The sequence below is a fragment of the Halorubrum sp. CGM5_25_10-8B genome (genome assembly GCF_005435095.1).
GTDB classification, from domain to species: Archaea; Halobacteriota; Halobacteria; order Halobacteriales; family Haloferacaceae; genus Halorubrum; species Halorubrum ezzemoulense.
Map to the genome: position 1 here is coordinate 278,198 of NZ_SGTY01000001.1, position 48,139 is coordinate 326,336.

Genomic DNA, 48,139 nt, shown 5'->3' on the forward strand with positions numbered 1-48,139 from the left:
CGAAGGGCGCTGAGGCCGCGGTCGCGGCGCGGTCCCCGTCGCGATACGGCCGTCGCGGGGCGCCTGACGCGCTGGTGGCACACTCGCGGTGCGTAAACGAACAACTACTTCCAAATTTATTGCCGTTCGCCAAAGATTATCACGCTCGATCCTGATGTTCGAGCCATGGAGTTCCAGCTAACCGACGAACAGAAGCAGCTGCGCGAGGAGGTACGGAAGTTCGCCGACGAGGAGATCCGACCGGTCGCGACCGAGTACGACGTCGACGAGGCGTACCCCCACGAGGTGATGGACAAGGCCGCCGACATGGGGCTGCTCGCGCCGCATGTCCCGGTCGAGTACGGCGGGATCGGCTACTCCTCGCTGGAGAACGCCATCCTCACCGAGGAGCTGTTCGCGGCCGACCCCGGGATCGGGCTCTGTATCTCGAGCGCCGGGTTCGGCGCCGAGGCGCTGATGGAGTTCGGCACCGAGGAACAGAAGGAGCGTGTCCTCCCCGAAGTGACCGCGGGCGACGCGGTGATGGGGTCGGCCATCTCCGAGCCGCAGGCCGGCTCGGACGTGACGAGCGTGGCGACGCGGGCGGAGAAGGACGGTGACGAGTGGGTCATAAACGGGTCGAAGATGTGGATCACGAACGGCACCGTCGCGGACTACTTCGTCGTCGTCTGCGAGACGGACCCCGATATCGACGACCGCTACTCGGGCTACTCGCAGATCCTCGTCGAGGGCGACCGCGACGGGCTCACCCGCGACAAGATAACCGGGAAGCTCGGCATCCGCGCGAGCGACACCGCGGAGCTCCGCTTCGACGACGTGCGGGTGCCCGAGGAGAACCTGATCGGCCAGCGCGGGATGGGATTCCTCCAGCTCATGCAGTTCTTCGACGAGACGCGGACCGCGGTCGCCGCGCAGGGCGTCGGCATCGCCCGCGGCGCGGCCGAGCGCGCGCTGGAGTACGCCGAGGAGCGCGAGCAGTTCGGCCGCTCCATCTCCGACTTCCAGGCGATCAAACACAAGCTCGCGGAGATGCACACGAACACCGAGGCCGCCCGCTGGCTCACCTACCGCTCCGCGTGGGCGGTCGACAACGAGGCCGGCGACCTGACCGCGCTCGCGTCGATGGCCAAGGAGTTCGCCTCCCGGACCGCGGTCGAGGTCGCCGACGAGGCGGTCCAGATCCACGGTGGCGCCGGCTTCGTCAACGACCACGACGTCGAGCGGCTCTACCGCGACGCGAAGATCACGCAGATCTACGAGGGGACGACCGAGATCCAGAAGAACATCGTCGCCCGCGAACTGCTCGACGAGGGGATGTGAGGGCGGCGACGGACCGCCGGTCGCCCGCGACCGACATCTAAAACCCCCGGTAGGCCTATATCGTCGGTATGAACGAGGAGGAGGCCCTCGGAGAGGGTAACGACGCGCGCTTCGAGGGCGGCGACAGGGCGGACCCGGAAGAGCGCCTCAAGCGACAGCGCGACGATCTACAGCTGCTGAACCAGGTGATGCGCCACGACATCCGCAACGATCTCCAGCTCGTCGGGGCGTACGCCGAACTGCTCGACGACCACGTCGACGAGGAGGGGCGGGAGTACCTCGACGTGATCAAGCGGAACACGCAGAGCGCCGTCTCGCTCACCACGACGGTCCGCGACCTCGCCGAAGTGATGCTCCGCGAGGACGCCGAGCCGAGCCGCGTCGCGCTCGACCGGGTCCTCTCACAGCAGGTCGAGGAGGTGCGGTCCGCGTACTCAGAGGCCGTCTTCACGGTGGAGGGCTCGTACCCGGAAGTCGAGGTCGTCGGCGACGAGATGTTGAGCTCGGTGTTCCGGAACCTCCTGCGGAACGCGGTCCAGCACAACGACGAGACCCCGCCGAAGGTGACGGTGTCGGCGACCGTCGACGAGGGCGAGGGCGTCGCCGAGGTCCGCGTCGCCGACAACGGGCCGGGGATCCCCGAAGGCCAGCGCGACGAGATATTCGGGAAGGGGGAGAAGGGCCTCGACAGCCCGGGCGCGGGGATCGGGCTGTACCTCGTCCGCTCGCTCGTCGAGATTTACGGCGGGGGCGTGTGGGTCGAGGACAACGAGCCGAGGGGCGCTGTCTTCGTCGTCAGGCTTCCGCTCTGCTCGGAGTGACCCCGCGACGCGCCGTGTCGCGGCGGCTCACTCGTCGTCGTACTCCATCGCGACCGAGTTGATGCAGAACCGCTTCCCCGTGGGCTCCGGGCCGTCGTCGAACACGTGCCCGAGGTGCGAGTCGCAGTTCGCGCACCGGACCTCGGTGCGGCGCATCCCGTGGCTGGTGTCCACCGTCGTCGTCACCGACTCCTCCTCGGCGGCGTAGAAGGCGGGCCAGCCGCAGCCGGACTCGTACTTCGTCTCGGCCTCGAACAGGACCGTGCCGCAGGCGCGACAGTTGTACTCCCCGTCGTCGGGGTGGTGGTCGACGTACTCGCCGGAGAACTTCGCCTCCGTGCCGCTCTCGCGCAGCACGCGGTACTCCTCGTCGGAGAGTCGCTCGCGCCACTCGTCGTCGGTCAGCTCCGCCGGGTCGCGCTCGTCTGTCTCGCTCATACCCCCGATACGCGCCCCACGGGCAAGGGGGTTGCGACGGGCGAGCCGCGGATAAGTTGCGGCCCGCGGCCCCAAACGGTATCCACCCGGCGGTCCGATTCGCGCCCATGGCACGCGAAGTCACGCACGAAGAGCGGGGGCCGACGATACTGGACGACGACGACAAGGGGGACGACGGCCTGATCTACGTCTGTCGGTGCGGGCTCTCCGACTCGCAACCGCTCTGTGACGGCTCGCATAGGGCCACGGCCGACGAGGAAGACGGCGTCGTGTACAAGTACGAGGACGACGACGCCGACGGCGAGCGCCGCGCGGTCGACGGGATCGCGTTCGAAGATGCGTAGCGGCGGGCCGCCGAGCGCGACGGCGCCGGCGGTCAGATCACGCCCATCTCCCCGAGCCGCTCGGGGAGGTAGGTGTCGGTGACGAAGTCGAGCCCGCGGCTCGCGAGGGACTGCTGTTCGGACTTCTTGCCGATGTCGAGCTGGAGCTCGATCTGCTCTTCCCAGTAGTCCGTCTGGAACCGCGGGTCCTCCAGCTCGGATTCGAGGGCGTTGATGTCCGAGTCGGATAGCGGGTCGGAGGGGAGGTCGTACTCGACGATGTCCTCGGGCTGGATCCCGATGAACCGCGCCTCGGGCGTCGCGAGGTACTTCGAGAGATGTGCGGACTTGATCGAGCCGTACGCGACGGAGCCGTAGATCCGGTAGGACCACGGGTCGCCGTCGGTGAACACCACGACCGGGAGGTCCAGCTCGTCGCGGAAGCGCTTCGTGAGCCGGCGGGTGGCGCGGGCGGGCTGGCCGCCGAGGTGGACCACGAGGGCGTCGTGGGCCTCGTCGAACCCGTTCTCGACCAACCGGTCACGCATCCCGCCGGTCTCGACGCAGAGGACGAACTCGGCGTCGTTGTCGAGGAACTCGATGGTGTCCGGGTTGTTCGGGATCTGGTAGCCGCCCTGCCCCACGTCGAGCTGACAGTGGATCTCGCGTTCACCGCGGTTGGTCTGCTCGCGGAGGAGCAGCGGCCCCATCACCTTCGCGCCCGACTCCTCCGGGCGCATGTGGAAGTCCTCGCGGGTGACGCCCGTGACGATCTCTAAGTCCTCCACGAGGTCGTTCGACTCGTCCTGGGAGTTGAACTGCGCCTCGTCGTTGTCCCACGACTCCGACAGGTAGTACAGCTCACGCAGCGTCGACGAGCGATCGTCGTCGAGCTGGTTCGCGAGGAACTCGATCGTGTAGGCGGCTTTCAGCAGCTTGCGCGCGCCCCGCACCGAGTTCGCGCTTCGCGTCGAGGTGCGGTCGCCGTAGGTCCAGACGCCGCTCTCCTCGTCGTACTCGATGTTGCTCTTCGTCCGCGTGGGGAGCGTCATCTCCGGAATCGACCCCGCCGCGAACTGGTCGTAGAAGTCGGCGGCCAGGTCGATCAGCTCGTCTCGTGCGTCGCTTTCGGTCGTCATTAGTCGTTCACCGTGAGTTTCTCGGTCTCCACGCCGCCGACGCTGACCTCGAACTCGGGGTCGCCGTCGACCGCGTACGTCAGTTCTCGCTCGTCGCCCGAGGGGACCTCGGGCTTCCACTGGACGAACCACTCGCCGTCCATATCCACCACCGTTCCGTCGGAGAGGTCGGTCGGCTCCGCCGAGACGATGTCGGTGATCTCCAGCTCCTCGTTCACGTCCGAGTGGTTCTCGACGGTGAGCGTCACCGCCTCGCCGTTCACCTCGCGCTCGACGCTGACGTTGTTCATGATCCGCGCCAGGGCCCCGTCGATGTCGGGGCGCGGCCGGCCGGTGACCTCCGAGACCTTGTCGGCCATCTCCGGGAGGATGCGACCGAGCACGTCCTGTTTCTCCCGGCGCTGCTGCATCGAGCGCCGCTTACTGAGGAACGACTTCAGTTCGCGGGCGGCCTCCCGGACCGCGAGCTCGATCTCGTCTTCGATCTCGGGGACGTTCGCGAGCGCGTCCTTTGACTCACTCGTGAACGGGACGTTCGTGGAGGCGACGTGGATGCTGATGACGGCCGGCCCGTTCGGCATCCCCGACCCCCCGGGCTGGTCTAACCCGTAGTTGCGCCACCCGATCTGTTTTATTACGTCCGTCGTCGCGCAGGCGCCCCGCTGGTAGACGAGCGGGACGCGGTTGGCGAACCGGAGCAGCTCGACCGACCCCTCGGCGGGGATCTCGCCGCCGTACGCGATCCCGGCCTCGACGATGAACGGGTCGCCGCCGTGGACCTCGGCGTCGCGGGTCGCCGCCGCGTAGAAGTCGGCGTCGTACTCCTTCCGTAGCCCGGCCTCGACCAGCTCCGCCGTGATCGGTGCGAGACACCCGGTCGGCGGCGCGAGGATGTCCGTCGTCCGCATCGCCTCTAGGAGGTCGGCCGCGGCGTCGCGGTCGCCCGCGATCGACTTCACCTTCGGCGGGTCGTCTGGCACGGTCCGCGCCCGCGACCAGAACGCCTCGACGACGTTCTCGCGCGCGGTCTCGCCGAAGGTCGCGTCGTGCTGCTCGGCGACGAACGACGCCGCGTCCGCGACGAGGCGTTCGAGGTCGTCGCGGGTGGTCCGGAACGCGTCGCCGTCGAGGTTCTCGAACCGGCGCGCGAGCGCCTCGGCCATCGCCTGAACCGCGGCGTCGTCCTTCCGCGTCGACGTGGCCTCGTCGACCAGCGCGTACACGTCGGGGACGAGCGGGGACTCCTCGGGGTCGTCGGCCCCGCCGTCGCCGCTCGACGCCGCGGCCTCCTCGTCCGCGCCGCCGCGGCCGGTGACCGCCCGCCACCCGGCGTCGACCGCGTTCTCGCGGACGGTCCCGCCGAACGTCTTTCCGGTGTCGTCCTCGACCGTCTCCGCGACGTTGTCGACGATGTCGGCGAGCTCGGACCGGGTGATCCGGTCGTTGTTCCCGACCGTCTCGGCGACGCCCGCTGCGAAGGCGGTCGTCGCTTCCGCGCCCTTGTTGGCGACGGCCTCGGAGACCGCGCTCGCGATATCGCGGTCGTCGTGCGCTCGGGGCGGCGACCACGACAGCTCGCGGCCGTAGTACACGTCCCGGAAGTTGTCGATCACGCTGTCGGCGGTCTTCTTGCCGACCCGTGTGAACTCCTCTTGGAGGAACCCGGAGACCGAGTACGACTCGGTCGCCTCCAGCATCTTGATCAGCGTGCCGAGCTCGACGCCGTGGGGGTGCGGACGGATCTCCTCCGTCTCCGCCGGCAGCTCGTCGGTGGCGCGCTCGAACTTCATCGGCTCGTCGAGCCCCGGCTCGCGCAGTTCGAGCCGTGCGTGGGGGTTGACGACCGCGGTGTGTTTCACGTAGTCGTGGAGCTGCTGGCGGGCGCGCATGTTCGCCTCCATCTCCAGCTCGATCCGGGTCCCGTGGGGGCGGTCCCACGTCGTCTCCTCGTCGGCCTGGATCTCCGGCTCGTTCGTGTCCGTATCGATGATGAGCTCGAAGTACTGCGCCCGCGACTGGCCCTTCGGCCGCGAAGTGATCTTCGCTGGCTGGCCCGAGGTCAGCTGCGAGTACAGGACGGCCGCCGAGATCCCGATCCCCTGCTGCCCGCGGGACTGCTCGCGGGCGTGGAACCGGCTACCGTACAGGAGCTTTCCGAACACCTTCGGAAGCTGTTCTTTCGTGATCCCAGGCCCGTTGTCCTCGATGACGAGCCGGTAGTAGTCGCCCACCTCCTCGATCTCGATGTAGATGTCGGGGAGGACGCCGGCCTCCTCGGTCGCGTCGAGGGCGTTGTCGACCGCCTCCTTGACAGCGGTGACGAGCCCCCGGGCGCCCGAGTCGAACCCGAGCATGTGTTTGTTCTTCTCGAAGAACTCGGCGATGGAGATCTCGCGCTGGCCCTCGGCCAGCTCCTCCGCGATCCCCTCCTCGTCGCCGATCGTCGACTGGAAGGACGTCATTCGGTACTCACTCCTTTCCCCGAGGCACCTAAAAACGCACCGGCGGCGCGGTGAAAGTGTATCCCCGCGGAAGAAGCCGTCTCCGACGGATGCGTGTGCCGCTCTCACGTGACAGTTCTCGGGACGCGTCTGAACTCGCTATCCCGTCATACCGTCGGCCGCCCGGTCGTTACATTGAAATAATTTAAATTTATTGATCAATGTGGCACGGTGATGTGTCACAGACCAGCATTCGTGCCGGGAGGGAGCACCGAAATGACAGACGACGCGAGTGGCGAGGCGAACCGAGCGCGAACCACGACCCGACCGCCGGAGCCGGACCGACGGGCGGTACTCCGAGGCGCGGCCGCGACCGGCGCCGCCCTCGTCTGGGGCACGTCGACCGCCGTCGGCGAACCGAGAAGTGGGAACGGCGCCGGCGTCCGCGCTGCGGGCGGGTTCCCACCGAAGGGGATCACGACCTACGGCCGGAGCGTCGACCTCGGAAACGGCTCGGTCAGGACGTTCACCACCGAGACCCCGTCGGGCGAGCCGAAGTACCACGGCGTGGAGTTCGACCGGACGGCGCTGGAGGGCCTCCCGAACGCCGGCGAGCTCGAAGCGGCCAACCACCGGGCCGAGACCGACAAGTACCGCGCGGGCGGGCAGGCGACGCAGGTCCACTTCAAGCAGTCGCTCCAGTTCTTCGTCCCGTTCCCAGCCGCGGAGCGGACGCCGTTCACGTTCCTCGGGCTCAACTGGAATCCGGGCGGCCACTTCGGCGGGGCGGGCGCGTGGCTCAAGCCGCACTTCGATATTCACTTCCACATGCTCGATCCGGCGACCGTCGACGCCGTCGACGGACCTCGACTCCCGCCGTACGACACCGGGAACGGGGAGTACGCGCCCGGCAGTCCGCAGCCGGATCCCGACGGCGAGGTGACGGAGACGCGGTTCGATTACGACCAGCTCCCCGAGGGGTACGCGCGGTCGCCCGAGCCGGTCGCCGACCAGCGGTACATCACCGACATGGGCGAACACACGGCTCCCGCGGACGCGCCGGAACTCCCGGACGGCCCGGGCGAGCCGGGGGACCCGGACGCGTTCGCGAATACGCTCATCCAGGGGTTCATCGCACCCGACGAGAGCGAGCCGCCGCGGTTAGCGTTCGTCGAACCGATGATCACGCGGGACTTCCTCAGGGGCTTCGAGGGGCGGGAGACGTACGCGGTCCCGCAGCCGGACACGTACCCGCACGCCCGACGGCACCCGACCGAGTACGCCGTCCGCGACGTTCCGTCCGCGGACGCGGTGGCCGTCGTGTTGCGCGGGTTCGAGGAGACCTGATTTCGGAGCGTCGCCGCCCCGTCCCGGGGACGCTCTCGGGCGACGGTTCGGCCGCCGACAGGTTTCTCCCCGTGACGCCCCTTCCTCCGTCCATGTCAGGATGGACGGCCGACGAGATGCCGCGGTTGGACGGGAAGACGGTGGTCGTCACCGGGGCGAACAGCGGACTCGGGTTCGAGGGGACCCGGGAGTTCGCCGCGAGGGGCGCGACCGTCGTGATGGCGTGTCGGAGCGTCGAGCGCGCCGAGGCGGCGGCCGACGAGGTCCGGGCGGACGCCAGGGGCGGCCTCGACGGCGACCTCGACGTCCGCGAGTGCGACCTCGCGTCGCTCGACTCGGTGGGGGCGTTCGTCGAGGGCCTGCGGGACGACTACGACGCCGTCGACGTGCTCTGTAACAACGCCGGCGTGATGGCGATCCCGCGTAGCGAGACCGAGGACGGCTTCGAGACGCAGTTCGGCGTCAACCACCTCGGCCACTTCGCGCTCACCGGACGGCTGTTCGACCTCCTCGACGCCGCCGAGGGGATCGGCGGTGACGCCCGCGTCGTCACGCAGTCCTCGGGGGCCCACGAGCAGGGCGAGATGGACTTCTCGGATCTCAACTGGGAGCGGTCGTACGGGAAGTGGCAGGCGTACGGACGCAGCAAGCTCTCGAACCTGCTGTTCGCCTACGAGCTCCAGCGCCGGCTCGACGCCGCGAGCGACGAGGACGGCGACCCGGGGATCCGCAGCGTCGCCTGCCACCCCGGCTACACCGACACGAACCTCCAGATGCGGACCGCCGAGGAGAGCGGGAACCCGCTGATGAAGGTCGGCATGAAGGCCGCGAACGCGGTCCTCGGGCAGGACGCCGATATCGGCGTCGAGCCGATGCTGTACGCGGCCACCGCCGACGTCGACGGCGGGGCGTACGTCGAGCCGGGCGGCCTGATGAACATGCGCGGGCACCCGACCGTCGGGCGGTCGAACGACGCCTCCTACGACCGGGACGACGCCCGGAAGCTCTGGGAGTACTCGACCGAGGCGACCGGCGTCGAGTACCCGGTGTAGGCGGTTTTCGCGCGCCGCTCGCGCGGCCGCGGCTCGCTCGGTCCGTCCCTCAGTGAAGCGTTCCGTCCCGGACGTGGGCGTCGTGCGCGAACAGCGCGTAGCCCACATCGACCGGCCGGTAGCCCGTCTCGTCGGCGATCGCGCGGATCGGCTCGATCATCGTCACGTAGTCGGCGGCGTCGAACGACTCCTTGCGCCCGTCGAGGTAACCCAGCCGCTCCAGAGACGCCCAGACCCGCGTGTCGACGACGGCGTGCCGATCGCCGTCGAGCGCGGCCACCACGCACGACGCGGTCGCCGCTTTGAACCCGGCGAGGCCGGTGATGAGGTGGATCGACGAGAAGTCGCCGTCGACGGCGCGCGCGTTGCGCGTCACCTCGCGGCAGCGCGCCTCGGGATTCTTCTCGACGTGGTACGCGCTCCGCGTGGACGACTCGTAGGCGATCTCGTACAGCTGATCCCGCGTCAGGTGCCCCTGCGAGCGGTACCGCTCGCCGAACTCGTCGAGCCGCTCCGGGAGGACGCCCTGCGTCTCGGCGTAGCGGTCGAGGTTCTCGGCGACGAACGCGTCGAGGTCGTCGAGGTGGCTGTTAGGGTCGTCGGCCTCCATGTAGAAAGCTCGTCGCTCGCGGTGCGTAATATACACGGAACGCGTTTCGAGAGCTGTCCGAGTTCGCCGGTAGCGGATGCCGCCGGACGAGTTACAGCCGAGTGAGGTTCGTCGCGCGCGGACCCTTGTCCGCCTCCTCGATCTCGAACTCTACCTCCTGTCCCTCCTCGAGGTCCGGGCCGCCGACGTCTTCCATGTGGAAGAACACGTCCTCGTCAGCGTCGTCAGTCTCGATGAATCCGTAGCCGCCGGTGTCGTTGAAGAAGTCGACCTTGCCTGTCGCCATCGCGGATCAACTGTCGCCCGACGAGGTGATAAGTGTTGTGTGCCGCGTTCGTGGGGAGGAAATAGGGTCGAGTTCGGGCGAAACCCTCCGGTAGCTTCGGATTCTAAATTTTCTCTCTTGTCAGGCTTTGGTTTCGAATGGGAAAACGCACTAAGGGAGTATCCCGTAGTAGTACCCAAGATGAGTGCTAGAACGACCCACCTCGACATCACGGGGATGAGCTGCGCCAACTGCTCGGCGGCGGTCGGCGACGCCGTCGAGTCGCTGGACGGCGTCTCGCGGGCGGACGCGAACTACGCGACCGACGAGGCGAGCGTCGAGTACGACCCGGAGGCGACGTCGCTCGCGGCGATCTACGACGCGATCGAGGACGCGGGCTACGGGGCGGTCTCGGAGACGGCGACCGTCGCCATCACCGACATGTCGTGCGCGAACTGCGCGGACGCCAACCGCGACGCCCTCGAGTCCGTACCCGGCGTCGTCGACGCCGACGTGAACTACGCGACGGACGAGGCGCAGGTCCGATACAACCCCGCCGAGACCTCGCGGGCGGCGCTGTACGACGCCGTCGAGGACGCGGGCTACTCGCCGGTCCGCGAGGACGAGGACTCGAACGGCGAGGGGGAGGACGGCGACTCCGGCGAGAGCGCGCGCGACGCGGCTCGGAACGCGGAGATCAGAAAGCAGCTTCGGCTGACGCTGTTCGGCGCCGCTCTGGCCGCGCCGCTGCTGTTCTTCATGGCCGACAAGCTCCTCCTCGGGGGCGCCGTCGTCCCGGAGCGGGTCCTCGGCGTCAAGATCGGCTGGGTCCAGTTCGCGCTCGCGACGCCGGTCCAGCTGGTGCTCGGGCGGCCGTTCTACAGGAACTCGTACAAGGCGCTCGTCACGAACGGCCGCGCCAACATGGACGTGCTGATCGCGCTGGGGTCGTCGACGGCGTACGTTTACTCCGTCGCCGTCCTCCTCGATCTGGTCGCCGGGAGCGTCTACTTCGACACGGCGGCGCTGATCCTCGTCTTCATCACGCTCGGCAACTACCTCGAAGCCCGCTCGAAGGGACAGGCCGGCGACGCGCTGCGGAAGCTCCTGGAGATGGAGGCCGACACCGCGACCCTCGTCGACGAGGACGGGACCGAGCGCGAGGTCCCGATCGACGAGGTCGCGGTCGGCGACCGGATGAAGGTCCGCCCCGGCGAGCAGATCCCGACCGACGGCGTCGTCGTCGAGGGACAGTCCGCGGTCGACGAGTCGATGGTGACCGGGGAGTCCGTCCCGGTCGAGAAGGGCGAGGGCGACGAGGTCGTCGGCTCGACGATAAACGAGAACGGCCTCCTCGTCGTCGAGGCGACGAAGGTCGGCGCGGACACCGCGCTCCAGCAGATCGTTCAGACGGTGAAGGAGGCGCAGTCCCGCCAGCCCGACATCCAGAACCTCGCGGACCGGATCTCCGCGTACTTCGTGCCCGCGGTCATCGCGAACGCGCTGTTCTGGGGCGTCGTCTGGTTCCTCTTCCCCGAGGCGCTCGCGGGCTTCGTCGACTCGCTCCCGCTGTGGGGGCAGGTCGCGGGCGGACCCGGTTCGACCGGCGGGACCATCTCGGTGTTCGAGTTCGCCGTCGTCGTGTTCGCCTCGTCGGTGCTCATCGCGTGTCCCTGCGCGCTCGGGCTCGCGACCCCGGCCGCGACGATGGTCGGGACCACCATCGGGGCGCGGAACGGCGTCCTGTTCAAGGGCGGCGACGTCCTCGAACGCGCGAAAGACGTCGACACGGTCGTGTTCGACAAGACGGGAACGCTCACGGCGGGCGAGATGGAGCTCACCGACGTGGTCGCGACCGGTGAGGTCCCCGACGGCGGCGCGGTCGCCGAGCGCGGCGACGCGGCGGCGACGGACGACGCGACGGCGACGGCCGAAGACGAGATCCTCCGGCTCGCCGCTAGCGCCGAACGCGGCAGCGAACACCCCCTCGCCCGGGCGATCGTCGACGGTGCCGAGGCGCGCGGCCTCGACCTCGGCGAGCCCGAGTCGTTCGAGAACGTCCCGGGGCACGGAGTCAGAGCCACCGTCGACGGCGACGAGGTACTCGTCGGCAACCGGAAGCTGCTGCGCGACGCCGGGATCGACCCCTCGCCCGCGGCGGACGCGATGGAGCGGCTCGAACGCGAGGGGAAGACGGCGATGCTCGTCGCGCGGGTCCCCGCCGGCGCGGACGACGGGGAGCTCCTCGGCGTCGTCGCCGACGCGGACACGGTGAAACCGAGCGCAAAGGACGCGGTGAGCCAGCTCCGCGAGCGCGGGGTCGACGTGATGATGATCACGGGCGACAACGAGCGCACGGCCCGCGCGGTCGCAGAGCAGGTCGGCATCGACCCCGAGAACGTCCGCGCCGGCGTCCTCCCCGAGGACAAGTCCGACGCGGTCGAGGCGATCCAGAGCGACGGCCGTCGGGCGATGATGGTCGGCGACGGCGTCAACGACGCCCCCGCGCTGGCGGTCGCGTACGTCGGCACCGCGATCGGCTCCGGGACCGACGTGGCGATCGAGGCCGCCGACGTGACGCTGATGCGCGACGACCCGCTCGACGTGGTGAAGGCGATCCGCGTCTCCGACGCGACGCTCCGGAAGATCAAACAGAACCTCGTGTGGGCGCTCGGCTACAACACCGCGATGATCCCGCTCGCGTCGCTCGGGCTGCTCCAGCCCGCCCTCGCGGCCGGGGCGATGGCGTTCTCGTCGGTGTCGGTGCTGACGAACAGCCTCGCCTTCCGCCGGTACGATCCCGACGGAGACTACGCGCTCCTCGGGTTCCTGCGGCGCTGAACGCCACCGACGGTCCCTCGTCGGGCTCTCTCCCCGACTCTCTCGGCTCGCCGTCCCGAAGTCCCAAGACGGCGCGGAGCGTACGACGGCGCATGTCCACCCTCCTCGTCGTCGGCGGCAGCGGGTTCATCGGACGCGGCGTCTGTCGGTTCGCGGTCCGCGACGGCCACGAGGTCCGCAGCGTCTCGCGGGGCGGCCGCCCGGACCTCGCCGCCGACTGGGTCGACGACGTCTCGTGGACGAGCGCCGACCTCTTCCGGCCGAACGCGTGGCGCGATCGCCTCGACGGCGTCGACGCCGTGGTTCACGCCGTCGGGACCCTCACCGAGGCGCCGACCGACGGCGTGACCTTCGAGCGCGTCAACGGCGACGCGGCCCTCCTCGCGGCGCTGGAGGCGGAGCGGGCCGGCGTCGACGCGTTCGTCTTCCTCTCCGCGGCCGGGAAGCCGCCCGGCGTCCGGAACGCCTTCCTGACGGCCAAGCGACGCGCCGAGACCGGGATCGCCGACCTCGACCTCGACGCCGTCACCCTCCGACCGGGACCGGTGTACGGGGAGGGACAGCCGCACGTTCCCGGCGTGGTCGACCGCCTCCTCCGGTTCGTCGCGAGCGCGCGGCCGATCGCGTCCCGGCTCGGCGAGTCGCGGCCGCTCTCCGTGGACACGGTCGCGCGGGCGACGTACCGCGCCGCGCTGGATCCGGACGAGCGGTTACTCGACGTCGGTGATATTCGCGAACTCGCCGGGTGAACGGCGAGAGTAATCGGGCGCGTTAGCGCGCGCTCTGCTCTTTGGCGATCTCCAGCGAGATGAAGAAGCCGAAGTAGGCGGGGATCCCCGCGAGCATGAACATGTACAGCACCCACTGCGGGGCCGCCGAGAAGGCGACGTTGTACAGCGACGACGCGAGCCCGACCCACACGAGCGCGAACAGCAGGTCCTGTAACATTCCGGTGCCGTTCTCGCTGAGTACGTGCCGGGCGCGGTCGGCGACGCTCGGGTCGGTCGGCTCGTCGTCCGGCGTCTCCGCGGCGTCCGAGTCGGGCATATGGTGAGTGGCTGAGGGGGATACGTCGGTGTTGCGGAATCGCGCGGCGTCGACCGCGCGGCGAGTCGATCCGTCCGTCGGCGAGGAACCGAACCTCGGGGTTCAGTCCTCGTCGAGGTAGTCGACGACGAGGACGGGGACGTGCGTCGAGCGCAGGGTACGCTCCGTGACGCTGCCGAGCAGGGCGCGGCGGACGCCCGCGCGGCCGTGGCTCCCCATCACGATGATGTCGATATCGTGATTCTCGGCGTAGTCGGCGATCACCTTGTGGGGTCGCCCGCCCGCGACGTGTTCGACGACGTCGACGTCGCGCTCGGCGCCACGGTCGGCGACGACGCCGGTCGCCGCTTCGGCCTGTTCTTTCAGCTCGTCCATCTCGTCGAACCGACCCTGCTTGATTCGGTCCACCTGTTCGGTCCCGAGGCTGATGTTCACGGAGTCGATGTCGACGACGTACAGCGCGTGGACCTCGGCGTCGTACTTCTCCGCGAGGTCGAGGGCGTGGTCGACCGCTGCCTCCGCGACGTCGCTGCCGTCGGTGGGAACGAGGATGCGGTCGTACATTATCGCTCCTCCTCCGTCGTCTCGTCGTCAACTGCGCGACCACCGTCCGTCGCGACGTCTTCACCGCCGTCGGCGACCACGTCCTCGGCGGTCTGCTGTTGCCCCATCGGTTCGGGACTGTGACACTGGCGCACCATCCGCTTGGTCTCCAGTGGCGGTTCCGGCGTCGCCATCGAGACGACAATCGTGACGAGGAACACGAGCGGCGTTCCGATTAAAGCAGCGCCGATCGGCGGGACGTACTGGGCGTAGATCGGGACGATCGCCTGTCCGGAGCCACCGGCGATGTCGGCGAGGAAGCCCAGGTAGGCGGGCAGGACGCTGTTGATGATCGAAGTGATCCACAGCAGGAGACCGACGGACATCCCGGCCAAGGCCCCCTGGCGGTTGGTGTTCTCCCACCAGAGCCCGAGGAAGAACATCGGGAACAGCACGGTGCCGGCGAGCGAGAACGCGTAGGCGACGAGTTCACCGATGAGCGCCGGCGGGTTGAACGCGGTGACGGTGACCAGGGCGCCGATGCCGATGATGGTCGCCCGCCCGATGAGCACCTGCTGGCGCTGGGTCGCGTCGGGGTTGATGAGCTCCGAGTAAATGTCGTGTGCGACGGCCGAAGAGGCCGTGATGAACAGTCCGGCGGTCGTCGCGATGGCCGCGGCCATCCCGCCGGCGGCGACGAGGCCGACGAACCAGCGCGGCAGGCTCGCGAACTGGGCGGCCAGCACGACGATAACGTCCCCTTCCGCGCCGGACATCGCCTGTTGACCGCTGTAGACGGCGTCCGGGGAGAGGTTGTTGACCGCGGCGAACAGGTCGACGCCGAAGGCGGCCATCGCCGGCGCGGCCCAGTACAGGAGCATGATGAAGAACAGCCCCGAGACCGTCGACCACCGGGCCGTGCGCTCGTTTTTGACCGTGTAGAACCGGACCAAGACGTGCGGGAGTCCGCAGGTCCCGACGATGAGCGAGAACGCCGTCGCGACCCAGAGGTAGTAGCTGTTCCCGCCGATGAACGGTTCGGAGAACTGCCGGCTGAGTTCGCTGAACAGGGTGCCGTACTCGATCTGCGGGAGTATGGTGGAGTAGCCCTGTGAGAAGCCGACGACGTAGACGCCCGCGAGGAACGCGATGATGAGGATAACGTACTGGACGGCCATGTTCTTCGTCGCGCCCAGCATTCCGGAGAGCGCGAGGTACCCGACCGTTATGGTCATCATCACGACGATCATCGGGACGATGTCGAGCCCGAAGACGTACTGGCCGACGAGCCCCATCCCGCGGGCCTGGCCCACGGAGTAGACGTACGCGATGAGCAGCGTGGTGAACGCGGCCAGCGCGCGTGCCATCGGGGAGTTGAACCGGTCCGCGACGAAGTCCGGCGCAGTGTACTTCCCGAACCGGCGCATTTGCGCCGCGAGGAAGATGAGCAGGACGAAGTACCCGGTGGTCCAGCCGACGATGAACGCCAGCCCGTAGAATCCGGACAGCGCGACTAGCCCCGCGAGGCCGAGATACGAGGCGGCCGACATCCAGTTGGCGCCGATCGCCATCCCGTTCTCGATGTTGCCGATACCCCGGCCGGCGACCCACATGCCCTCGGCGTCCGCCACCTTGAACACGAACCCGATGACGAGGAACGAGGCCATCATCAGGAAGACGATGATCGCCGGGAGGAGCTTGAACGAGATGTCGAGCGCCTCAGCTTGAAGCGGGGCCATCATCCCTGCTGCCCCCCGTCGTCGACGCTCCCGGAGTCCGCGGGCTCCGCGGCGGTGTGTTCGATGCCGTACTTATCGTCCAACTTGTCGCGCTGACGGGCGTAGACGGCCGCCAAGACGAGGGCGCTCGTCGGCGCTCCGAAGGCGACGAGGAAGTAGTGGAGGGGGAACCCGAGCACCGGTACCGTCGTCGTCGTCATCGGCCCCGGAGCGAGCATCGTCAGTGTCACCGGGCCGAAGACGGCGAGCGCCCAGACGATGAACCCGGCCCAGACGATCCTGAGATGGTCCCGCATGTACGCGGTGCTCGGTTTCAGCAGGTTCACCTCTTCGCTGAGGTAGTCGGTGTCCCTGTGCGTCTGTGCGGCTCCGGCAGAGGCGACGCCCCCGTCGGTGGCCGCGTCGTCCCGTTCGCGTGAGGTATTATCTGTCATGTTTTGGCGTGAGTCGCGAGTTTGTTTATCTGAGTTTTTCGTGATAGTTGCCGTCGCGTCGTCCGTCGTGGTCGTGGCTGAGACGGATCGAAAACGGTGCGCCGAGCGCTACTCGGCGTCGGCCTTCTGCTGGATCTCCTCGACGATCTCGGGGTTCCGAAGCGTGCTCGTGTTCCCGAGCTCCTTGCCGTCGGCGATGTTCTCCAGCAGGCGGCGCATGATCTTCCCGGATCGGGTCTTCGGCAGGTCGGGCGTGAACACGACCTGCTCGGGCCGGGCGATCGGGCCGATGGCGTCTTCGACGCCCGCGACGATCGCGTCGCGGAGCTCGTCGTCGCCCTCGTAGCCGTCCTCGGTCGTCACGTAGGCGTACACCGCTTCGCCCTTGATGTCGTGATTGCCGCCGACGACGGCCGCCTCCGCCACCCCTTCGACCCCGACGATGGCGGACTCGATCTCCATCGTCCCCAGCCGGTGGCCGGAGACGTTGAGCACGTCGTCCACGCGGCCGAGGACGGTAATGTAGCCGTCCTCGTCGATCTTCGCCCCGTCCTCCGGGAAGTACACCCAGTCGTCGGGGTCGTCGCTGTCGGTGTCGGAGTACTCCGCCCAGTACTCCTCGATGTAGCGCTCGTCGTTGTTGTACAGCGTCCGGAGCATGCCGGGCCACGGCTTCTGTACCGTGAGGTACCCCGCCTTCCCGGGCTCGACCTCCTCGCCGAGCGTGTCGAGTATCTGAACGTCGAGCCCCGGCAGCGGCGGTCCCGCGGCGCCGGGCTTCATGTCCTTGACGCCGGGCAGCGTGGTCACCATCATCCCGCCGGTCTCGGTCTGCCACCACGTGTCCACGATCGGGCACTCCTCGTCCCCGATGTGCTGGTAGTACCACTTCCACGCGCGCGGGTTAATCGGCTCGCCGACCGTGCCGAGCAGGCGCAGCGAGGAGAGGTCGTGACGGTCGGGGTACTCCGCGCCCCACTTCATGAACGCGCGGATCGCCGTGGGCGCCGTGTACAGCTGGGTCGCCTCGTACTCCTCGACGATCTCCCAGAGCCGGTCCTGCTCGGGGTGATCGGGCGTCCCCTCGTACATCATCGTCGTCGTGCCGAGCGAGAGCGGCCCGTAGACGATGTAGGAGTGACCGGTGATCCACCCGATGTCGGCCGAGCAGAAGTACGTGTCATCCGGCTTGATGTCGAGGACGGACTGCGAGGTCCACGACACCCACGAGAGGTACCCGCCGGTCGTGTGTTTCACGCCCTTCGGCTTCCCGGTGGTTCCCGAGGTGTACATCAGGAACAGCATGTCCTCGGCGTCCCGGGTGACGGGCTCGACCTCGGCGCCCTCGTGGGCCGCGACGAGGTCGCCGTAGTCGAGCTGGTCGCCGCTGAGGTCGTGACCGAAGTCGTCGCCGTTCGGCCCGAGCCGGTCGACGACGACGGTCGTGGTGTCATGGTCGACGCCCGCGAGCCCCTCGTTCGCCTTGTCGAGGTGGTCGAGCGGGTCGCCGCGGCGGTAGTAGCCGTCGCAGGTGACGAGGTACTCCGACTCCGCGGCGTTCATCCGCGTCGCGAGCGCGTCGGCCGAGAACCCGGCGAACACGACGCTGTGGGGCGCGCCGATGCGAGCGCACGCCAGCATCGCGATCGGCAGCTCCGGGATCATCGGCATGTACATCGTGACCACGTCGTCCTCCTCGACGCCCTGCTCCCGAAGGGCGGCGGCGAACTCGTTCACCTCGCGGTGGAGCTCCTCGTAGGTGTACGAGCGGTCGTCCTCGTCGACGGGCTCGCCGACCCACTCGATGGCGACCTCGTCGCCGCGGTCGTTGAGGTGTCGGTCGAGGCAGTTCGCCGACGCGTTCAGCTCGCCGCCGGTGAACCACTCGTAGAACGGCGGGTCGTCGTCGTCGAGCACCCGGTCGTAGTCGGTTTCCCACTCCAGCAGGTCGGCGGCCGTCTCCCAACACTCCGGCCAGTTCTCCTCGAACTCCTCGTATATCTCCGGGTCGGAGACGTTCGCCTGCTCGACGAACGACTCCGACGGCTCGAACACCTCTTGCTCCGCTAATCTCGCTTCCAGTTGGCCGTCTCCCTCTGTCATGGTACGGTCGTATCCAACCAATATCACCATATAAACGCTGACGCTAAATACGAAAAATCGTGATGGATACCCCGGCGAGGCGCCCTGCTCGACGGCCCCTACTCGTCGGCGCCGACGATCCTCCCGTCCTCGCGGGAGGCCCGATCTCCGTCCTCCTCGAAGACGCCGTCGAGCAGGGCGCGCTGGGCCTTTCGGAGGTGGTTGTGGAACGTCGGGGAGGAGACGTCCATCGCGTCGGCGACTTCCTCGGCCGTGCTGCCGCGCGGCCAGTCGAAGTACCCGCCGTGGTACGCCGCCGACAGCGCGGCCCACTGGCGGTCGGTGAACCGGTCGGCAATCCCGTCCCGCAGCGCCGACTCCGTGCGCGGCGAGCGCGCGACCGACTCCTTGCTCGCCAGCCTGACGCCCGCGAACCGGTCGCGGAGCCCGTCGGCGACGGGCCTGACGTTCGTTCCCTCCGGGAAGTCGGCGACGACGCGGACCCGCCCGTCTGCGGCCGACGCGTCGCGCACCGTCGCCCCGTGGTCGATGAGCGCCCTGACGAGCGACCCGCCCGCGAGGCGCACCGACGCCGAACACCCGTCCTCCCGGGTCTCGATCACGCGGAAGTCGGAGACGCCCCTGACTTCCTCGACGACGGTCGCGAACTCCTGCGGACCGGCCCCGTCGACGGAGAGGTACGCCCGGGAGACCTCGTCGTCGACGTCGACGGTCGAGGCCAGTTCGATCCGGCAGTCCAGCCGCTCGCTCGCCCGGGCGAGGAACGCGCCGTCGTCGGTCGCGTGGAACTCGACCTCGGTGACCGCGTCGGAGTGGAGCAGCTCCCGCCACCGGTCCGCGGTGATCAGCCGACCGAGGCAGCGTCCGAGGACCGCGAGCGAACGCGTCTCCGCGTCGTCGACCGGGTCTGCGGCGGCGGCGACGACGCAGAGCGCGCCGTGGACCGCGCCCTCGTAGGCCGCCGGCACCGCGACCGCGGGCCGGCCGCCGGTCTCCTGTCGGCCGTCGGTCGAGACCGGCGCCTCGTCGGCTATCGCGTCCTGCCACGGGCCCCGCGCGGACACGTCGCGCTCCGCGAGCGTCGCCCGGTCGACGCCCGCGGTCGCGGCGATCTCGACCCGCTCGCCCCCGACCGCCCGACGGGCGAACCACGCCTCTGTCCAGCGGTCCGCCTCGGTCAGCCCGGCGGCGACGGCGGCGACGGGGTCTGACGGCCCGGACTCAGTGAGCGCCTCGAACCCCGGGAGGACGGTCGTCCCGGTCCGCCCGACGGTGGCGTCGGCGTCGGCGCCGGCGTCGACGGCGAGGGCGGCCGCCAGCGCCTCCCCGTCGAGCGGGTCGAGGTACGGGTCGAGCGTGCCGAGCGACTCCCAGCCGCCGGCGTCGCGGACGGCGCGCGGGTCGACATCTCGGTCGACGAGGTGCCGTCTGGCGAACGTCTTCCGGAGGGCGCTCGGCGTGACCCGCTCCTCGGGGGCGGCGTCGGTGCGATTCGCCGCTCGCGCCGCCGTCTCGCGCACGATCATCTGGACCCGGCGGGGCGAGACGTCGACGTACGGGTCGTCCGCGCCGAGCCCCTCGCTCGTCGCGTACCGGTCGAGGTCGGCGGCCAACGAGGCCGGAACGACGGTCTCGCGGTCGATCTGCTCGTCGATGTCGGCCGGCGGCGCCCCGTCTCCGTCCTCACGCTCGCGGTCCTCGGCCGCCGGTACCGCGAGGAGCCGCGCGCCGGCGCCCGACTCCGCCTCGTGGAGGTGTCGCGGGGCGACGCGGGTTATCTCCTCCGTCCGGAGGCCGGCCTCGCCCGCCAGCCTGACGACGAGCGCCGCTCGATACGTCTCCGCGGCGGTGACGAGCGCGTCGTAGGCGTCCGCGTCGAGTCCGTCGACCATTCGTTTCGGGAACCAACAAGAAGCCGAAACAAAACTGTTCCGGAAACGCGGATCTCGGTCCCTGAGCTACCGCGTCGTGGCGAGATTCCACCGTTCGGAAACGATGTTCCGGAGAAGTACTTCGCATCTGCTCGCATTCCCGAAATACTTCCGCCCGCACCCTCGCCAACGCGATCCCGCCCCGACATCCCGACACGCCGACGCGGCAAAAGGGGCTGTACGGTCGGTGGCAGCAGACGGAAGTCGACCGGTGCGGAACGTTCGCCAGCGTCGCGGGCGGGTGGCGGCGACCGAAGCTACGGCCGGCTGTTCTCGTCTCTGACGGTCGACTCGATCTCGCCCACGACCTCCGGGTTCCGGAGCGCGCTCACGTCGCCGAACTCCTCGCCGCGGGCGATGTCTTCCAGCAACCGTCGCATGATCTTCCCGGAACGCGTCTTCGGGAGTTCCGGGGTGAACACGATCCGGTCCGGGCGGGCCACGTCGCCGACCGCCCCCGCCAGCCGGTCGGCGACGGCGTCGCGGAGCCCCTCGTCGGGCTCGACGCCGCTCTTCGTCGTCACGTACGCCACGATGCGGCCGTCGCCGTCGCCGACGACGGCGGCCTCGGTCACGCCGTCGGCGTCGACGATGGCCGCCTCCAGCTCCCCGGTGTTGAACCGCTGGGCGCGGACGTTGATCACGTCGTCGACGCGACCGAGGATCGTGACGTAGCCGTCCTCGTCGACGGTCGCGCCGTCGCCGGTCCGGTAGCGCCAGCCGTCCTCGCCCCTGAGCCAGTACTCCCGGAGGTAGCGCTCGTCGCCCTCCCGGAGCCCGCGCAACATTCCGGGCCACGGCGACGCGAGCGTGAGGTACCCGGACTCGCCGGGATCGACCGGCTCGCCGTCCTCGTCGACGACGCGGGCGTCGATTCCGGGCAGCGGCGGGCCGACCTTCCCCGGTTTCATGGGGGTTATCCCGGGGAGGGTGGCAAGCGCGATGGCCCCGGTCTCAGTCTGCCACCACGTGTCGACGACCGGCGCGTCGCCGCCGCCGACGTGCTCGCGGTACCAGCGCCACGCCTTCGGCGTGATCGACTCGCCGACCGTCCCGAGCAGGCGGATCGACGAGAGGTCGTGCGACTCGGGGTACTCCGCGCCCCACTTCATGAACGACCGGATCGCGGTCGGTGAGGTGTAGAAGACGCTCACCGCGTTGCGCTCGATCAGGTCCCAGACGCGGTCGCGGTCGGGGTAGTCGGGCGATCCCTCGTACAGCACCGTGGTCGTCCCGGTCGCGAGGGGGCCGTACACCCCGTAGGAGTGCCCGGTGATCCAGCCGATGTCGGCGGCGCACCAGTAGGTGTCGTCCGGGCGCACGTCCAAGACCTTCCGCGTCGTCCACGCGACGTGCGCGAGGTAGCCGCCCGTCGCGTGCTCGACCCCCTTCGGCCGGCCGGTCGTGCCCGAGGTGTACATCACGAACAGCAGATCCGTCGCGTCCCGGGCGACCGGCTCGACGGTCTCGCCGTCGTGCGCGTCGACGAGCGCGCCGTATTCGTGTTCGTCGTCGCCGAGCGAGACGGCCAGCTCGTCGCCGAGGCGGTCGACGACGACGGCGGCCGACAGCTCGCTCTCGGCGCGGATCCGGGCGTTGTCCGCCTTCGATTTCTGGTTGAACGCGTCCTCGCGGCGGTAGTAGCCGTCGCAGGTGATCAGGTACTCGGAGTCGGCCGCGTCGATCCGGGTCGCGAGCGCCTCCGCGGACAGCCCCGCGAAGACGACGTTGTGCGGCGCGCCGATGCGAGCGCACGCCAGCATCGCGATCGGTAGCTCCGGGACCATCGGCAGGTACAGCGTGACCACGTCGTCCTCCTCGACGCCGAGGTCGCGGAGCCCGGCCGCGACCGCGTTCACCTCGCGGTGGAGGTCGAGGTAGGTGTACGACCGGCGCTCGCCGCGCTTGCCGAACCACCGGATCGCGAGCTGGTTCCGGCGGTCGTCGAGGTGGCGGTCGACGCAGTTCGCCGCGGCGTTGAGCCGCCCGTCCGGGAACCACTCGTAGAACGGCGGCTCGGAGTCGTCGAGGACCGTCTCGTACTCGCGGTCCCACGTCAGGAGGTCGGCCGCCGCGCGCCACGCGTCAGGCCCCTCCCGCTCGAACCGCTCGTACACACCCGGGTCATCGGCGGCGGCTCGCTCCAGGAAGTCGGCCGGCGGCGGGACGACGTCCTCGTCGCCGTCTGTCAGCCGCCCCCCGCCACCGGAGTCGTCCATACCACGTGATGGCCCGCGGAGGAACGTATACTTTGTCCGACCGCTCGCCGGGCGAAATGGTCCGGGCAGGACGGTCCGGCCGGAGCGGTCTGCGCGGGGCCGGGCGGCGGTCGGACGGTCTTCGGCGAGCGCCCGACCCGCGGCGGTCAGGCCGACTCTTCGGCGGGCGCCGCCGCCATCTCGGCAGCCTTCGCCCGGGCGCGGGCGACTATGGAGGGCTTCGCCTCGAAGTCGACGGTCACCTGGTCGCCCGCGTACGTCTCCTCGGCGACGTACCCGTGGTCGTGGACCCACGAGACGAGGCTCATCGCCTCGTCGGAGACCGGGAGGACGAGCCGCTCGCGCTCCCAGTCGGGAAGTTCGTCCTCGACCCGGTCGCGGAGTTCGGCGACCCCGGCGCCCGTCTTCGCCGAGACGGCGATCGGGTCGGGCGCGACGCCGGAGAGCGCGGCGCGCTTGTCGGCGAGCGCTCCCGGCTCCAGCCGGTCGATCTTGTTGAACACGGTGACGACCGGGGCCTCGTTGCGCTCGTAGAGGGTGTCGTGGCTCGTGACGAGCTTCTCGCGCATGGCCTCGACCGGCTCGCTCGCGTCGACGACGAGAAGGACGAGGTCGGCGCGGTACACCGAGTCGAGCGTCGACTCGAACGACTCCACGAGCCAGTGGGGGAGGTCCGCGATGAACCCCACCGTGTCCGTCAGCAGCACGTCGCGCTTCTCCATCTCGGCCCGGCGCGTCGTGGTCCCGAGCGTCGTGAACAGCATGTCCTGCGACTCCGCGGTGGTGTCGAGGTCGCGGTGACGCTCGGCGTTCTCGTCGACCGCCAGCTCGTCCGCGAGCCGGCGCATCAGCGTCGACTTCCCGGCGTTGGTGTACCCCGCGAGCGCGACGAGGTCGAAGCCGGAGTCGCGGCGCTGCTCGCGGCGCGCCTCCTCCTTCTCCGCGATCGACGCCAGCTCGTCGCGGATCTCGGATATCTGTCGTTTGATGTCGCGCTCGACGCTCTCGTCGTACTCGCCGAGCCCCATGAACCCGGGGCGCTCGTCGCGCTTCGCGAGGCTCGCCTTCGCCTCCGCCCGGGGGAGCTCGTAGCGAAGCTCCGCGAGCTCGACCTGGAGCTGCGCCTTCCGCGTGTTCGCGCGCTGGCCGAATATCTCGAGGATGAGCGTGAATCGGTCGACCACCTCGACGCCTTCGGGGAGCTTCCCGCCGACGTTGAACGTCTGGTACGGCCCCACGTCGTTGTCGATGATCACCGCGTCAGCGTCGGCGCGCCGGACGAGGTCTCGCAGCTCCGCAACCTTCCCCTCGCCGAACATGAACGCGGCGTCCTCGGTCCGGGTCTGGGTGAGTTCGCCGACCACGTCGTAGCCCGCCGCCGCCGCTAACTGACGGATCTCGGAGAGGTCGGCCGCACCGGAGTCGACGCGTTTGGCGACGACCGCTCGGCGTCCGTCGGTTCCTGAGTCGGCGTCGGCCGCCCCCGCTCCGGCGCCGTCGCTCATCGGAGGAGGTCCCGGACCGCGTACGCGGCGTGGTGTGCTGCCTGCACTGTCTCGCGCTCGCCTATGCTCTCGACGTATTTAAACTCGGGCTGGAAGCTGAGTCCGACGCGGTCGGCCGGCTCCTCGTAGAACTCGCCGCCCTCGGCGACGATCGGACCGTCGGGCGGCGCGGGGAGGTCGCCCACCGCGTCGGCGGCGAGCGCGACGGTCGCCTCCAGCGTCGGCCCCTCGCGCGCGGCGGCGAACCCCATCCCTTCCACGGAGCGGATCCGGGAGGAGTCGATCCGCGCGTGGACCGCGGCCGCGACCATCAGGTACTCGCCGTCCTCCTCGTGACGGCCGCTGATGTCCACGCCGACGACCTCAGGGGCGGGAACCGTCCACCACCGTTCGACCGGCGTGCGCGTTCGCGTCGACTGCTCGTGCGTCCATGCGAGGCCGTACGTGGGCCGTCGAATTGAACGTTTTCGTGGGTCGCCGCGCAGAGCGGCCCGGCGGCCCGAACGGCACGGTCAGTTCCGGAGGCTGTCGACGACGTCCGCGACGCGGTCGACCGCCTCGTCGACGTCGCCCTCGTCGACGTCGAGGTGAGTCGTGAACCGCGTCGTGTAGTCGTCGAACTCGACGCAGCCGACGCCGGCGTCCTTACAGGCCGCGTAGAGCGACTCGGCCGGGATGCCGGCCGCCTCGGTGTCCGCAACGACGATATTCGTGTCCGGCGCGGGCGCGTCGACGCCGTCGAGCGCGTCGAGGCCGGCCGCGAGCCGCTCCGCGTTTGCGTGGTCCTCCGCGAGGCGGTCGACGTTCTCCAGCGCGCGGAGCGCCGGCGCGGCGATCATCCCGGCCTGGCGCATCCCGCCGCCGAACAGCTTGCGGACCCGGCGGGCGTCCTCGATAAACGCCTCGTCGCCGGCGAGGATCGAGCCGACCGGGGCGCCGAGCCCCTTCGAGAGACAGAACGTGACGCTGTCGGCGTGGGCGACGATCTCGCTCGCGTCGACGCCGAGCGCGACCGCGGCGTTGAAGACACGCGCGCCGTCGAGGTGGACCGGCACGTCGGCCTCGCGGGCGGCCTCGGCCGCGGCCGCGATCCGGTCGACCGGGACCGCGATCCCGCCGCGGTAGTTATGGGTGTTCTCCACGGTGAGGAGACCGGTCCCGGGGCGGTGGAGGTCCTCGCCGACGAGCCCCTCGCGGACCGCCTCGGGGGTCGGGACGCACCGCTCGCCGGCGTCTATCGTCCGCGTCTGGACGCCGGAGAGCTTCGCCGCCCCCGCCAGCTCCCAGCGGTAGATATGCGACTCGCGCTCCAAGAGGAGCTCTTGGCCCGGCTCCGTGTGCGCGTGGACCGCGATCTGGTTGGCCATCGTCCCAGAGGGGACGTACAGCGCGGCCTCGGTGCCGACCGCGTCGGCGGCCTGGCGCTCTAACTCGTTGACCGTCGGGTCGTCGCGGTACACGTCGTCGCCGACCTCGGCGGTCGCGGCCGCGTCGCGCATCTCCTCGGAGGGCGTCGTGACGGTGTCGGACCGCAGGTCGATGAACTCGTCGTCGGACATCTGTTGTAGGCCCTACCGCGGCGCCGGGCATATATCCCGCGCTCGGCGAGCGAGCGGCGCAGCGAACGCGGGGCGGGAGATCCGCGCTCGGCGCGGTCGGTTCCGCGTTCGGTCCCTTCTTATTGACCGGGATCGATCCGTGACGTATGGCAACGGAAGCCGCGACAGACGACGCAGCCGACGCACCGGACGCCTACGGCGCGCTCCTCGACCGCGTCCAGCGGTGGAACGCGGTCGGGAGCGCCTCCGGCGTCCTCGGCTGGGACCAGCAGGTGATGATGCCCGAGGGCGGCACGCCCGCGCGGTCGAAGCAGCTCTCGGCGCTCTCCTCGGTCCACCACGACATGGTCACCGCCGACGAGACGGGCGAACTGCTCGACGAACTCGACGACGCCGACCTCACGGACGAGCAGGCCGCGGTCGTCCGGGAGGTCCGCCGCGAGTACGAGCGCGCCGACGCCGTCCCGGTCGAACTCGTCGAGGAGATCTCCGAGACGGGCTCCGAGGCGCTTCAGGCGTGGGAGGAGGCGAAGGCCGAGAACGACTTCGAGACCTTCGCGCCGTACCTGGAGAAACACGTCGAGCTGAAGCGGGAGTACGCGGAGCACATCGACCCCGACCGAGACCCCTACGAGGTCCTCTTCGAGGAGTTCGAGCCGTGCCTCTCGATGGAGCGCGCGGAGTCGATCCTCACCGAGCTCCGCGAGGCGCTCGTCCCGATGATCGAGGAGATCCGCGCGTCCGATGTCGACCTCGCCGTCGACACCTTCGAGGGGACCTTCCCCGAGGACGAGCAGGAGTCGCTCTCGCGAGAGGCGCTCGAGCTCGTCGGCTACGACTTCGACCGCGGCCGTCTCGACGTCTCCTCGCACCCGTTCACGTCCGGGAACCAGTTCGACTGCCGGGTGACGACCCGGTTCGACGAGACCGACCCGCTCGGCGCGGTCGGCTCGACGATCCACGAGTTCGGCCACGCGCAGTACAACCTCGGGCTCCCGCAGGAGCACTTCGGCACGCCGCTGGGCACGTCGCGCGACCTCTCGGTCCACGAGTCGCAGTCGCGACTCTGGGAGAACCACGTCGGCCGGAGCGAGGCGTTCTGGCAGGAGTTCCTTCCCGTCTTTCAGGAGCACTTCCCGCAGACCGAGGACGCGACGGTCCGCGACGCCTACGAGGCGTTCAACCAGGTGTACGAGGACAATCTCATCCGCGTCGAGGCCGACGAGCTCACCTACCACCTCCACATCGTCGTCCGGTTCGAGATCGAGCGCGACCTGATCCGCGGCGACCTCGACGTCGAGGAGGTGCCCGAAGTGTGGAACGACAAGTACGAGGAGTACCTCGGTATCCGTCCCGAGAACGACGCGGAGGGGTGTCTCCAGGACATCCACTGGAGCCACGGCAACTTCGGCTACTTCCCGACCTACTCGCTCGGTTCCGTGATGGCCGCGCAGCTGTTCGAGGCCGCCGAGGCCGAGATCGACGACCTCGACGCGAAGATCGCCGAGGGCGAGTTCGGCGACCTCCGCGACTGGCTCGGCGAGAACGTCCACCGGCACGGCGCCCGCTACGAGACGAACGAACTGGTGGTGCGCGCGACCGGCGAGGACTTCTCCGCCGACGCCTTCCTCGACTACGTCGACGAGAAGTACGGCGAGCTGTACGGGATCTGAGGCGCCGTCGAGCGCTCCGAACCCGCTTTTTTCCACCGTCGACGGTCCTCGGCGGGACGCGCTCGTGCGTCAGAACGACCGGTCCGTCGCGGCGGCGTCCGCGTCGAACGCGCCGACGGTCTCCACTGCGGCCGCCCCCGCGGCGTTGCCGACCGTCGCCAGCCGGCGGAGGTCCGACGCGCCGCCGTGCCGCGCGGCGAGGACAGCGCCCGCGAACGCGTCGCCGGCGCCGGCCGGTGTGGCAACCGTCGCCGAGGGGGGAGCGACGGTCAGGCGCTCCGTGACGGCCCCGTCGTCGATCCGTATCACCCGCGTCGCGTCGCCGCCGTCGGTGACGAACGCCGTCGCGGAGTGGTCCGCCGGGAGCAGTTCGAGCAGGCCCGCCGGCGTCGGCTCGACGCCGGCCACCCCGAGGTCGTCCGTCCCGGCGAACAGTAGGTCGCAGCGCGGGAGGACCTCTCGCAGCGCGTCTCGGTACTCTTCCGGGCCCGACCACTGGTTCGGACGCCCGTTGAGGTCGAACGCGACGCGGGTGCCGCGCTCCGCGGCCGCCGCGGCGAGGCGGCGGACCGTCGCCCCGTTCACCGCGGCCGGCAGCGTGACTCCCTCCAGCAGGATCCACTCGTACGAGGCCGCGAACGACGCTGGATCCTCCGGCGGTGTGAACCCGTAACAGCTTCCGGCCACCCACGCGTTCCATTCCTCGTCGCCCGCCGCCCCGGCGTACAGCGTCAGCGGTGACGGCGCGTCGACCCGCGCGAGGCGTTCCGTGCCGACCGGGCCGTTCGCGAGGTCCCCGGCGGCGGCCGCTCCGAGCACGTCGGTCCCGACGTTCGTGACGAGGTCGACCTCGCAGCCGGCCGCAGCGGCCCATCGGGCGGCGTTCGTCGCCGTGCCGCCGACGTGCCACTCGAAGCCGCTCCCGGGCGCGATCGGTCCGCCGTCCGTGGGGTAGAGGTCGACCGTCGTGTCGCCGACGACCGCCACTCCTCGGTCGCTGTCACTCACTGTCGCACCGTGTTCGCTACGCTGTAGCGGTACCCGCATGAATCTATCCACTCGATTCCCCCTCAGCCGCGCCCGCGATCCGGCCACCCATGGCCGAGACCGAGCGTGCGTCCGGCTGTGGGATATTTCCGGCCGGAGGGCGTCCCCGATCCATATGTCGCAGCCGCATTCCGATGTCGACCTCAAGCCGGACCTGACCGACGACGTCGCCCTCGTCACGGGCGCGAACCGCGGTATCGGAGCCGAGATCGCCGCGGGTCTCGCGGAACTGGGAGCGACCGTGTACGCCGGGGCCAGAGACCCGAACGACGTCACCGCGGCGGACCAGCGCGCCGTCGAACTGGACGTGACCGACGACGGGCAGATCCGGGCGGCAGTCGACCGGATCGAACGAGAGCGGGGGTCGTTGGACGTTCTGGTGAACAACGCCGGGATCTTCTCCCGGTCGGGACCGCTTCACGAGATGGACGAGGCCGACTTCGACCGGACGATGGCCGTGAACCTCCGCGGCCCGGTCCTGCTGACGAAGCGGGCGCTGCCGCTGCTTCTGGACGGCCCCGGCGGGCGCGTGGTCTCCATGTCGTCGGGCCTCGGACGCTTCACGGAGGGACGAATGGAGGGCGAGTATCCGCCGTACCGGCTGTCGAAGGTCGGTCTCGGAGGGTTGACAGCCTACCTCGACGGGGAGTACGGCGATCGGGGACTCATCGCCAACGCCGCCTCCCCCGGGTGGGTTCGGACTGACATGGGCGGGGACGGTGCGCCCCGCCCGCCGTCGAAGGGGGCCGAGACCCCGGTGTGGCTTGCCAGGTTCGCACCGGGGAGCCCGGGGGGACTACTCTGGAAGGACCGCGAGCGGGTCCCTTGGTGAGGGCGACGCGGACGCCCCGAGGGGCCGTCCCCGCACTCGCTCCGCGCTTATCCCAGCCGGAACCCGGTCATCAGGACGATGAGCACGAGCATCATCGCCCCCTCGAACAGTCCGACGACGAGGTTCTTCTTCTCGATCGATTCGAGCCGCGAGGCGTCCGGATCCGGCGACAGCGTCTCGTAGTAGGCGCTGAGCTGGAGCCGGTGCGGCACGGCGATCCCGAACGCGAACAGCCCCCAGCCGAGCGCGAGCGCGGCCCCCGACCACGCGCCGCCGAAGCCGTAGCCGAGGCCGAGGTCGGGCGTCAACAGCACCGTTCCGGACAGCACCGTCGTCAGCGAGAAGCCGACGAGGAAGAAGACCGCCTTCGGCACCAGCGTCGTCGTGACCGCGGCCGACGCCTCCTCGCCGAGACCACCGAGCGTCGGACCGATGATCGCCGGGAAGATCAGCGCGAACCCGAACCAGACCGCCCCGGCCGCGACGTGCGTGTAGAAGAGCAGTTCGGTGCTCCCGAGCGCGAGGCTCGCCCCGAGGAACGCCAGCGGGACGAGGAGGCTCCCGGCCGCGAACGCCGGATTCGCGGCCCGGGCGAGGTGTTGGACTCGATCGACGAACCCCTGTTCGACGATGCGGCGATCGGTCTCGTTAGCGACTGCCATGCCGTCTGATAACAATCAGCTCTAAAATGCGTTCTGGTCGACACGAACGCGGCCGGTTTCCGCCGCGGCGGTCACTTCTCGATGATGCTCTCCTCGACGGCCTCGCCGAAGTGGCGCGCGACGTCCTCGTAGTAGACGAGCGCCTCGTCGCCCGGCTCGACCTCGGTGACGGCCTTGCGGCCCTCGCCCGTCGCGATCTTCACGGTCTCGGCGTTCTGGATGAGCGTCTCGATCCGGTCGGTCCCGTCCTCCGTCTCGATCTCCGCTTGGATCCGGAACATCGGGCGCTTCTCGATCTTTACCCGGCCCACGACCGCCTCGCGGGTGTGGCCGTCTGTGTCGACGACCTGGACCTCGTCGCCGCTCGACAGTTCGGCGAGGTAGTTGGTGCCGCCCTCCGAGTTGCGGACGTAGGCGTGGACCGCCCCCGCGTTCACGCGGAACGGCCGCGAGGCGACGTACGGCGACTCCGCCGTCTCCGCGTGGACGAAGAAGAGCCCGCGAGACATCGAGCCGACGAGCATCCCCTCGCTGTCGTCCATCAGCGACCCCGTGTCGATACAGACCCGGTCGGCCCTCCCGGTCTGTTCGATCTCGGTCACCTCGGCGTAGCGGAGATCGAGCGTCTCGCGGTCCGCGGCGTCGCGGGCCTGGACCGCGCCGCGGATCTCGTCGGGTGAGTCGGCGTCGAGGAGGACGCCGTCGGCGCCGATCTCCAGCGTCTCGAAGGCGGTCCGGGCCTCCGCGGCCGTCGTCGCGCCGGCGACGAGGTGGGTCTCCTCGCCGACGCGGGCGATCAGGTTCTCCAGCGGGATGATCGACCAGTCCTCGCCCACGATCACGGTGAACTCGGCGTCGTCGGCGGCGGCCTCGGCGAACGCTTCGTACTCTGTGCCGAGGATGCGGACGTATGCGCCCTGCGCGCGGTCGTCGCGGCGGCGCAGCGTGGTCAGGTCGGCCGACCCGGAGAGGTCCTCCGGCATATCGATCGTCCCGTCGCCCTCCCCGCCCTTCCCGACGAAGTACGCGTCGGCCTCGGCGTCGCTCTCGGCGTCGTCGATCACGTCCGCGTCCGATCGGAAGGCGGCCACGTTCACGTCGCCCAGCTCCCGGACCCGGCCGACGTCCCCCTCGTCGACGAGCACCCAGTCCGCGCCGGCCTCGATGGCGGCGGTGACCCGTCGCTTGCGCGCCTCCCAGTCGCCGACGGCGCCGTCGGCTTTGACCCAGACCGTGCGTGTCATTGTCGGAACCTCACGGCGCGGCGGCTTGAAAACTGCGAAAGGAACAGGGAGTCCGACCGGATCTCGCACGGTCGACCGCGGGCGCTCGGCCCGCCCTCAGGCCTCGACGAACCCGCCCGCCCGCAGCGCCTCGTCGACGCCGGCGTCATCGTGGACGACCGCCGACACCGCTCTCGCGATCCCCTCCGGGTCGTCGTGCTGGAAGATCGACCGCCCCATCGACACCCCGGCGGCGGCGCCGTCCATCGCGCCGCGTACCATCTCGACCGTCTCCCGGTCGGTGCCCTTCGAGCCGCCGGCGATGACGACGGGGAGCCGCGTCGACTCCGTCACGCGGGCGAACGAGTCGCCGTCGCCCGAATACCCGGTCTTCACCACGTCGGCGCCGAGCTCCTCGGCGAGCCTGACGGCGTGTCCGAGGGCCTCCGGGTCGGACTCGTCGACGCCCGGGCCCCGGGCGTACGCCATCGCGAGGACGGGGAGCCCCAGCCGCTCCGCGTCGGCGGTCAGCTCCGCGAGGTCCTCGATCTGGTTCGGCTCGTACTCCGAGCCGACGTTGATGTGGAAGGAGACGGCGTCGGCGCCGGCCCGGACCGCGTCCGCCGCCGTGCCGGTGACGCGCTTGTCGCTCTCGTCGGGGCCGATCGTCGTCGAGCCGTTGAGGTGGACGATGTACCCCGCGTCGTTCTTGTTCGGGTGGACGCGCTCCGCGATCCCGCGCTGGGTGAGCACCGCGTCCGCCCCGCCGCTGGTGACGCCGTCGATCGTCGACTCGATGTCGACGAGCCCCTCGACGGCGCCCATCGTGATCCCGTGGTCCATCGGGACGATCAGGTAGCGGTCGTTCGTGGAGATGCGGTCGAGTCGTGCCGAGAGTCCTGCTGTCATAGTGGGGTGGGTCGTTGTGTGAGAGTGTGGCAATCGTAGGTAAGTGGGTTTCGTTCGGGGACGTATTGGCTCCGAGGCGCCGGGATCAGACCGACTCTGTCGCCTCGGCCCGCGAGCGGCGGCCGCGCTCCGCGCCCTCGGTCAGTTCGCGGGAGAGCGCCTCCAGCCGGTCGGCGACCGCCGCGGTCGGGAGGTCCTCCGCGACGCCCTCGGCGACGATGTCGACCAGCGCGGAGCCGACGATGATCCCGTCGGCGCCGCCAGCGACGATCCGCTCGGCGTGCTCGCCGGACGAGATGCCGAACCCGACCGCCTTCGGCACGTCGTACTCGCGGAGCCGGTCGAGGCTCGCCGTGGTCTGGTCTGAGACGTCGTCTCGGGCGCCGGTCGTCCCGAGCCGGGCCTGGACGTACACGTAGCCCGAGACGCGCTCCATGAGCCGGTCGAGGCGGTCCGCGCGCGTCGTCGGCGCGACGATGAAGACGAGGTCGAGCCCGAACTCGTCGCAGGCCTCGCGCAACGGGTCCGCCTCCTCGGCCGGCAGGTCGGGGACGACGAGGCCCTGAATCCCGGCCGCGGCGGCGCGCTCGACGAAGGGCCGCGGTCCCTCGCCCTCACCGTACTGGTAAATGAGATTGTAGTACGTCATACAGACTAACGCGGCGTCCACGTCGAGGTCCTCCGCGAACGCGAAGAACCGCTCCGGCGTCATCCCCGCGTCGAGCGAGCGGACGAGCGCCTCCTGTATCGTCGACCCCTCCGCGATCGGCTCGGAGAAGGGGAGGCCGAGCTCGATCACGTCCGCGCCGCCGCGGTCGAGCGCCTCGACGTACGCCTTCGACGACTCGTAGTCCGGATCGCCGACGACGAGGTACGGGACGTAGGCCGGGCCGTCCGCGAACGCCGCGGCGATCGCCGAGGAGTTGGCGGGCTCCCCCATTCAGATTCCCTCCGTGAACATCGACATGTCCGGCGCGTTCGGCACGTCCCGCTGGTCGGTCTCCTCGATGGCGGCGTCGAGGTCCTTGTCGCCGCGCCCCGAGACGTTCACGATCACGCGCTCGCCGAGGTCCTCGTGGTGCTCCTCGAGGTAGCCGAACGCGTGCGCCGTCTCCAGCGCCGGGATGATCCCCTCCGTGTTCGAGAGCCGGTGGAACCCCTCCAAGGCGGCGTCGTCGTCGACCGCGACCGGGTCGACGCGGCCCTCGTCGACGAGGTACGCGAGCTCCGGACCGACGCCGGCGTAGTCGAGCCCGGAGGAGACGGAGTGGCTCTCCATGATCTGCCCGTCCGAGTCCTGGAGCAGCTTCGTCCGCGCCCCGTGGAGGACGCCCTCGTCGCCCGCGTACAGCGACGCGGAGTTCGGCGCGACGCCCTCCTCCTCGTCGACTTCGAGGGTGGAGCCGCCCGCCTCGACCGCGTGGAGGGCGACGGACTCGTCGTCGACGAAGTCGGCGAACGTGCCCATCGTGTTCGACCCGCCGCCCGCGCAGGCGACCACGTCGGTCGGGAGCCCGCCCGTCTTTTCGATCGCTTGCTCGCGCGCCTCCTCGGAGATGACCGCCTGGAAGTCGCGGACCATGACCGGGAACGGGTGCGGGCCGACGATCGACCCGATCACGTAGTGGGTGTCCTCAACGGTCTCCGCCCAGTCGCGCATCGTCTCGGAGATGGCCTCCTTGAGGGTGCCGCGCCCGGTGGTGACGGGCTTGACCTCCGACCCGTTGAGCTTCATCCGGAACACGTTGGGGCGCTGGCGGTTGATGTCGCGCTCGCCCATGTAGATCGTACAGGGCATGTCCAGGTGCGCGGCCGCCATGGCCGTCGCGGTGCCGTGCTGGCCGGCGCCCGTCTCCGCGATGATGCGCTCTTTGCCCATGTACTTCGCCAAGAGGACCTGCCCGAGCGCGTTGTTCAGCTTGTGGGCGCCGCCGTGGAGGAGGTCCTCGCGCTTGAGGAACACCTCCGTGTCGTAGCGCTCCGAGAGCCGGTCGGCGCGCTGGAGCGGCGTCGGCCGCCCGCCGAACGCCGCGAGCCGCTCGCGGAACTCGTCCATGAACCCGTCCTCGTTGTTCAGGACGTAGCGCTCGTACGCGTCGGCCAGCTCCTCGATGGCGGGCATCAGCGCCTCCGGGACGTACTGGCCGCCGTACCGGCCGAACTTCCCGTCGTCGCGCCCGCGCTCGCGGCCCGGTCGCCGCGAGGGCACCGCGCCGTCCGTTGCTTCCGTCGTCCGCGTGTCGGTCTCGCTCATGTGGGTGTCTCCGTTGTCTCCGTCGCGTCGTCGTCCGCGGCCGCCGCGTCATCGCCGTCCGCGGTCGCCTCGTCGCCGCCGGCCTCCGTCCGCACCAGTTCGCGGGTGTTCGCCGCCACGTCGCCGTCCATGATCGCGCTTCCGACGAGCAGCGCGTCGGCGCCCGCGGCCCGCATCCGGCGGACGTCGGCGGGCGATCCGATGCCGCTCTCGGCGATCAGCGTGACCTCGTCCGGGACGTGGGGCGCCACGGACTCGAAGGTTCCGAGGTCGACGACTAGCTCCGCGAGGTCGCGGTTGTTCACGCCGATCGTCGTCGCGCCCGCGTCGAGCGCGCGCTCCAGCTCCTCCCGGTCGTGGACCTCGACGAGGACCTGGAATCCCCGGTCTCGGGCGGCCTCGAGCAGTGTCGGGAGGTCGTCGCCGACGAAGCGGGCGATGAGCAGGACCACGTCGCTCTCGACGGCGTCGAGCTGCGCCTCGTCGACGACGAAGTCCTTCCGGAGGACCGGTACATCCACCGCGTCGCGCACGCGCTCAAGGGTGTCGACGCTCCCGCCGAAGTGCCCCGGCTCGGTGAGCACGCTCAGCGCGGCCGCCCCGCCGGCGACCATCCCCTCCGCGAGCGCGACGGGGTCGTCCTCGCGGCTCCCCTCGGTCGTCGGGCTCGTGGGCTTCACCTCGGCGATAAGCGGGACGCGGTCCTCGGCGTCGGCCCGTTCGAACGCGGCCGAGAGGTCGCGCGGCGAGACCGAGATGTCCCCGTCGGCTCCCCGGGCCGCGCTCGCCCGCTCCCGGGCGCCGGACAGGATCGACCTGACCGCCGGCGCCAGCTCGTCTGGATCGTCCATTACTATACACTAATGTACGTATCTGTTCATAAGGCTTGCGGGGGCGGCCGGGACGCCGTAGCTTCTCACAGAGAAGCCGAACACGTTCCCGTGCCGATGACTTAAGTGATTCACCCTTCCAACGAAGGGTATGAGCCTGTCCGGTACGTCCGGCGTCTTCGCCCGGCAGTTCGACGAGATCGGTCGGACCGTCCAGATCGGGTTCGCCGGCGGTCGCGTCATCTCGGTGTCGTTCCCCGCCGAGCACCCCGGCGACGCCGACGGCGACCACGACCTGTTAGACAGGATCGACGCGTACCTCGGCGGCGAGCGCGACGAGTTCGCCGAGGTCGCGCTCGGCCTCACGGTTCCGACGGACCGGCGCGAGGCGCTGGAGGCGCTCCGGAGCGTCCCGTACGGCGAGGAGGTCTCCGTGAGCCGACTCGCGCGGCTCGGCGGGTTCGACCCCGACGACCCGGACGACCTGGAGGTCGTGACGGGAGCGCTCGCCGACAACCCGATCCCGGTCCTGCTGCCGGACCACCGGGTGAGCGGCGGACCGTACGCGACGCCGAGCGACGTGCGGAGCGAGCTCCGGCGCGTCGAGGGAGTCTCTCGGTAACGGCACCCCGGCGTCAGCGCGCGAGACCGGCGTATCGCGTATAAGAATTCTTTGTTATCGTTCATTATAGATACACGACCGAGCCAGCTCTAATACCGCCGCGCCCGGGCCGTTACAACTGTCGTTGGTGATTCGATATGAACGGTGAGAAGCGAACGGGAGCGGAGACGGACGGACCGATGACTGCGATGTCGCGTCGGGGGGCGCTCGGCTTCCTCGGAGTTGCCGGGTTCGCCGGGTTGTCGAGCACGACCGCGAGCGCGAAGCAGAGGAAGGGTAACGGAAACGGCGGAAACGGAAACGGCGGGGGCGGCAACGGTGCCAGCGCGGAGATCAACGTCTTACCGAACCCGAACTTCATCACGAACGCAGCCGGGGAGGTCCCGCCGTTCGACCCGGACGTTGAACTGTTCGATCCGGCGCCGGTCTCGATCCCGCTCGACGAGATCATCGAGGGAAGCGAGGAGTACGACTCGACGCTCGGTCGCTCGCTGAACGACGGGAAGCATCAGGTCGTCCGACCGCCGGCGGGGTACGACCGCGAGGAGGGGTACGACGGCTCGTGGGCCCCGGTGACGTGGGGCGAATACGGCGCGGTCGGCGGAACGGCGACCGTCGGCGGCGTGAAGCCGGACAACGGGAACGGCGGCGCGACCGGAACGCGCGTCAACATCAACGTCGAGAACGCGCTGCCGAACGGTCAGTACACGATCTGGGTCGTCAAGTTCGCCGCGCTCGCGGACGACAGCGACCTCGGCCCGAGCGACCCGTTCGTGACGCCCGCCGGGAACGGGCTGGTCGGCTTCCACAACCTCGGCCAGAAGTTCGGCGACGACGGCGACTCGGAGAACGACTTCACGGTCGACGAGAACGGCGACGGCGGGATTCGCGTCTTCAACGAGGGCGGCGACCTGACCGGGATCCCCGGGTTCAACGAGCCGGGATACCCGTTCGTCGGCGAGGCCGACGACTACGAGCAGAGCGCGGACCGACTCAGCGAGATCGCGAACGACCTGCGAGAGGAGGACGAGATCCACTTCGTCGGCGCGTTTCACTACGACGACCAGGTGTGGGGCGTCTACCCAGGCCCCTGGCACGTGAACCAGTTCAGCGCGGTCTTCCAGTTCTGACCGCGACGGCAGCCCGGCCGACCGGCCGGCTCAGATCTCGAAGTCGGGCGTGTCGAACGCGCCCTCGTCGGCGTCGACGTCGTAGCGCTCGATCCCGGTGAGCGCGACGTCGAGCGTCGCCTCGGCGTCCCACCGCCCCGTGTTGATCGCGAGGTCGTAGATAGAGCGGTCGGACAGATCGATCCCGTAGTAGGACTTGTACCGCTGCTCCTCGATTACCTCCCGGACCTGCATCTCCGAGGTCATCTCCTCACGGTCGGCCGTGCGGTCCGCGCGGACCTCGTCGGGCGCGTCGAGCCAGATCCGGATGTCGGCGCGGTTGCCGGCGAGCCAGCCCGCCAGCCGCGACTCCAGCACGAACGCCTTGTTCGCGGTTCCCCACTTCTCGGCGATGCGACGGAGCCGCTGGTCGAGCGCCCGGTCGATCTCCTCGGACTCGCCGGTCTCGGCGATGAGCTGCGAGAGGCTCATGTCCCGCTCGGCCGCGATTTCGCGGAACAGCTCGCCCCCGGAGACGTAGCCGCAGTCGAGCGCGTCGGCGATCCCCTCGACGAGCGTCGTGGCCCCGCAGCCCGGCGGGCCGGAGACGGTGACGAACAGGTTCCGGTCGATCCGTCTGTCGGGCTCCGGCGAGGTGCCGCTCATGCGTGTTGCGCCACGGAAGGCCGTCGGATAAACGGGTCGGTTGCGGGAACGCCCGCCGGACCGGCCGGGCGGGCCGTCTCGCCGCCGGGCGGGCGATGCGGTTCGACGCAACCGATTTCCCGTCCGGAGCCCTCGTGATCGCCGTGAGCGAAACCACGGACCGCGGCGACGAGGCCGCCGCGCGGGCGCTCCTCCGCGACGCGGTCGAGCGCGGCGCGATCGCCGACCCCGACTTCGACCCGGAGTCGGTCCCGATCGCGGACGCCGACGTGCTCGCCCGGCTCTCGCCGCCGGTCCGTCGCTGGTGGGTCGAACGTTTCGGCGGGTACGTCGGCGAGAACGGCGGCTTCTTCACGCCACCGCAGCGCGAGGCGATCCCCCACGTCGACGACGGCCGGAACTGCCTCGTCGCCGCCCCGACCGGCAGCGGGAAGACGCTCGCCTCCTTCCTCGCGGTCCTCGACGACCTCTTCGCCCGCGACCGCGACGGCGAACTCGAGAACTCCGTCTACTGCCTCTACGTCTCGCCGCTGAAGTCGCTCGCGAACGACATCGAGCGCAACCTCGAAACCCCGCTGGCGGGGATCGGCGAGGCGGTCGCCGCCGCGGAGGCGGAGAGCGCGACCCGCGACGGCGACGACGGGGCGGCCTCGGACGGCGCCTACGACCCCGGCGTCAGGCAGGCGATCCGCCACGGCGACACCTCGAAGGCGGACCGACAGGCGATGCTCTCGGAGACGCCGCACGTCCTCAACACCACGCCGGAGACGCTGGCGATCCTGCTCAACTCGCCGAAGTTCAAGGAGAAGCTCCGGACCGTCGAGTACGTGATCGTCGACGAGATCCACTCGCTGGCGGCGAACAAGCGCGGTACCCACCTCGCGGTGTCGCTGGAGCGACTGACGGAACTGGCGCGCAACGAGGGTTCGGACGCAGGGGAATCGGCCGGCGGCCCGGCGCCGCACGCGCCCGGCGACATCACCCGGATCGGCTGCTCGGCGACGGTCGAGCCGCTCGACGGGATCGCCTCGTTCCTCGTGGGGCGCGAGCGCGCCGCGGGCGCTGTCGGCGAGTTCGAGGGGTTCGAGACGCGCCCCTGCGAGGTGGTCGACGCGCGGTTCGCCCGCGAGTTCGACCTCGAACTCCGGACGCCGGCGGCCGACCTCATCCACACGCCGCGGTCGGCGGTGACCGACCGCTTCTACGAGTCGCTTCACGACCTCGTCGAGGCCCACAAGAACACGCTCGTGTTCACGAACTCACGGTCTGGCGCCGAGCGAACCCTTCAGGAGCTCCGCCAGCGGTTCGACTACGACGAGTCGGACTCGGGCGTCCACCACGGGAGCCTCGGCGAGACGCAGCGAACGCGGGTCGAGGAGGGGCTGAAGTCGGGCGATCTCGACGTGGTCACCACCTCGACGAGCCTCGAGCTCGGCATCGACATGCCGCACCTCGACCTCGTGGTTCAGGTCGGCTCGCCGAAGTCGGTCGCGGCGCTGCTCCAGCGCGTCGGCCGGGCGGGCCACAGCCCGGGCGAGACCGTCGAGGGACGGGTGTTCGCCCTCGACCGGGACGAGTTGATCGAGTGCGCGACGCTGCTCGCGCGCGCCGAGGAGGGGTTCGTGGACCGGGTGTTCCCGCCCGAGGGCGCCTACGACGTTGCCGCCCAGCACGTGTACGGAATGGCCATCAACCGGATCCGCCCCGACCGCGAGGTCCGGGAGGTGCTGCGCCGCGCGCACCCGTACCGCGGCTTCGACGACGAGGCGTACGAGCGGCTGTTCCGGTACCTCACCGGCGACTACGACGGACTGGAGGAGAAGAACGTCTACCCGAAGGTGTGGCGCGACGGCAACGACCCGCCCGACGGCGAGCACCACTACCCCGAGTACCCGGTCGGCGAGACGCTCGTCGGGAAGCGCGGGCGGCTCGCGCGGGTCATCTACATGACGAACGTAGGGACGATCCCCGACTCGTTCACCTGCGACGTGTTCACGCGCGACGACGAGTGGGTCGGCACGCTCGACGAGTCGTATCTCGACACGCTGGAGTCCGGCGACGTGTTCGCGCTTGGCGGCGAGCGGTTCGCGTTCCGCTACCGCCGCGGCTCGAAGGTGTACGCCGACCGGACGAGCGAGCGCCCGACCGTCCCCTCGTGGTTCGCCGAGCGACTTCCCCTCTCGGCGGACCTCGCCCGCGAGGTGTTGGCGTTCCAGGCCGAACTCCTCGACCGGCTGGCCGGCGATGACCCGAGCGCTGGCCCCGCCGCGGTCCGAGCGTGGCTCCGCGAGTTCCCCCTCGACGGGAACGCCGTCCGCGCGCTCGCCCGGATGTACGACGAGCAGGTCCGGTACGCCGGCGCCGAGGCCGTCTCAACGCCCGACCGCCTCGTCGTCGAGGAGGAGCTCGACCGGAGCGAGTACAAGCGCCGCTTCTACGTCCACTCGACGTACGGGCGCCGGTTCAACGACGGCCTCTCGCGGCTCGTCGCGGCGGCGGTGGCGAACCGGACCGACGCCAACGTCGCGGTCGCGGTCGCGGATCGCGGGTTCAGCCTCGCGCTCCCGCTCAACCGCAAGGTCGACGTGGCGGGTATCCTCGCCGACCTCGACCCGGAGACGGTCCGGGAGGACCTCCGCGAGGCCGTTCAGGGGACCGACCTGCTCCAGCGCTACTTCCGGATCAACGCCGGGCGCGCGCTGCTCATCCTGAAGCGGTACAAGGGGTACGAGAAGTCGGCGGCCGAACAGCAGGTCTCCGCCGAAATGTTGCTGTCGTTCGCGGCCGATCTGGAGGAGTTCGCCGTGTTGGAGGAGACGTACCGCGAACTGCTGGAGGACCGCCTCGACGTGGGGGGGATCCGTGAGGCCGTCGGTCGGATCGCGGGCGGCGACCTCGCGGTCGAACACCGCGTCGTCGACTCGCCGAGCCCGCTCGCGTTCGGGCTGGCGACGCTCGTCGACTCCGACACGGTCATCGCTGACGACGAGTCCGCGGTCCTGCGGGAGTTCCACGCCCGCGTCATGGAGGAAATCGGCGACGGGCCGCGGAGCGCCGACCGCGACGCCGAACCGCCCGGGGACCGGGAGGGCGACTGAGATGGCGGAGCCCGCGCCGTCGACGGCGTCGCCGCGCTCCCGGCTCCGGCTCCGGTTCGCCGGCGCGGTAACGCTCGGCGCGCTCGGGCTCGCCGCGCTGTGGCGCACGTTCGGGACCGCGTGGGTCCTCGCCGCGGCCGGACCGGGCGCGTACCTGGCGGCGTACGCGTGGACCCACCTCGGTGCGAACCACCGACCCGGCGTCGACGGGCCGCGCCCGCGGCTCGGCCCGGCGAACGCGATCACGCTGTTCCGCGGCTGGCTCGCGTCGGTCCTCGCCGGCGCGCTGGCGGCCGCCCCGCCGCACCCGTGGATCCCCGCCGCGCTGTTCGCGGGCGCGGTCAGCCTCGACGCGGTCGACGGGGCGGTCGCCCGCCGGACCCGGGAGACGATCCTCGGCGCTCGCCTCGACGGCGCGACCGACGCGCTGGCCGTCCTCGTCGGGGCCGCGGTCGCCGTCGCGCTCGGGGCGCTCCCGGCGTGGTACCTCCTCGCCGGCGGCGTCTGGTACGCCTACGCAGGGTCATTGTGGTGGCGGCGGCGGACCGGCGCGCTGGTGTACGAGCTCCCGCCGAGCCGGGTCCGCCCGTTCGTCGGCACCGCGCAGTTCGCCGCCGTCGCGGTCGCGCTCGTGCCGGGCGTCGGGGGCGCTCGGGTGGCCTCCCCGCTCGCCGCGTTCGCGGGCGTCGCGCTCGCGGCGCTGCTGGCGAGTTTCGCTCGCGATTGGGCGGCCGCGACGGGACGGCTCGGCCGCGACGACCCGCCGACCGCGAACCGCGAGTGACCGAAACGCTCCCGCCGTCTGCGCGCGGAGAGCCTCAGGACTCTCGGGACAACAGGACCGCGAGGACGGCGATCAGCGCGACCTGCGCGACCTTGTCGACGGCGCCGTAGACGCCGACGTCGGCCGGGAACGAGTACGTCCCGAAGACGAAGTTGATGACGTACCACAGGACGATCTGTCCGGCGGTGAACGGGATTCCGAGCGCGTACACCAGCCGGCGGCGGTACCCCGAGACGATCGCCGTCACGCCCGCGCCGAAGCCCAGAGTCGCGAAGAAGAACGAGATCCCCAACGCCCCCCCGACCAGGAAGCCGAGCGCGACGTGGACGATCCCGGACACGGTCGCGGCGAGGATTCCGATCCAGTGGAGGGGGGTCAACGATTCGACGTCGACGCCGGTGTCGGTGCGTGTCATGAATGTGCGACCCACGGACTCGGTCGGCTTATGTTTACTCCCGCCCCCGAATCGTCGGCCGACGAGGGGGCGCCGACCGTCGCCGCCGTGGGTTTATGACGGATCGGTCCGTGTAATCGCCAATGCCACATCGTCTCAGTCGTCGACCGCGGACGGGTGAGTCCGCGTGAGCGACGGCGACGCCGGACGGGCCGTAGAGTTCGTCGGTCCGGAGCGCGTCGAGGTCGTCCCGACGGAGGCGCCCGTCCCCGGTCCCGACGAAGTGGTCGTCGACGCCACCGTCTCCGCGGTGAGCGCCGGATCGGAGCTGCTCGCGTACCGCGGCGAACTCGACCCGGAGACGGTCGCGGACGAGGAGCTGCCCGCGCTCGACGGCGACCTCTCGTACCCGCTCCGTTACGGCTACGCGGTCGTCGGGAGCGTGACCGCGGTCGGCGACGCGGTCGACCCCGCGTGGCGCGGTCGCACCGTCTTCGCGTTCAACCCCCACGAGACCCGGTTCGCCGTCGCCCCGGACGCCCTGCGTCCGGTCCCCGACGGGATCGACCCGGAGACGGCGACGCTGTTCGCGAACGCCGAGACCGCGGTCACGCTGACGCTCGACGCCGCTCCCCGGATCGGCGAGCGCGTCGCGGTGTTCGGCGAGGGCGTCGTGGGGCTGCTCACGACCGCGCTGCTCGCGCGGAGCGGCGCCGAGACCGTCGTCGCGGTCGAGCCGAAGGACCGCCGCCGGTCGCTCGCGTCCGAGTTCGGCGCCGACGCCGTCGTCGACCCGAGCCGATACGGCGGGCGGGGGGGCGTCGTCGACGCCGTGCGCGAGCACACGGGCGGCGTCGACCTCGCGGTCGAGGTGTCGGGCCGGCCCGAGACGCTCGAAACGGCCGTCGAGACGACGCGGTTCGACGGCCGGGTCCTCGTCGGGTCGTGGTACGGGACCAAGCGCGCCGACCTCGGCTTCGGCGACCACTTCCACCGCGGGCGCGTCACCGTCCGCAGCAGTCAGGTCACCACCATCGCGCCGGAGCTCCGCGGGCGCTGGGACCGCGACCGCCGCCGCGAGACCGCCTGGCGCGAGCTCCGCCGACTCGACGACGACCTCGACGTGACGGACCGCCTCGTCACCGACCGCGTCCCGGTCGGCCGGGCGGCGAGCGCGTACCGCCGGCTCGCCGACGAGACCGAGCCGACCCTCCAACTCCTCTTCACTTACCCATGTACGAACTGACCGTCACCGAGTCGTTCGTCGCACAGCACTACCTCACCGTCCCCAACCCGCCAGCCGACGAGGCGGCGCTTCACTCTCACGTGTTCACCGCGGAGGCGACGTTCCGCGGCCCGGAACTGGGCGAGTACGGCTACCTGCTCGACATCGACCTCGCGCTCGACGCCCTGAGCGACGCCGCGGAGCGCTACCGCGACGAGACGCTCAACGACCACCTAGAGGGCAACCCGAGCGCCGAGCGTCTGGCCCGGGCGCTGTTCGACGCGCTCGCGACCGTCGACGCCCCGGCCGCGACGGAGCTGACGGTGACCGTCCGCGAGGACGACGTGGCGAGCGTCTCGTTCACCGGCGACCTGCGGTGACCGTCCGATGCGCGTCACGCTCGTCCTCGCCGGCGACATCGAGTCCGAGTCCGGCGGGTTCTACTACGACCGGCGGCTCCGCGACCGGCTCCGCGATCGCGGGCACGCGGTCGAGGTCGTCTCGCTCCCGCGGGGCTCGTACCGGGAGCGACTCGCGCCGAACCTCCGCGCCCGCCGGCTCGCCGACCGGCTCTCGGAGTTCGACGTCGTCGTTGAGGACGGGCTGGCGCACCCCTCCGTGCTGTGCGCCAACCGACGGCTCGACGCGCCGTCGGTCGCGCTCGTCCACATGATCGCGTGGCGTGCGCGGGCGGCTGAAGGGGTGCGATCGAGCGGGACGGGAGCCGGCGAGCGGGTCCGCGCCGAACTCGGTCGGCGCGGGGTCGCGGCGATCGAGCGCCGATTCCTCCGCGGGGTCGACGCCGCGGTGTACAACGCCGAGACGACCCGCCGGGACGCGGCCGGGCTCGGCGGGCCGGCGCGCAGCGTGGTCGCGCCGCCGGCCGGCGACCGCTTCGAACCGGTGGTCTCCGCCTCGGAGATCCGCGAGCGAGCGCGATCCGGCCCGCTGGAGGTGACGTTCCTCGGCAACGTCGTCCCGCGGAAGGGGCTCGATACGCTCGTCGAGGGAGTCGCCCGGCTCGACCGCGCCGCGGTCGACTGGCGGCTGACCGTCGTCGGCGATCGGACGATCGCGCCCGAGCACGTCGAGCGCGTGGAGGGCATGACCGCCGAGGCCGGGATCGGCGACCGGGTCCGGTTCGCCGGCCGACTCGACGACGCGACCGTCGCGGCGCGGCTGCGCGAGAGCCACGTCCTCGCGGTGCCCTCGCAGTACGAGCCGTTCGGTATGGTGTACCTGGAAGCGATGGGGTTCGGCTGCGTTCCGCTGGCGACGACCGCGGGCGGGGCGAGCGAGTTCGTCCGCGACGGCGACTCCGGGGTCCTCGTTCCGCCTGGCGACCCCCGCGCCGTGTCCCGGGCGCTCCGGGACCTCGACGACCGCGACCGGCTGGCGGAGATGGGGATCGCCGCGCGCCGCGACTACGAGGCGCGCCCGGGGTGGCCCGAGACGCTCGACCGCGTCGTCGACTTCCTGGCGGCGACCGGTAGCGAGAGGCCGCGGGGTGACGCCGCGTGACCGACCACGCGACGTACCTCGACGCGAAGCGGGCGCTCGACGACCGCTCTCTGAACCGCGAGGTCCTCGATCGGTTCGCCGCCGAACTCCCGCCGGAGCCGGAGATACTCGAAGTCGGCGCCGGGACGGCGACGATGGTCGAGCGCCTCGTCGACTGGGGCGTGATCGAGGGGGGCCGGTGGGTGGCGGTCGACGCCCACGAGGCCGCGCTCGCCGCGGGCGAGGCCCGGGTCGGGGAGGCGGTGGGCGACGTGGCCGTCGAGTACCGCGTCGCCGACGCCTTCGACGCTGTGAGCAAGGCGGTGGCCGCGGGAGACCGGTTCGACGCCGTCGTCGGCTGCGCGTTCTTCGACGTGGTCGACGCGGCGCCCGCGGTCGCCGCCCTCGCGGACGTGGCCCCCGTCGCGTACGCGCCGATAACCTACGACGGCGAGACGCGCTTCGCGCCAGCGGACCCCGACGACGACGCCGTCCTCGACCGCTACCACCGACACATGCGGGAGTTCAGGGCCGGGGGCCCGGACGGCGCGGCGGCCTTGGCTCGGGAGGCGACCGTGATCGCGGAGGGGCCGTCTCCGTGGCGGATCGAGCCCCCCTACGAGTCCGGCGAGCGGACGGTCCTCGCGCACCTGCTCGATACGGTCGAAGAGGCGGTCGGAGAGACCGGATACGACGCGAGCGACTGGGCGGAGCGGCGGCGAGCGGCGCTCAAGGACGGGCGGCTCCGCTACGAGGCCGCGAACCGGGACCTGCTGGTCCGCCTCGACTGACGCCCTCGATCGACGGAGGAGTCCGGCCCGGTCTATCCTTGTCAGGGGACGAACTATGGGCCGATCGGCTCGGTCGGAATCGGCTCCGGGAGCCCCTCGAGCACGAGCGTCGTGTAGTGGAGGAACACGGCCAGCGCCGCGATCGACAGCAGCAGCAGGAAAAGCAGAATCATGCGCTCGTCGCTGCGGACGACCCCGGCGGTGTCCGCGAGAAACGCCGTCAGCGCGCGACACTCGGGCATTGGACTCAGTTGCGCACGCGCTTAGTTAAAACTGCCCTGCGGACCGTTCGGACGGCGCCGATCGGGCCGACCCGCCGGTCCGGCTCGGTCGCGGTCGCTCAGTCGTCAGACGGTGACGGCGGCGATCGGCCGAGCGGTTCGCCGTCGACCGGCTCGTCCGGGTTCGCGTTCACCGCGGCGTCGCTCAGCCCGAGTTGGGCGTCGACATCGACGTCTTCGCGGACGTGGACGGTGCCGCGGTGAACCGCGATGGCGTCCGCGAGGTGGAGCCGGACAGCGTCGAGCAGGACCTCGGCCTCGAGTGGCTGCCCGCGCCGCTTGATCTCGTCGACCTCGGCCCCCGGCGGCACGTCGAAGGCGCGCTGGGCGATCACCGGGCCCTGATCGAGGTCCGTCGTGACGTAGTGGGCGGTGACGCCAGCGATTCGGACGCCCGCGTCCTTCGCCTGTCGGTACGCCTCGGCACCGGGGAACGCCGGGAGCAGCGAGGGGTGGACGTTGATAATCCGGCCCTCGTACCGGAAGACGACCTCCGGCGAGAGGATGCGCATGTAGCGCGCCAGCGCGATGAGGTCCACGTCGTACTCGGCGAGCAGGTCGAGGAGCCGGCCCTCGTCGGTGTTGCCGTTGCCGTCGCCCACGTCGTAGAACGGCTTGTCGTAGCGCTCCGCGAGCGACCGCAGGTCGCCGCGGTTGCCGATGACCACCGGGATCTCAGCCTCGCCGTCGTCCGCGAGTTCGCCGCGCTCCTCCGCCTCTAACAGAGCCTCGGGGGCGTGCGTCTCCTTCGTGACGAGCAGCGCGACGCGGCGCGCGTCGCGGTCGCTCGGGAACCGGACTTGGATGTCGACGTCGAGCTCGCGGCCGAGCTCGGCGAGCGCGCGCCGGAGCTCGCCGCGCGAGGTCTCCATCTCGGCGGTGTCGACGCGAGTCGTCATCCGGAAGACGCCCTCGCGGACCGCCTGGTCGAGGTCCTCGATGTTGATTCCCCGCTCGAACAGCAGGGAGGTGACCCGCGCGATGAGTCCGGTCTTGTCTCCTCCGACGACCGTGATCTCGGTCAGTTCGCGGGTCATGCGACGATCACCTCCGCGGGTTCGAGCAGCTGCATACACCCGGTGGAGAAGGCGGAGGGGTTTGCCCCTTTCGTTCCGCGCCGTTTCTGCTTCCCGCACGAAAGACCGGTATGTATCCACAAATATGCGTATAAACGGCGTTCCAAAACGGTTTTTACACACGACTCCGCACCAACGACCATGACAGCATACACGGCGACGGTGACGGTCCGGCTGAAGCGGGGCGTCCTCGACCCGGAGGCCGAGACGACCCAGCAGGCGCTCGAACGGCTCGGGTTCGAGCTGTCGGACCTCCGCTCGGCCGACCGGTTCGAGGTCGACCTTGACGCCGCCGACGCCGACGAGGCCGCCGACCGCGCCGACGAGATGGCCGAGCGGCTGCTCGCGAACCCCACGATCCACGACTACGACGTGGCGGTCGCGGAGCGATGACGGTCGCCGTCGTCGAGACGACGCCGATCGTCACCGGCGCGACCCGCGCCGACCCGACGGTCGCGGCCGCCCAAGCGAGGTGGGCGGCGTGACGGTCGCCGTCGTCCAGTTCGGCGGCTCCAACTGTGACCGCGACGCGGTCCGCGCGCTGGACCACCTCGGCGTCGACGCCGAGCGCGTCTGGCACGCGGACGGCCTCCCCGACGACCCCGACGGGATCGTCCTCCCCGGCGGGTTCTCCTACGGCGACTACCTCCGCGCCGGCGCGATGGCGGCGCGCGATCCGATCATGACGGAGGTCCGCGAGGCGGCCGACGAGGGCGTCCCCGTGATCGGGGTCTGTAACGGCGCGCAGATCGGCTCGGAGTCCGGGTTGACGCCCGGCGCGTTCACCACAAACGCCTCCGCGCGCTTCCAGTGTGAGCCGGTCCACCTGCGCGTCGAGCGCGCTGACACGCCGTGGACCGCCGCCTACGACGAGGGCGACGTGATCGAGGTCCCGATCGCCCACGGCGAGGGGCGCTTCGAGATAAGCGCGGACGCCCACGCCGACCTCGTCGGCGACGACCGCGTCCTCTTCCGGTACTGCGACGCCGACGGGAACGTCACCGACGCCGCGAACCCGAACGGCTCGACCGACAACGTCGCCGGGGTCCTCGGCGAGCGCGAGACGGTCGCGGTGCTGATGCCTCACCCCGAGCGCGCCACGCTCCCGGACCTCGGCCGCAGCACGGACGGCGCGGGGATCCTCGAAGCGTTCGCCTGACCGCGTCCCGACCCTACCGCGCCCGCTTCGCTTCCCGCGCCGGGTCCGGTTCGCCGACCGGCCCCGCCCCGGCTTCGGTCGTCCCGTCGCTCCCCAGTTCGCGCTCCAGCGCCCGCTCGAACTCCGCCTCCGTGAGTTCGCCCTCCGCGTACCGTCGCTGGAGGCGTTCGACCGCAGTTTCGTCCGCTCCGTCCGACTTCGATTCTCCGTCGGCGTCACGAGCCAACGCCCGGACGCCGACGACGCTCGCCCCGAGCAGCGCCGCGACCGCGAGGACGGCGACGAGCGAAACGAGCCCCGTCGCGCCGCCCATACCGCCCATCCCCC

Annotated in this window: 47 protein-coding genes (1 of these 47 only partly in view); 20 read left to right on the forward strand and 27 right to left on the reverse strand. The window is 70.5% G+C overall.

All coding sequences use genetic code 11. The annotated features are described in order from the left end of the window. The 3 genes from EXE51_RS01385 to EXE51_RS01395 form a co-directional block, all read left to right on the forward strand. A protein-coding gene (locus EXE51_RS01385; RefSeq protein ID WP_137691910.1) for a pyridoxal phosphate-dependent aminotransferase crosses the window boundary here: on the forward strand, positions 1 to 13 show its 3' portion. It extends 1,127 nt beyond the left edge of the window; only the last 13 of its 1,140 coding nucleotides appear in the window; its start codon lies off the left edge, out of view; it ends in the stop codon at positions 11 to 13. Positions 14 to 165: 152 nt separating this feature from the next. Continuing rightward, complete coding sequence (locus EXE51_RS01390) at positions 166 to 1,320, forward strand: acyl-CoA dehydrogenase family protein (protein WP_049929594.1); 1,155 nt, start codon at positions 166 to 168, stop codon at positions 1,318 to 1,320. 68 nt (positions 1,321 to 1,388) lie between these two features. Further along, the gene (locus EXE51_RS01395; RefSeq protein WP_089307668.1) at positions 1,389 to 2,141 is read left to right on the forward strand and encodes a sensor histidine kinase KdpD; all 753 of its coding nucleotides are present in this window, start codon (positions 1,389 to 1,391) and stop codon (positions 2,139 to 2,141) included. Positions 2,142 to 2,168: 27 nt separating this feature from the next. On the opposite strand, the gene msrB is transcribed toward EXE51_RS01395, so the two are convergent. After that, positions 2,169 to 2,579: a peptide-methionine (R)-S-oxide reductase MsrB gene (gene msrB, locus EXE51_RS01400; RefSeq protein ID WP_137691911.1), complete on the reverse strand. Its 411-nt coding sequence runs from the start codon at positions 2,577 to 2,579 to the stop codon at positions 2,169 to 2,171. A gap of 107 nt (positions 2,580 to 2,686) precedes the next feature. On the opposite strand from msrB, the gene EXE51_RS01405 reads away from it, so the two are divergent. Next, a complete protein-coding gene (locus EXE51_RS01405) occupies positions 2,687 to 2,923 on the forward strand; it encodes a CDGSH iron-sulfur domain-containing protein (RefSeq protein ID WP_049929591.1) in 237 nt (78 codons plus the stop codon). Positions 2,924 to 2,955: 32 nt separating this feature from the next. Here the strand turns inward: EXE51_RS01405 and EXE51_RS01410 are convergent, their stop codons facing one another. Both EXE51_RS01410 and EXE51_RS01415 read right to left on the reverse strand, forming a co-directional pair. Continuing rightward, entirely contained in the window at positions 2,956 to 4,041 is a 1,086-nt protein-coding gene (locus EXE51_RS01410) for a DNA topoisomerase IV subunit A (protein ID WP_049929589.1), read from the reverse strand. Beyond that, positions 4,041 to 6,503: a DNA topoisomerase VI subunit B gene (locus EXE51_RS01415; protein ID WP_086215802.1), complete on the reverse strand. Its 2,463-nt coding sequence runs from the start codon at positions 6,501 to 6,503 to the stop codon at positions 4,041 to 4,043. Before EXE51_RS01415 ends, EXE51_RS01410 begins: the two co-directional genes overlap by 1 nt. Positions 6,504 to 6,758: 255 nt before the next feature. Between EXE51_RS01415 and EXE51_RS01420 the strand changes: the two genes are divergently transcribed. Together EXE51_RS01420 and EXE51_RS01425 are read left to right on the forward strand one after the other, a co-directional pair. Further along, positions 6,759 to 7,829, forward strand: coding sequence for a hypothetical protein (locus EXE51_RS01420; RefSeq protein ID WP_094519786.1), 1,071 nt, complete (start codon positions 6,759 to 6,761; stop codon positions 7,827 to 7,829). A 92-nt stretch (positions 7,830 to 7,921) separates the two neighbouring features. Continuing rightward, on the forward strand, positions 7,922 to 8,881 hold the full coding sequence (locus EXE51_RS01425; RefSeq protein ID WP_137691912.1) for an oxidoreductase: 960 nt from the start codon (positions 7,922 to 7,924) through the stop codon (positions 8,879 to 8,881). Positions 8,882 to 8,930: 49 nt separating this feature from the next. On the opposite strand, the gene EXE51_RS01430 is transcribed toward EXE51_RS01425, so the two are convergent. Together EXE51_RS01430 and EXE51_RS01435 are read right to left on the reverse strand one after the other, a co-directional pair. Then, positions 8,931 to 9,491 (reverse strand): hypothetical protein, encoded by a 561-nt coding sequence (locus EXE51_RS01430; protein WP_049929586.1) that lies wholly within the window; start codon positions 9,489 to 9,491, stop codon positions 8,931 to 8,933. 91 nt (positions 9,492 to 9,582) lie between these two features. Continuing rightward, entirely contained in the window at positions 9,583 to 9,777 is a 195-nt protein-coding gene (locus tag EXE51_RS01435; protein ID WP_004045866.1) for a cold-shock protein, read from the reverse strand. Positions 9,778 to 9,957: 180 nt separating this feature from the next. On the opposite strand from EXE51_RS01435, the gene EXE51_RS01440 reads away from it, so the two are divergent. Together EXE51_RS01440 and EXE51_RS01445 are read left to right on the forward strand one after the other, a co-directional pair. Continuing rightward, the gene (locus tag EXE51_RS01440; protein ID WP_137691913.1) at positions 9,958 to 12,597 is read left to right on the forward strand and encodes a heavy metal translocating P-type ATPase; all 2,640 of its coding nucleotides are present in this window, start codon (positions 9,958 to 9,960) and stop codon (positions 12,595 to 12,597) included. 92 nt (positions 12,598 to 12,689) lie between these two features. After that, positions 12,690 to 13,346, forward strand: a complete 657-nt coding sequence (locus EXE51_RS01445) for an NAD(P)-dependent oxidoreductase (protein WP_089307663.1) — start codon at positions 12,690 to 12,692, stop codon at positions 13,344 to 13,346. Between the two features lie 22 nt (positions 13,347 to 13,368). Here the strand turns inward: EXE51_RS01445 and EXE51_RS01450 are convergent, their stop codons facing one another. The 10 genes from EXE51_RS01450 to EXE51_RS01495 form a co-directional block, all read right to left on the reverse strand. After that, positions 13,369 to 13,644 carry a hypothetical protein gene (locus EXE51_RS01450; protein WP_049929583.1) on the reverse strand — a complete coding sequence of 92 codons (276 nt, stop codon included), beginning with the start codon at positions 13,642 to 13,644 and terminating at the stop codon, positions 13,369 to 13,371. A gap of 102 nt (positions 13,645 to 13,746) precedes the next feature. Further along, positions 13,747 to 14,208: a universal stress protein gene (locus tag EXE51_RS01455; protein ID WP_086215797.1), complete on the reverse strand. Its 462-nt coding sequence runs from the start codon at positions 14,206 to 14,208 to the stop codon at positions 13,747 to 13,749. Beyond that, a complete protein-coding gene (locus tag EXE51_RS01460) occupies positions 14,208 to 15,929 on the reverse strand; it encodes a cation acetate symporter (protein WP_094495573.1) in 1,722 nt (573 codons plus the stop codon). Before EXE51_RS01460 ends, EXE51_RS01455 begins: the two co-directional genes overlap by 1 nt. Next, on the reverse strand, positions 15,926 to 16,360 hold the full coding sequence (locus EXE51_RS01465; protein ID WP_137691914.1) for a DUF4212 domain-containing protein: 435 nt from the start codon (positions 16,358 to 16,360) through the stop codon (positions 15,926 to 15,928). The genes EXE51_RS01460 and EXE51_RS01465 overlap by 4 nt, the downstream gene beginning before the upstream one ends. 108 nt (positions 16,361 to 16,468) lie before the next feature. Continuing rightward, the gene (gene acs, locus EXE51_RS01470) at positions 16,469 to 18,463 is read right to left on the reverse strand and encodes an acetate--CoA ligase (RefSeq protein WP_137691915.1); all 1,995 of its coding nucleotides are present in this window, start codon (positions 18,461 to 18,463) and stop codon (positions 16,469 to 16,471) included. A gap of 98 nt (positions 18,464 to 18,561) precedes the next feature. After that, positions 18,562 to 20,355 carry a bacterio-opsin activator domain-containing protein gene (locus EXE51_RS01475; protein ID WP_137691916.1) on the reverse strand — a complete coding sequence of 598 codons (1,794 nt, stop codon included), beginning with the start codon at positions 20,353 to 20,355 and terminating at the stop codon, positions 18,562 to 18,564. Between the two features lie 296 nt (positions 20,356 to 20,651). After that, a complete protein-coding gene (gene acs / locus EXE51_RS01480) occupies positions 20,652 to 22,613 on the reverse strand; it encodes an acetate--CoA ligase (RefSeq protein WP_094592527.1) in 1,962 nt (653 codons plus the stop codon). A 146-nt stretch (positions 22,614 to 22,759) separates the two neighbouring features. Next, positions 22,760 to 24,118, reverse strand: coding sequence for a GTPase HflX (hflX, locus tag EXE51_RS01485; protein ID WP_089307656.1), 1,359 nt, complete (start codon positions 24,116 to 24,118; stop codon positions 22,760 to 22,762). Further along, positions 24,115 to 24,471 (reverse strand): DUF2209 family protein, encoded by a 357-nt coding sequence (locus EXE51_RS01490; RefSeq protein WP_086215790.1) that lies wholly within the window; start codon positions 24,469 to 24,471, stop codon positions 24,115 to 24,117. Before EXE51_RS01490 ends, hflX begins: the two co-directional genes overlap by 4 nt. 159 nt (positions 24,472 to 24,630) lie before the next feature. Then, positions 24,631 to 25,677 (reverse strand): low specificity L-threonine aldolase, encoded by a 1,047-nt coding sequence (locus EXE51_RS01495; protein WP_049929575.1) that lies wholly within the window; start codon positions 25,675 to 25,677, stop codon positions 24,631 to 24,633. A gap of 146 nt (positions 25,678 to 25,823) precedes the next feature. Here EXE51_RS01495 and EXE51_RS01500 point away from each other — a divergent pair, with 146 nt between their 5' ends. Then, complete coding sequence (locus EXE51_RS01500) at positions 25,824 to 27,350, forward strand: carboxypeptidase M32 (protein WP_094495570.1); 1,527 nt, start codon at positions 25,824 to 25,826, stop codon at positions 27,348 to 27,350. 69 nt (positions 27,351 to 27,419) lie between these two features. Here EXE51_RS01500 and EXE51_RS01505 read toward each other — a convergent pair whose 3' ends face one another. Next, a complete protein-coding gene (locus tag EXE51_RS01505; protein ID WP_137691917.1) occupies positions 27,420 to 28,358 on the reverse strand; it encodes a carbohydrate kinase family protein in 939 nt (312 codons plus the stop codon). 154 nt (positions 28,359 to 28,512) lie between these two features. On the opposite strand from EXE51_RS01505, the gene EXE51_RS01510 reads away from it, so the two are divergent. Next, positions 28,513 to 29,229, forward strand: a complete 717-nt coding sequence (locus tag EXE51_RS01510; RefSeq protein ID WP_137691918.1) for an SDR family NAD(P)-dependent oxidoreductase — start codon at positions 28,513 to 28,515, stop codon at positions 29,227 to 29,229. Between the two features lie 47 nt (positions 29,230 to 29,276). Here the strand turns inward: EXE51_RS01510 and EXE51_RS01515 are convergent, their stop codons facing one another. The 6 genes from EXE51_RS01515 to trpC form a co-directional block, all read right to left on the reverse strand. Next, positions 29,277 to 29,891, reverse strand: coding sequence for a hypothetical protein (locus tag EXE51_RS01515; protein WP_049929571.1), 615 nt, complete (start codon positions 29,889 to 29,891; stop codon positions 29,277 to 29,279). A 71-nt stretch (positions 29,892 to 29,962) separates the two neighbouring features. Then, complete coding sequence (locus tag EXE51_RS01520) at positions 29,963 to 31,135, reverse strand: 3-dehydroquinate synthase II (protein ID WP_094495566.1); 1,173 nt, start codon at positions 31,133 to 31,135, stop codon at positions 29,963 to 29,965. 96 nt (positions 31,136 to 31,231) lie between these two features. Continuing rightward, positions 31,232 to 32,023, reverse strand: a complete 792-nt coding sequence (locus tag EXE51_RS01525) for a 2-amino-3,7-dideoxy-D-threo-hept-6-ulosonate synthase (protein WP_049929569.1) — start codon at positions 32,021 to 32,023, stop codon at positions 31,232 to 31,234. Between the two features lie 85 nt (positions 32,024 to 32,108). After that, positions 32,109 to 32,963 carry a tryptophan synthase subunit alpha gene (gene trpA, locus EXE51_RS01530; protein ID WP_086216587.1) on the reverse strand — a complete coding sequence of 285 codons (855 nt, stop codon included), beginning with the start codon at positions 32,961 to 32,963 and terminating at the stop codon, positions 32,109 to 32,111. Then, positions 32,964 to 34,277, reverse strand: a complete 1,314-nt coding sequence (trpB, locus tag EXE51_RS01535) for a tryptophan synthase subunit beta (RefSeq protein ID WP_049929566.1) — start codon at positions 34,275 to 34,277, stop codon at positions 32,964 to 32,966. It lies immediately after the preceding gene. Continuing rightward, positions 34,274 to 35,128: an indole-3-glycerol phosphate synthase gene (gene trpC, locus EXE51_RS01540; protein ID WP_094519777.1), complete on the reverse strand. Its 855-nt coding sequence runs from the start codon at positions 35,126 to 35,128 to the stop codon at positions 34,274 to 34,276. The genes trpB and trpC overlap by 4 nt, the downstream gene beginning before the upstream one ends. Before the next feature lie 130 nt (positions 35,129 to 35,258). Between trpC and EXE51_RS01545 the strand changes: the two genes are divergently transcribed. Together EXE51_RS01545 and EXE51_RS01550 are read left to right on the forward strand one after the other, a co-directional pair. Continuing rightward, on the forward strand, positions 35,259 to 35,729 hold the full coding sequence (locus EXE51_RS01545) for an MGMT family protein (RefSeq protein ID WP_089307651.1): 471 nt from the start codon (positions 35,259 to 35,261) through the stop codon (positions 35,727 to 35,729). Positions 35,730 to 35,866: 137 nt separating this feature from the next. Then, positions 35,867 to 36,859: a hypothetical protein gene (locus EXE51_RS01550; RefSeq protein ID WP_137691919.1), complete on the forward strand. Its 993-nt coding sequence runs from the start codon at positions 35,867 to 35,869 to the stop codon at positions 36,857 to 36,859. A gap of 30 nt (positions 36,860 to 36,889) precedes the next feature. Here the strand turns inward: EXE51_RS01550 and cmk are convergent, their stop codons facing one another. Next, a complete protein-coding gene (cmk, locus tag EXE51_RS01555; RefSeq protein ID WP_049929561.1) occupies positions 36,890 to 37,504 on the reverse strand; it encodes a (d)CMP kinase in 615 nt (204 codons plus the stop codon). Between the two features lie 134 nt (positions 37,505 to 37,638). Between cmk and EXE51_RS01560 the strand changes: the two genes are divergently transcribed. Together EXE51_RS01560 and EXE51_RS01565 are read left to right on the forward strand one after the other, a co-directional pair. Beyond that, positions 37,639 to 40,602 (forward strand): ATP-dependent helicase, encoded by a 2,964-nt coding sequence (locus EXE51_RS01560; RefSeq protein ID WP_100050486.1) that lies wholly within the window; start codon positions 37,639 to 37,641, stop codon positions 40,600 to 40,602. A gap of 1 nt (position 40,603) precedes the next feature. Then, positions 40,604 to 41,386 carry a CDP-alcohol phosphatidyltransferase family protein gene (locus EXE51_RS01565; protein WP_094582886.1) on the forward strand — a complete coding sequence of 261 codons (783 nt, stop codon included), beginning with the start codon at positions 40,604 to 40,606 and terminating at the stop codon, positions 41,384 to 41,386. A 34-nt stretch (positions 41,387 to 41,420) separates the two neighbouring features. Here the strand turns inward: EXE51_RS01565 and EXE51_RS01570 are convergent, their stop codons facing one another. Further along, positions 41,421 to 41,801, reverse strand: coding sequence for a hypothetical protein (locus EXE51_RS01570; RefSeq protein WP_086216580.1), 381 nt, complete (start codon positions 41,799 to 41,801; stop codon positions 41,421 to 41,423). 166 nt (positions 41,802 to 41,967) lie between these two features. Here EXE51_RS01570 and EXE51_RS01575 point away from each other — a divergent pair, with 166 nt between their 5' ends. From EXE51_RS01575 to EXE51_RS01590, 4 genes are read left to right on the forward strand one after another with little or no spacing between them, the layout of a single operon-like run. Then, complete coding sequence (locus EXE51_RS01575) at positions 41,968 to 43,026, forward strand: zinc-binding alcohol dehydrogenase (protein WP_094519775.1); 1,059 nt, start codon at positions 41,968 to 41,970, stop codon at positions 43,024 to 43,026. Next, on the forward strand, positions 43,014 to 43,385 hold the full coding sequence (locus EXE51_RS01580) for a 6-carboxytetrahydropterin synthase (RefSeq protein WP_049929556.1): 372 nt from the start codon (positions 43,014 to 43,016) through the stop codon (positions 43,383 to 43,385). Before EXE51_RS01575 ends, EXE51_RS01580 begins: the two co-directional genes overlap by 13 nt. A 7-nt stretch (positions 43,386 to 43,392) precedes the next feature. Continuing rightward, positions 43,393 to 44,526, forward strand: coding sequence for a glycosyltransferase family 4 protein (locus EXE51_RS01585; protein ID WP_094553524.1), 1,134 nt, complete (start codon positions 43,393 to 43,395; stop codon positions 44,524 to 44,526). Beyond that, positions 44,523 to 45,296, forward strand: coding sequence for a class I SAM-dependent methyltransferase (locus EXE51_RS01590; RefSeq protein ID WP_089307645.1), 774 nt, complete (start codon positions 44,523 to 44,525; stop codon positions 45,294 to 45,296). Before EXE51_RS01585 ends, EXE51_RS01590 begins: the two co-directional genes overlap by 4 nt. 53 nt (positions 45,297 to 45,349) lie before the next feature. On the opposite strand, the gene EXE51_RS01595 is transcribed toward EXE51_RS01590, so the two are convergent. Continuing rightward, positions 45,350 to 45,538: a hypothetical protein gene (locus EXE51_RS01595; RefSeq protein ID WP_049929553.1), complete on the reverse strand. Its 189-nt coding sequence runs from the start codon at positions 45,536 to 45,538 to the stop codon at positions 45,350 to 45,352. A 98-nt stretch (positions 45,539 to 45,636) separates the two neighbouring features. Beyond that, positions 45,637 to 46,614: a formyltransferase family protein gene (locus EXE51_RS01600; protein ID WP_049929552.1), complete on the reverse strand. Its 978-nt coding sequence runs from the start codon at positions 46,612 to 46,614 to the stop codon at positions 45,637 to 45,639. 180 nt (positions 46,615 to 46,794) lie between these two features. Between EXE51_RS01600 and purS the strand changes: the two genes are divergently transcribed. Both purS and purQ read left to right on the forward strand, forming a co-directional pair. Next, positions 46,795 to 47,046, forward strand: a complete 252-nt coding sequence (gene purS / locus EXE51_RS01605) for a phosphoribosylformylglycinamidine synthase subunit PurS (RefSeq protein ID WP_004595793.1) — start codon at positions 46,795 to 46,797, stop codon at positions 47,044 to 47,046. 88 nt (positions 47,047 to 47,134) lie between these two features. Continuing rightward, positions 47,135 to 47,812: a phosphoribosylformylglycinamidine synthase I gene (gene purQ / locus EXE51_RS01610; RefSeq protein ID WP_094495559.1), complete on the forward strand. Its 678-nt coding sequence runs from the start codon at positions 47,135 to 47,137 to the stop codon at positions 47,810 to 47,812. Positions 47,813 to 47,825: 13 nt separating this feature from the next. On the opposite strand, the gene EXE51_RS01615 is transcribed toward purQ, so the two are convergent. After that, complete coding sequence (locus tag EXE51_RS01615; RefSeq protein WP_241988240.1) at positions 47,826 to 48,134, reverse strand: SHOCT domain-containing protein; 309 nt, start codon at positions 48,132 to 48,134, stop codon at positions 47,826 to 47,828. Between the last annotated feature and the right edge of the window lie 5 nt (positions 48,135 to 48,139).

Coding starts and splice junctions, on each gene's coding strand:
- EXE51_RS01510 (WP_137691918.1), top strand. CDS start 28,513: ATGTCGCAGCCGCATTCCGATGTCGACCTCAAGCCGGACCTGACCGAC.
- acs (WP_137691915.1), bottom strand. CDS start 18,463: ATGACAGAGGGAGACGGCCAACTGGAAGCGAGATTAGCGGAGCAAGAG.
- acs (WP_094592527.1), bottom strand. CDS start 22,613: ATGGACGACTCCGGTGGCGGGGGGCGGCTGACAGACGGCGACGAGGAC.
- EXE51_RS01390 (WP_049929594.1), top strand. CDS start 166: ATGGAGTTCCAGCTAACCGACGAACAGAAGCAGCTGCGCGAGGAGGTA.
- EXE51_RS01450 (WP_049929583.1), bottom strand. CDS start 13,644: ATGCCCGACTCGGACGCCGCGGAGACGCCGGACGACGAGCCGACCGAC.
- cmk (WP_049929561.1), bottom strand. CDS start 37,504: ATGAGCGGCACCTCGCCGGAGCCCGACAGACGGATCGACCGGAACCTG.
- purS (WP_004595793.1), top strand. CDS start 46,795: ATGACAGCATACACGGCGACGGTGACGGTCCGGCTGAAGCGGGGCGTC.
- EXE51_RS01465 (WP_137691914.1), bottom strand. CDS start 16,360: ATGACAGATAATACCTCACGCGAACGGGACGACGCGGCCACCGACGGG.
- EXE51_RS01495 (WP_049929575.1), bottom strand. CDS start 25,677: ATGTCCGACGACGAGTTCATCGACCTGCGGTCCGACACCGTCACGACG.
- EXE51_RS01520 (WP_094495566.1), bottom strand. CDS start 31,135: ATGACACGCACGGTCTGGGTCAAAGCCGACGGCGCCGTCGGCGACTGG.
- msrB (WP_137691911.1), bottom strand. CDS start 2,579: ATGAGCGAGACAGACGAGCGCGACCCGGCGGAGCTGACCGACGACGAG.
- EXE51_RS01440 (WP_137691913.1), top strand. CDS start 9,958: ATGAGTGCTAGAACGACCCACCTCGACATCACGGGGATGAGCTGCGCC.
- EXE51_RS01410 (WP_049929589.1), bottom strand. CDS start 4,041: ATGACGACCGAAAGCGACGCACGAGACGAGCTGATCGACCTGGCCGCC.
- trpB (WP_049929566.1), bottom strand. CDS start 34,277: ATGAGCGAGACCGACACGCGGACGACGGAAGCAACGGACGGCGCGGTG.
- EXE51_RS01475 (WP_137691916.1), bottom strand. CDS start 20,355: ATGGTCGACGGACTCGACGCGGACGCCTACGACGCGCTCGTCACCGCC.
- EXE51_RS01515 (WP_049929571.1), bottom strand. CDS start 29,891: ATGGCAGTCGCTAACGAGACCGATCGCCGCATCGTCGAACAGGGGTTC.
- EXE51_RS01580 (WP_049929556.1), top strand. CDS start 43,014: ATGTACGAACTGACCGTCACCGAGTCGTTCGTCGCACAGCACTACCTC.
- EXE51_RS01525 (WP_049929569.1), bottom strand. CDS start 32,023: ATGACAGCAGGACTCTCGGCACGACTCGACCGCATCTCCACGAACGAC.
- EXE51_RS01565 (WP_094582886.1), top strand. CDS start 40,604: ATGGCGGAGCCCGCGCCGTCGACGGCGTCGCCGCGCTCCCGGCTCCGG.
- EXE51_RS01395 (WP_089307668.1), top strand. CDS start 1,389: ATGAACGAGGAGGAGGCCCTCGGAGAGGGTAACGACGCGCGCTTCGAG.
- EXE51_RS01445 (WP_089307663.1), top strand. CDS start 12,690: ATGTCCACCCTCCTCGTCGTCGGCGGCAGCGGGTTCATCGGACGCGGC.
- EXE51_RS01425 (WP_137691912.1), top strand. CDS start 7,922: ATGTCAGGATGGACGGCCGACGAGATGCCGCGGTTGGACGGGAAGACG.
- EXE51_RS01415 (WP_086215802.1), bottom strand. CDS start 6,503: ATGACGTCCTTCCAGTCGACGATCGGCGACGAGGAGGGGATCGCGGAG.
- trpA (WP_086216587.1), bottom strand. CDS start 32,963: ATGGGGGAGCCCGCCAACTCCTCGGCGATCGCCGCGGCGTTCGCGGAC.
- EXE51_RS01545 (WP_089307651.1), top strand. CDS start 35,259: ATGAGCCTGTCCGGTACGTCCGGCGTCTTCGCCCGGCAGTTCGACGAG.
- EXE51_RS01585 (WP_094553524.1), top strand. CDS start 43,393: ATGCGCGTCACGCTCGTCCTCGCCGGCGACATCGAGTCCGAGTCCGGC.
- EXE51_RS01420 (WP_094519786.1), top strand. CDS start 6,759: ATGACAGACGACGCGAGTGGCGAGGCGAACCGAGCGCGAACCACGACC.
- EXE51_RS01405 (WP_049929591.1), top strand. CDS start 2,687: ATGGCACGCGAAGTCACGCACGAAGAGCGGGGGCCGACGATACTGGAC.
- EXE51_RS01460 (WP_094495573.1), bottom strand. CDS start 15,929: ATGATGGCCCCGCTTCAAGCTGAGGCGCTCGACATCTCGTTCAAGCTC.
- EXE51_RS01455 (WP_086215797.1), bottom strand. CDS start 14,208: ATGTACGACCGCATCCTCGTTCCCACCGACGGCAGCGACGTCGCGGAG.
- EXE51_RS01615 (WP_241988240.1), bottom strand. CDS start 48,134: ATGGGCGGTATGGGCGGCGCGACGGGGCTCGTTTCGCTCGTCGCCGTC.
- EXE51_RS01595 (WP_049929553.1), bottom strand. CDS start 45,538: ATGCCCGAGTGTCGCGCGCTGACGGCGTTTCTCGCGGACACCGCCGGG.
- hflX (WP_089307656.1), bottom strand. CDS start 24,118: ATGAGCGACGGCGCCGGAGCGGGGGCGGCCGACGCCGACTCAGGAACC.
- EXE51_RS01430 (WP_049929586.1), bottom strand. CDS start 9,491: ATGGAGGCCGACGACCCTAACAGCCACCTCGACGACCTCGACGCGTTC.
- EXE51_RS01500 (WP_094495570.1), top strand. CDS start 25,824: ATGGCAACGGAAGCCGCGACAGACGACGCAGCCGACGCACCGGACGCC.
- trpC (WP_094519777.1), bottom strand. CDS start 35,128: ATGGACGATCCAGACGAGCTGGCGCCGGCGGTCAGGTCGATCCTGTCC.
- EXE51_RS01600 (WP_049929552.1), bottom strand. CDS start 46,614: ATGACCCGCGAACTGACCGAGATCACGGTCGTCGGAGGAGACAAGACC.
- EXE51_RS01435 (WP_004045866.1), bottom strand. CDS start 9,777: ATGGCGACAGGCAAGGTCGACTTCTTCAACGACACCGGCGGCTACGGA.
- EXE51_RS01550 (WP_137691919.1), top strand. CDS start 35,867: ATGAACGGTGAGAAGCGAACGGGAGCGGAGACGGACGGACCGATGACT.
- EXE51_RS01570 (WP_086216580.1), bottom strand. CDS start 41,801: ATGACACGCACCGACACCGGCGTCGACGTCGAATCGTTGACCCCCCTC.